Source organism: Bacillus sp. ok061, from assembly GCF_900108285.1.
GTDB lineage: Bacteria > Bacillota > Bacilli > Bacillales > Bacillaceae_G > Bacillus_A > Bacillus_A thuringiensis_S.
On sequence record NZ_FNUW01000001.1, the window covers coordinates 277,596 to 335,266 of the forward strand.

The window sequence follows — 57,671 nt, forward strand, 5'->3', positions numbered from 1 at the left end:
GTTTTTATGTGAGGACGATTCCGATATGATTACCGGTACAATTATTGAAGTGACTGGTGCAGTGGATGTTATTCATAGACATCGATAGAATAAAATAAGATGAAGTTTCGAATAATTGGACAGTTTATCCATTGTGCTGAGAGGTGCGGATAATACTGTCCTTTAATATAAAATTAAATCTATCGGAAAACTCGTGTTATTTTTTTGTCAAATATTGAGATATTATGTTAAAATATAAGAGCGTAGAAAGCGCTTTAAAAAAATGATTCAGGGGTCATTTCATAACTCAAGGGGGAACTAATCATGCGTATCGGTATTCCAACAGAAATTAAAAACAATGAAAACCGTGTGGCAATGACGCCAGCGGGAGCAGTACATTTAGTACAAAATGGTCATGAAGTTTTTGTTCAAAAAGGAGCAGGTTTAGGATCTGGCTTTACGGATGAAGAATATGTACAAGCTGGTGCGAAACTTGTAGAAACTGCTGAAGAAGCATGGAATCAAGATATGGTTATGAAGGTAAAAGAGCCAGTAGCAAGTGAATACGGCTATTTCCGTGAAGGTTTAATTTTATTCACATACTTACACTTAGCTCCAGAACCAGAATTAACGAAAGCATTAATCGATAACAAAGTTGCATCAATCGCATACGAAACAGTACAATTAGACAATCGTTCTTTACCATTACTTGCACCTATGAGTGAAGTAGCTGGTCGTATGTCTGCACAAATCGGTGCACAATTCCTTGAGAAAAACAAAGGTGGTAAAGGTATTTTACTTGCAGGCGTTCCAGGGGTAAAACGCGGCAAAGTAACAATCATCGGCGGTGGTCAAGCTGGTACAAACGCAGCTAAGATTGCAGTAGGTTTAGGTGCAGATGTAACAATCATTGACTTAAGTGCAGAACGTCTTCGTCAATTAGATGATATTTTCGGTAACCAAGTAAAAACATTAATGTCTAATCCATACAACATTGCAGAAGCTGTTAAAGAATCTGACCTTGTTATTGGAGCAGTATTAATTCCAGGTGCAAAAGCGCCAAAACTTGTAACAGAAGAAATGATTCAATCAATGGAACCAGGTTCTGTCGTTGTAGATATCGCGATTGACCAAGGTGGTATTTTCGAAACAACTGACCGTATTACAACTCACGACAACCCAACTTACGAAAAACATGGCGTTGTTCATTATGCAGTTGCTAATATGCCAGGTGCGGTTCCACGTACGTCAACTCTTGCATTAACAAACGTAACAGTACCATATGCAGTACAAATTGCTAACAAAGGCTACAAAGAAGCTTGCTTAGGCAACACTGCATTATTAAAAGGTATTAACACATTAGATGGTTATGTAACATTCGAAGCAGTTGCAGAAGCTCACGGCTTACAATACGCTGATGCAAAAGAGCTACTTGAAAAAGCTCCTGCTTTATCATAATAGAAATACATTTGAGACCTTCCTTTTCGTGAGGAGGGTCTTTTTTATATGGGGAAATAACATGTGAATAATTGTTATTTATCCCGCATTAACGGGCAGTAAGACCCCCCACCCAAAAATTCAGCGGAAGCAAAGAAGTTAGGTGGGGGATGAATAAAACCCCCACTGATCAAAGTTTCACTTTATTGGTGTAAATCGATTTTTATTATGATAATTTAGAATTGTATAATAAAAAAGAGGGGATTCTATGGGGAGCAAAAAGAGAAAGCGAAAGCAAGCTAAAAGACAAAAGTACATAAAGAAAAAACAGGAGCAGAACATACCTTTTTCACAAAAAGTAGTCATTACGATAGAGAAATCATTTCGGTATATTTGTATGGCTCTGTATGTAATTTTGTGTATGTATTCATTTGGAGTGTTTTACAGTTTTGAGATAACTCCTAATATTATTGAGAGTATTTTAGTATTTATCCTTGTTGCAATAGAATTAGTCTTATTCGTTATATTTTTTGATACAGTATGGCCTAGTCATGAAAGTAAAAAAGATAGAAAAAGAAGTGAAAAATCTTCATACGCTTCAAGCTCATCAAGTGGATTCGGTGACTACAGTAGCAGTGATTGTAGTAGCTCAAGTGATGGTGGAGGAGATTGCGGAGGTGGTGGAGATTAAGGTGATTTTTCAGAAGAACGACTAATGAAAGGATGAGACGAAAGATGGAAACTGTGAACTTAATAGAATTAACAAAGGACATTCAAGATCAACATAAAAACTTCGTCGTTTCAAATATAAACAGTCATTGCTTACGAATCGCTGTATTTACTGGTGAATATGATTGGCACTATCATTCTAATTCGGATGAATTATTTATTGTGCTAGAGGGAGAGTTACTTATTGATTTTGAAGATGGAGAAACAGCGGTTTTAAAGCCAAATGATTCTATTTTAATTCCAGCATGTACGATTCATAGAACGAGAGCATTAAAGAGAACGGTAAATCTTTGTTTTGAACATATAGAGGCTGATACGACTAAAGTGGAGCAATTATGAAAAAATTATCTGTAGCTGATTATAGAAAAGTTCTTCCGGTTTTAGAAGGTAATACAAGAACGACGACGTTTGCTTATGCGGTATGTGATCAAATGATAGATGGTGAGGTTTTTATAAACGGGCAATTAACAGCAGGATTAATTATTACAGCTAACGGTATCTATTATTTATTTGGTGATACGGATGATCAAAATTATAACGAAGAGTTATTTTCATATTTAAAAACGGCTATTGAAAAAACAGAGAAGAGATTTACACTCTTCACTTCGAGTGAAGAGTGGGAAATGATGATAGAAGAGCGTTTTAGTAATGTACTTCGGAACATCCCGCGAATGAAATTTCAAAGCGTAACCTTTGAAGAGAGCCAACGAGATTTTAACAAAAATACATATGAAGTGAAGCGTATTGATAGAAGAGATATAGAGCGCAGCAGTGAATTTAAAGAGGAGTACTACAAAGAATATTGGGGATCAAAAGAAACTTTTTTGAACAGTGGTTTTGGATTTTGTATAGAACAAGCTGGAATAATTGTAGCTGAATGTGTCTCAATATTTAGCGGGAATGGTTATGCTGAAATAGATATTACAACACATGAAGCGCATCAAGGGAAAGGATTAGCTCAAGCTGTTGCAACACGGTTCATTGAACATTGCATGCAAAATGATATTATACCGAGCTGGGATTGTTATGTAGACAATATTCCTTCGCGAAAATTAGCTAGTAAATTAAGTTTTTATCATCCAATAGAATACAGTTTGTTTGTACGTAAGAAAACGGGGGAATAAAAATGAATGTAGAATTAACAAGATTTAAAGTTAAGCCTGGTAAGAGTCATCGAGTAGATGAATGGATGCAGCTTCTTAATGACAATATGAAAGAAGTACTTTTGACATTAAACGACGAAAAGATGTACGTTGAGACAATTTTCCGGGAAATAAGAGATGGAGAAGAGTACTTATATTGGTATTCTGTGCAAGGAGAAGGTGGTATTTTTGTCGAAAATTCGCATCATGAAATTGATAAAAAGCACTTAGCATTTTGGTATGAATGTATCGATGAAGAAGCACCGTCTATTGATATGAAAACAGAAGTTGTTATGATTCAAGATTTTGTGAAGGAAGCGATGAAATAATAGAATAGTATTTCAGAGAAGCGCATCAAAATGGATGTGCTTTTTATTATGGAATTTTTTTTAGAAAAGCTGTATACATTTTACGCTCTCAAACGTTGAGTATATAGAGAGGAGAGCCGAATGAGTCATGATACGTTTGAATCGTTATTAATAGAGAAATCAAAAGCTGTGTTTGGATACTTAATTAAGATTGGAGCAGATAGAAAAGAAGCAGAAGATATTGTGCAAGATACGTTGTATAAAGCTTTATTGCTTATGGAGGAAATACCGTTAGGACATTTAGCACCGTGGCTATTTAGAGTTGCAATCAACCAGCACCGAGATTTGCACCGGAAAGAAAAAAGACTAAATCCAATCGCAATTGAATCAGTCGTTCTTATTGGGCAAAAGTCATTAGATGAAGTGCTTTTAACAAGTGAGTTACAAGGAGAAGTACAAGAAATATTGGAGACGATGACGGAGGATTATCGTCATATTTTACTGTTGAAATATGAGTATGAACTATCTTATAAGGAAATTGCCATTTTATTAAGTATGAAAGAAGATACAGTAAAAACAAGCTTGTACCGTGCAAGAAATCAATTTAAAAAACTGTATAGGAGGAGAAATGATGAGTCGGAAGGACTTTAATTTGAATATGAATGATAAGCAGATGAAGACTTTGATGAAGAGAGCGAAGAGGAAGCAGTTTTGGAGAAACTGGCTTATTTCTATTTGTGCGTCCATTATGGTTATAGTAACTTTGTTTTTGGGTGCAGCTTACTTTTCTCAGCAAACATTTAGAAAAATGGAAAGAGAAATGAATGCACTACATATGGTTCAAGGGCCTAATATCCGTTTCAGCGGAAGCATGTATTTAAGTCTTGGTATGACAGGAAGTACAGTAATATATAACTCTTATAAAAATATAGCTGGTCAACCAGTGAAATGGGTAAATGATATATACGAATCTGGTATATGGAGTTATAGTATGAAGCATTACAATGGTGAACTTGTTAGTCTAGATGAGGAAAAAAGGGGTGAAGAGGCTGTTACGATGCCAGATTATAATGTGCAAACAATGCAGAGGGAAATGAGGTTTTATTTACCTTTCGTTACTTATAAAAATTATGTGGATGACCTGAAAAATATTGGAGATTTGCAAAATAAAGTTGCAGAAGTAGCCTTATCTTTTGATAAATCGTATACAGCTGAACAAATTACTGAGATGCTTCCGAAAAGTGTACAGCCAGTTTGGTTTTGGGTAGATACATATAATGAACAGAAAGGTGATTCTTATGTAGGGTTAAAAGATCCTAAAAATGGCGCAATATTAAATGCGGAAATGGCTAAAAATGTTTTTGGATTTGAAGGAAGTTATGCAAAAGTAAAAGAGGATGTGAAAAACGATTTAATAATAAACTCAAAAGAGTTTCTATACCAAATGAAGTATTTAGCAAAAAATAGTGAAGGTATACCAAGTGATTATTTTGAACAATATTATAAAGAAATAAAAAACACCAAACCAAAAGACCTACCAATATACGGTGTAGTCGTAACAGGAAAAACAGAGGATTTACAAAGTTTACAAGGGTCACCGTATATTAAGGCTGCTGTAAGAGGTGTAACAGTTGAGAAATATTGATTACAAGTAATTAATGTGAATAATCAGAAAATTTATGTTATAATATGGGAAAAGGAGGTTTATATGAGGCAAATACATGGAGCAATTTATATTTACATAACAATGTTTTTCGTGGCGATATCCTATGGATTGGGGCACGTGTATTCGCATCCTATACTCACTTTTTTAAGTGGAGCATGTATGGCGTTTGCGCTTCTTGTCCACCTTTTCTCAGTTTGGATCGTGAAATTTCAATTAAATATTAGTGAAATAGAAGAAGGCACTTTTTGAGTGGCCTTCTTTTTTAATAATATTTTGGAAGCTCTTGTAGCAATTTTTCAATTTCGAATTCGGTTTCTTCACATATAGAAAGTGTGCGTAGTCTGAAAAATAAGCTACGTAAGAAAGATTTTGTATTTCCATATAGAAACTCGTACGATTCAATAGGTAGTGCTTGTTTTTGGACCGGTAATTGAGCTACTAAGTCACGAAGGGTTAATATGAGTATTTCTTCTTTTAGGCCATTTTGCAGCATTGCGACAATCGGATAAACGAGACGCTCGTCTTCTTCATATTTGTAGTAAATAGAATGGACAAAAACTTTGTTTAACAAAGTTTTTAATATCTCTTCGTAATGTAAAGTTTCTAGTTTAGGACTATGAACAAGCGCCTCAAATGTATCGGAAGCATGAGCGATACTATGTGCCCAGCCGTGATCTGGAACATATCCGCGGAAATCATGTTCATTGTTCATATATAGAATTAATTGATCTTTTACAGTTAAAATATCATTCTGTGATAAGAAATTATGAGTTGTATCTGCATCTATAATGAGTGCAATTAATAAGGTCGTAAATGCGCGAGTAAATACAGCATCTTCATCATCTGAATGAATCTTATACAATAAATATTTTTCACCGATGCTTTCTAATAATAGTTTCTGTAACTGTGTGTGTGAAAGGTAGCGATTTTTGATGAGATGATAAAAAGTAGAGTAGATGAGTTTGTCCCTTAAATAGCTATCAGTAACACCGATATGTTCAAGCATACTGGAACTTAAAGAATCAATATGAAGTGTGTTATCTATGATGTAATTATTATTACGAATTTTTTCTAACTGTTGTTGTAACATATAAACCTCCTATTTTAGAAAATTCTGTATTTTTATAATATAATAAGAGGAAGAAATAGACAATAAATAAGTGCATTTGAATGGAGGGGGCATTATGAAGAGAGCATTATTCTTTTTCATTAGTATTTTCTTTTTAGGAAGCTGTTCCATTTCGTATGTTAATTTTTCTAGCGAGAGCAAAAGTTGGACTGGACAATATAAAGGGCATATTAAGGATGACAGTGAAGATGGAATGTTTACGTTTCAATATAAGGGTGGGGATGGAAAGACAGAATTTAAAAACTTAGAGATTGCTATTAATGGAGCCTTTAGTACAATGACAGAAACGTCAGAAAATCATAAAGGAGAAAAGGTTGAAATGAAATCTTCTTGTGTAAGTTGTGCACCTCTATCTAAAGATAAACCGATAGAAGTTGTGATTAAATGGGATGATAAGTATGAAGAGAAGATGGTGTTAAATTTGAAATAGCCTAGAGTAAGGAGTTAAAAATGAATAGGCATATGAAAATTGTTATGTTTTTAAGTATATTTCTAGTCATATTATCAGCGTGTACTACAAAACAAGTAGAGCAAGTAACTGTAAAAGAAGTGCCTAAAGAAGGGTATATCATATTAAGAAATGACACGGTGTTTTTTGCCGATGATAAAAAGTTTAACACAAAAGTAGAGTTACAAAATTATATAGAACAACAAATGAATAAAGACCATCCATCACATATAGTCTTGAGCTTTAAGGACAAATACGCATATAAACAGTTAAAAACAGGGGATAAAATAAAAGTATGGTTTTCTCAAATACTTGAAAGTTATCCAGCAAAAATGATTGTAGAGAAATTTGAAATAGTAGAGAAATAAAAAAAGGCAGCAATCACGCTGCCTTTTTTCTTATTTCACAAATTGTAATTCTTTCGGGAATTTCGTTAAAATTTCTGACCCGTCTTTTGTGATGTAAATATCATCTTCAATACGAACGCCACCTACGTTTGGTACGTAAATACCAGGTTCGATTGTGAAGACCATACCTTCTTTTAATGGAGATTCGTTACCAGTTTTTACATCTGGATATTCGTGAACGCTAATTCCAAGTCCGTGACCAAGTCGGTGTGGGAAGAAGTCTCCGTAACCTGCATCTGCGATAACAGAACGAGCAGCATTGTCGATTGCGCCAAGTGTAACACCTGGTTTACATGCTTCAACTGCTTGTAGTTGTCCAGCAAGTACAGTGTTGTAAATGCGGGTTTGTTCTTCAGAAATCTCGCCGAATGCTACTGTACGTGTAATATCAGAGCAATACCCTTCAATGATTACGCCTAAATCAAATAGTACGAAATCACCGCGCTTCATTTTGTTTGCGCCAGGAATACCGTGTGGAAGAGCAGAGTTTGCACCGGCTAATACCATCGTATCAAATGACATTTTATGTATGCCTTTTGTTTTTAATTCGTGTTCAATAATTGCTAATACTTCTAGCTCGCTGCGGTTTTCTTTAATTGCATTTACACCAACTTCAACAGCATAGTCTGCCATTTTAGCTGCTTCACGTAAAATAGAAAGTTCTTTTTCATCTTTAATTAAACGAAGTTCGCGAACTTTCTCCTCTGCCGATTTGAACGCTGCATTTGGGAATAATTTCGTTAACTCTTCGTAGCGCTCTACGTTTAAATGTTCTTTTTCAATTGCAACTGCATTTGCATTGATGCCGCGGTCTTTAATTGCTTTTGCAATCATATCCCATGGTCGATCAGTATCAGTGAATCCGATAATTTCATGTGCCCAGCCAGCGTTACGTGCTTGACCTTCTTCCATTTTAGGACAAATTAAAATAGGTTCTTTTTCTTGGAATACAAACATACCAAGTAATCTTTCATGCGGTTCACAGTGGAAGTTCGTCATGTAGAAGACGTTCGGTGTAGAAGTTAAGAACGCAGCTTCTACATTTTTTTCTTTTAGCCATTGCATTAAATTTTCTAATCTAGCATTCATTGATTGGCACCTCCGAGATTTCAATTACATGTATAACTTTACATCGGATGAAAGCGTTATGACAAGTAAATAGATGTTAGAAAAGACAGGGAATAGAGAAATCATGTAGAATAAAAAGTGTGAATGTAATAAGGGGAGGAATGTAATAATGAAAGTATCTTATCATGGACATTCAGTTGTGAAAATTGAGGTGAATGGAAAAGTTATTTTAATTGACCCGTTTTTAACAGGAAATCCGAAAACAGATTTAAAAGCTGAAGATGTCAAAGTGGATGCAATTCTTTTATCGCATGGACACGGTGATCATGTTGGAGATACAGTAGAACTTGCGAAGAAAAATAATGCAGTTGTTGTAGCGCCATTTGAACTAGCAACATTTTTAAGTTGGCAAGGTGTAAATACACATCCGATGCATATTGGTGGTTCACATGAATTTGACTTCGGAAAAGTGAAGTTTACACAAGCATTCCACGGCTCTAGTTATATTGACGAAGAAAATAAGACGATTACATATACAGGTATGCCAGCAGGTATTTTATTTACAGCAGAAGAGAAAACTGTATATCACGCAGGAGATACTGCACTATTCTCTGATATGAAGTTAATTGGGGAATTAAATAAAGTTGATCTAGCATTTTTACCAATTGGTGATAATTTCACAATGGGACCAGAAGATGCTGTACTAGCGGCAAAATGGATTAATGCGAAAACTGTTGTACCGATGCATTACAATACGTTCCCAGTTATTGAACAAGATCCATATCAATTTGTAGAAAAGCTACAAAATTGTACAGGGAAAGTATTAGAAGCTGGAGAAAGTATTACACTATAGAAAAGAAACCCTTCATTTGAAAAGAAAAGTGAAGGGTTTTTTACGTGTGTAGGACAGCTTTTAATGCTTGTATTTGTTTTGGTGATTCTTTTCTTTTTGTACGTGGTTGTTTAGGTGTTTCATTCAATTCCATCGCAACTTGTTTCCCATCTACGAAAGCTAAAAATATAGCACATACAACCTCTAAAAATTTTTTCATCATGTGTTCGCTCCTTTGTCTTATTTCTTGTCTTCATTGTATAGGGAATCAAGTGGGCGAACTATCGAATGAGATGACAATAGCATTACATTGTTGTCATAGAATGACTGGTGGAATGTAAGAGTCATTTTGTTATAAAAAAAATAGTACAGGTATGTAAAGAGAGAGTGTAACAGTTTTGAAAATATAGTATACTGAAAGTACAACACATGAAGAATTTAGGGAAAAGAAAGTATGGTGAAACCATTTGGCTACCAAGCATAACCAAATTTTAGAACATATTAATAGCCTGCCAGTAGGGCATAAAATTTCTGTAAGACAAATTGCGAAAGATTTGAGTGTAAGTGAAGGGACAGCTTACCGTGCAATTAAAGATGCAGAAAATAAAGGATATGTTAGTACAATTGAACGTGTCGGAACAATTCGAATTGAACAAAAGAAGAAAGAGAATATCGAAAAACTGACATATGCAGAAGTCGTTAACATTGTAGACGGTCAAGTACTTGGGGGCAGAGAAGGACTACATAAAACATTAAATAAATTCGTAATCGGAGCTATGAAATTAGAAGCGATGATGCGCTATACAGAAGCTGGGAATTTACTCATTATTGGTAACCGTACGAACGCACATCAATTAGCACTAGAAGCTGGAGCCGCTGTATTAATTACGGGCGGATTTGATACGGAAGATCATGTGAAAAAATTAGCAGACGAATTAAAGTTGCCGATTATTTCAAGTAGCTACGATACATTTACGGTCGCAACGTTAATTAACCGTGCAATTTATGATCAACTGATTAAGAAAGAAATTGTACTTGTTGAGGATATTTTAACACCAATTGAAGAAACATTATATTTAAAGCCGCATGATACAGTACAGCAATGGCATGCATATAACGAAGAGACAATGCACGGAAGATATCCAATTGTCGATGAAAATAAAAAAGTGCTAGGAATCGTAACTTCAAAAGATATGATTGGTGTAGCGAAAGAAACACCAATTGATAAAGTAATGACAAAACACCCAATTACAGTGAATGGTAAAATGTCTGTCGCAGCTGCGGCACGTATGATGGTGTGGGAAGGAATTGAATTACTTCCTGTCGTTGAGGAAGGAAATAAACTGCAAGGTATTATTAGCCGTCAAGATGTACTTCAGGCACTGCAAATGATTCAACGTCAGCCACAAGTTGGAGAAACAATTGATGATATCGTAACGAATCAATTTATGACGCCAAAAGAAGCGAAGAATGAGCATCTATATCAATTTTCAGTGACGCCGCAAATGACGAATTCAATCGGAACGTTATCGTACGGTGTATTTGCAACAATTGTGACAGAAGCGACAAATCGCGTCATTCGTGCGCAAAAGAAAAGCGATTTAATTGTTGAAAACTTAACGATTTATTTCGTAAAGCCGGTTCAGATTGATAATGTTGTATCCGTTCATCCGAAAGTATTAGAAATTGGCCGTAAATTTGGTAAGGTCGATGTAGAGGTGCATCATGAAGGTAATGTCGTTGGAAAAGCATTACTTATGGTTCAGTTAATCGATAAATAAAAAGATGGAACAAATCGTTTTGATTTGTTCTGTCTTTTTTTGTTGTTTTAAATTTGTAAGGCATGATTTTAGATGGGAGTTTTAGTGGAATAGGTATGAGATGGAGTGGAAAAGTAACGCAAGAAAAGACAGAATAGTAATTCAATTATGCCGTATATTGTGTTATGATTATATTGTAAGAAAATGGATTTCTGGAAGGTGGTATGCAATATGTCATCAACAGTACTCTTTTTTGGTAGTATCGCACTATTTTACTTTCTTGTGATGATACCGATTCAATATTTATATTTACAAGGTTTACATGAAAAAAAGAAAAAAACAGGATTATCTCAGCGAGAGCTATATGAAAAAATGTCTTTTGGGGAAGAACAATTACATCTTCATGTGCAAGGCAATCCATTCAATATCCCTTCTGCGTTTGTTGCATATATGATTTTGAAAGTTAAGGGACGTAAAAAAGCATCACAATATTGATGCTTTTTTTATGTTGCTTCATAGACTTCGGCTTCTTTAACTGCTAATGGTAAGAAGTGTTTGTATTGGCGAAACCCATTAAATACACTTGCACTACCAAATAGAACGAATAAAACACCAACGATAATACGAGCGGTTGAAAGTTCTAAAAAGAATTGGTTTACCCCGAAAAATAAAACGAATGAACCGAGTGCCATTGCGGATTTTCCTGAGAGCCAACCTTTTTCCATTGGGCGGTTTGTACGAAAGTATTTTGTTTTGTAAAAGAGGTACAACATAAATGAGACGATAATACAGAAGACTAATACTGGCATAATGAACACTCCCATCGCTTTGTGAAAAATAATAGAAAAGAAAAAGAAATGTCTAAACTTTCTAACTTCTATTATAAAGCAATTGTTCGCATGTATGAAATACTTTCCGTTATAATGGAGGATAAAGTGAAGAAGTTGATTAAAAAGGAGATTATACATATGCATGAGCAAATTTTAGGAGCAATTAAAGAATTTGATACAATTATTATTCATCGCCACGTGCGTCCGGACCCAGATGCATTAGGTTCACAGGGTGGCCTTGGTACAATTCTACAAGAATCGTTTCCAGAGAAAAATATTTATACGGTTGGGTACAATGAACCGTCGTTAGCGTACTTACGAGTAATGGATGATATTGAAGATAGTGTATACGAAAATGCGCTTGTTATCGTTTGTGATACTGCGAATCAAGAACGTGTTGATGATCAACGCTATACAAAAGGGAAGATGTTAATTAAAATTGATCATCATCCAAATGAAGATCCATATGGAGATATTACGTGGGTAGATACGGCAGCGAGTTCTACAAGTGAAATGATTTATGAGTTTTACACGTATGGAAAAGATAAAGGATTAAAAATAACAAAAGAAGCAGCTCGCCTTATTTTAGCTGGAATTGTTGGGGACACAGGTCGTTTCTTATTCCCGAATACAACAGCAAAAACACTTCGTTACGTAAGTGAGCTTGTTGATATGGGTTTGAAATTCACAGATTTATACAATGAAATGTATAAGACAAAAGAAAAAATTGCTCGTTTAAACGGTTATATTTTACAAAACTTTACGATGGTAGAAGAAGGAGCAGCTTACATTAAATTAACGAAAGAAGTATTAGAAGAGTTTGATGTACTTTCTTCTGAAGCATCTGGTGTTGTTGGAGCACTTGGCAATATTGACGGATTAAAGGCGTGGGTTCTATTTTTAGAGGAAGACGACGTAATTCGTGTTCGTCTTCGTTCAAAAGGACCAGTTATAAACAAATTAGCAATGCAATATAACGGTGGAGGACACCCGATGGCTTCTGGTGCGAAGGCATCTTCTTGGGAAGAAGCGGATCGTCTTTTTGCTGATTTACGTGAGATTTGTAAATAAGAGATTATATGTTAGAACGAAAAGAAGGAGTGGCGCTAAAGCCCTCCTTCTTTATTTTTCTTTCTCTATAGTAATGCTAATTTCAAGCACTGTATCAAAAGATATTGTATCGACTTTAAAACGGTATAGCCGATCGTAATGTTTGTACGTCTTGTTTTCGATTACCTTTTTGAGTAGGTCTTTATTTTTTGCGATACTTTGAATGTTTTTCGTTAAAAGATGCTGGAGATCATTATGGATAGATGTAGTCATATTTTCGAGTGTAAGATTGTCTAAATCGTATTTTTCTCGATTGATAAGTTTTATTTTAATCTCTTGAATGGTTAAGAGCCGTTTATTTTCAGTGTTCAATTTTTCTTGATCTTCGAGAAGGACGTGGAGTTTGGCTTCTTGTTTTTCTATAATTTCTCTTTGTTCTGCTATTTTACTAGCTTGTTCTTCTTGAAAAACACCGTATATGTACAAAAAAATAAACCAGCTCAACACGCCTCCAACAGCAGCACCAGCTAAAACTAAGTACCATCTTTTTGCTGTATTGGCACTTGGTACTCTCATACATGTTCCTGCGTTAGCCATTTAATAATAATGAGACCTGTTTGCATACCACCAGTTGCGAAAAAAATAAGGAGAATTTGTTTTACGATATCTTTCATATCTCCGCCAAAGAAACTTCTTTCAAAGCTATAAAAGGTATCGAATGTTCCGCCGATTGCTGCAACGAGTGCCCAAATTCTTAAATTTTGGGCGAATTGATTAATGTAAGTTAGAGCTGGTTTTCCGATAAGAAACGCACCAAATCCACCAATTAATGAACCGCCAAGTATAACCCCAAAGGCAATAAAATAACTAATAATAAGCAGAGAGAAAAAAGTATGTTCTCTTACATCCATCGTCATTCCCCTTTCTTCTTCATATATATGGACAAAGTATAAGAAGTATGTTTTGATTTCCGCTTTCCTCATCACCTATAATAAAAGTAGTCAAATAGGTAAAGAGAGGGTACAACAGTGAAGTTTGTGCATTTACAATGTCAAACCGTTTTTAGTTTATTAAAAAGTGCTTGTAAAATTGATGAGCTTGTAGCCAGGGCGAAAGAACTTGGTTTTTCATCGCTGGCTATTACGGATGAAAATGTTATGTATGGCGTTATTCCGTTTTATAAAGCATGTAAGAAACATGGTATACAGCCTGTTATTGGATTAACCGCTTCTATTTTTAGTGAAGAAGAAGAAAGGTCTTATCCGCTTGTATTACTTGCTGAGAATGAAATAGGTTACCAAAATTTATTAAAGATTTCTAGCAGTATTATGACAAAGTCCAAAGAAGGTATTCCTAAGAAGTGGCTTGCGCATTATGCGAAAGGATTAATTGCTATTTCACCAGGTAAAGATGGCGAAATTGAGCAATTATTACTAGAAGACAATGAGAGTCAGGCTGAAGAAGTAGCTCGCACATATCAAAATATGTTCGGCCATTTTTATATGAGTTTGCAGCATCATGCAATTCAAGATGAGTTGCTTTTACAAGAGAAGCTACCTGAATTTATTAGTAGGGTTAATATTGCAGTCGTTGCAACAAACGATGTGCGTTATATCAATCAAAGTGACGCACTTGTTCACGAATGTTTACTATCTGTTGAAAGTGGAACGAAAATGACTGATCCAGATAGGCCGAGGCTGAAAACAGATCAATATTATTTAAAATCATCGGATGAAATGGAAGCACTATTTTCCCATGCGCCGGAAGCGATCCAAAATACAATAAAAATTGCAGAGCGTTGCCAAGTAGAAATACCGTTCCATGTAAATCAACTTCCGAAGTTTCCTGTTCCGTCTAACGAAACGAGTGATATATACTTGCGTCGTGTTTGTGAAGAAGGTTTGCGGAAACGATATGGTGCGCCGAAAGAAGTGCATATAAAGCGTTTGGATCATGAATTAAATGTTATTTCTCGCATGGGATTTAGTGATTATTTCCTCATCGTATGGGATTTTATGAAGTATGCACATGAAAATCATATTTTAACAGGACCAGGTCGTGGATCGGCAGCTGGTTCACTCGTCTCATACGTATTAGAAATTACAGATATTGATCCGATTGAATACGATCTATTATTTGAAAGGTTTTTAAATCCTGAACGTGTGACGCTTCCAGATATTGATATTGATTTTCCAGACGTAAGACGTGATGAGATGATTCGCTATGTGAAAGATAAATACGGTCAGCTTCGTGTTGCGCAAATTGTAACGTTTGGTACGCTTGCAGCAAAAGCAGCAATTAGAGACATTGCCCGCGTAATGGGGCTTCCGCCGCGAGATATTGATATATTTTCAAAACTTATCCCATCAAAGCTCGGTATAACGTTAAAAGATGCATATGAAGAATCACAATCACTTCGTGAGTTTATACAAGGGAATCTTCTGCATGAGCGTGTGTTTGAAATCGCAAAACGTGTAGAAGGTTTACCACGTCATACGTCTATTCATGCGGCTGGCGTTATTATGAGTCAAGAACCGTTAACAGGCAGTGTAGCAATTCAAGAAGGACATAACGATGTTTATGTTACGCAATATCCAGCCGATGCGCTAGAAGAACTTGGGTTGCTTAAGATGGACTTTTTAGGGTTACGTAATTTAACGTTACTTGAAAATATTATAAAATTTATCGCGAACAAAACTGGGAAAGAAATCGATATAAGAAACTTACCTCTTCAAGATGAAAAGACGTTCCAATTATTAGGGAGAGGGGATACAACAGGTGTATTCCAGCTTGAGTCAGGTGGTATGCGAAATGTACTTCGCGGGTTAAAACCGAATGAGTTTGAAGATATCGTAGCTGTTAACTCGTTATACAGACCGGGGCCGATGGAACAGATACCGACCTTTATTGAATCGAAACATGGAAAAAGAAAAATTGAATATTTACATCCGGATTTAAAGCCAATTTTAGAAAGAACATACGGCGTCATTGTATACCAAGAACAAATTATGCAAATTGCATCGAAGTTAGCAGGGTTTTCGCTCGGAGAAGCAGATTTACTGCGCCGTGCAGTGAGTAAAAAAAATCGTGATATTTTAGATCAGGAACGTAAGCATTTTGTCCAAGGGTGTTTGCAAAATGGTTATGATGAGATGTCCGCTGAGAAAATTTATGATTTAATTGTAAGATTTGCGAATTACGGTTTTAACCGAAGTCACGCTGTAGCTTACAGTATGATCGGATATCAGCTTGCCTATTTGAAAGCGAACTATACGCTGGAATTTATGACGGCATTATTATCAAGCGCAATTGGAAATGAAGATAAAATTGTACAGTATATACGAGAAACGAAGCGGAAAGGCTTTCACGTTTTGCCGCCGTCTCTTCAGAGAAGTGGTTACAACTTCCAAATAGAAGGGAATGCGATACGTTACAGTTTACTTTCGATTCGAAATATTGGAATGGCTACAGTGACGGCATTATTAGAAGAACGAGAGAAAAAAATGTTCGAAGATTTGTTTGAATTTTGTCTCCGTATGCCGTCAAAGTTTGTGACGGAGCGCAATTTAGAAGCTTTCGTCTGGTCCGGATGTTTTGATGATTTTGGTGTTTCGAGAACGAATTTATGGAAAAGTATTAAAGGGGCATTAGAGTACGCGAATCTCGCACGTGATTTAGGAGATGCTGTTCCAAAATCAAAATACGTACAAGGAGAAGAGCTATCTTTTATTGAACAACTAAATAAAGAGAAGGAAGCACTTGGCTTTTATTTATCAAGTTATCCGACAGCGCAGTATGTAAAGTTAGCAAAAGAATTAGAAATTCCATCTCTCGCTCAGGCGATGCGACACAAGAAAAAAGTACAAAGAGCTATTGTGTATATAACAAGTGTGAGAGTGATTCGTACGAAAAAGTTTCAAAAGATGGCATTTATTACATTCTGTGATCAAAATGATGAAATGGAAGCAGTCCTCTTCCCGGAAACGTATATACATTTCTCGGACAAGTTACAAGAAGGAGCAATTGTTTTAGTTGACGGTACGATTGAGCTAAGAAATCATAAGCTGCAATGGATTGTAAATGGGCTATATCCGCTAGAGGAAATGGATGTTTATGAAGAAAAGAAAGACGCATCTGTTTACGTGAAATTGCCGTCTCAGTATGAGAAAAAGCTTTTAAATCAGGTTACGAAAATATTGTTCGACTATTCAGGTTTTGCGAAAGTACTAATTTATTATGAAAAGGAACATAAAATGGTACAATTATCTCGGAGTTTATCGATTCATCCAAGTGAAGAATGTTTAGGAGCACTTCGTGAAATTGTCGGGGAAGAAAATGTAGTTGTGAAAATATAATGGACAATTTCCCTACACTTCGATTATTATAGTAGTAGTGTTCGTGGTCAGACCACTTGGAGAAATTGATATTAGCAAGATTAATTTGAGGAGAGTGGATAGTTTGTCAACACTTCGTGAAGAAGCACTTCACATGCATAAAGTGCATCAAGGAAAATTAGAAACTGTATCAAAAGTAAAAGTAGAAAATGCAAAAGATTTAAGTCTTGCATATTCTCCAGGGGTTGCAGAACCTTGTAAAGAAATTTATGACGATAAAAGTAAGGTATATGAATATACGATGAAGGGAAATATGGTAGCAGTTGTGACAGACGGAACAGCTGTACTTGGTCTTGGTAACATTGGACCTGAAGCATCTCTTCCAGTAATGGAAGGTAAAGCTGTATTATTCAAGAGCTTTGCTGGTGTAGATGCATTCCCGATTGCCTTAAATACAAACGATGTAGATAAAATTGTTGAAACTGTAAAATTAATGGAGCCAACTTTTGGCGGCGTTAACTTAGAAGATATCGCAGCACCAAACTGCTTCATTATTGAAGAGCGTTTGAAAAAAGAAACAAATATTCCTATCTTCCATGATGATCAACACGGAACAGCTATCGTAACAGTAGCAGGTCTTGTAAATGCACTGAAATTAGTTGGAAAGAAAATGTCTGACATTAAAGTTGTCGCAAATGGCGCAGGTGCAGCAGGTATTGCAATTATTAAACTTTTATATCGCTATGGTGTACGCGACATTATTATGTGTGACCGTAAAGGGGCAATCTATGATGGTCGTCCTACAGGTATGAATCCGGTGAAGGATGAAGTTGCAAAATATACAAATAAGAATCGTATAGAAGGTTCTTTAGCTGATGTTGTACAAGGTGCGGACGTATTCATTGGTGTATCTGCAGAAGGTGCATTAACAGAAGAGATGGTTCGTACAATGAATGACAATGCGATTATTTTTGCAATGGCAAATCCAGTTCCAGAAATTATGCCAGAATTGGCAAAAGCAGCGGGCGCAGCTGTTGTTGGAACAGGTCGTTCTGACTTCCCGAACCAAGTAAATAATGTACTGGCGTTCCCTGGTATTTTCCGCGGTGCACTTGACGTACATGCGACACAAATTAACGAAGAAATGAAGATGGCAGCTGTACAGGCTATTGCTGAGCTTGTAGCAGAAGATGAGTTGAATGCAGACTATATCATTCCAGCACCATTTGACGCGCGTGTAGCGCCTCAAGTAGCGGCTTACGTTGCAAAAGCAGCAATGGAGACAGGAGTAGCTCGCCGTCAAGTAGATCCAAATGAGATCGCTGAAAAAACAAAACAATTAGCGCTGATTGGTAAAGAATAAGCGAGGAATTTCCATTGACATCATCAAATACAAAAGTATATCTCGAAATTGTAAAAAAAATCCGTTCCATTATGGAAGAGGATGGATTGGTAGCGGGGGATCGTTTGCCGTCTGAGCGTGAGTTAAGTTCACGCTTAAACGTAGGACGTTCCTCTGTAAGAGAAGCATTGCGTGCTTTAGAACTGGTAGGATTGATTGAAACGAGACGTGGTGAAGGGACGTTTATTCGAAACTTTTATGATAACGGCCTTGTACAATTAATTGCTCCGTTCTTACTGCAAGATGAGAAAACAATTCGTGATTTATTACAAACGAAACGATTGCTTGAGAAAGATATGATTCGAATTGTATGTAATTTACCGAAAGAAACATTTTCTAAAGTACTAAGTAGATTACACCAAGTACTTGAAGGAAATGAAAACTCAATCCAAACGCTTCATCAAACGTTCTTTAAAACACTTATTGAACAAGTCGATAATTATTTACTATATCGCATTTGGATGATCGTAAATGATTACGTAGCAACTCTTTCTTGTAAAGTTTCAAGAGATTCTATCGATATGTATAGAAAGCTTTATGCTACTTTGGAAGAAAAACAAGAAAATGATGCACTAAAAATTTACGATGAATTAGTAGAGAATATACAGTTTCACTCGTAATGTATAAAATTTGTCGAAATGACCATGACACGTTATGACAAACATTCTACCGCGTAGCGGTTAAAGTTAAACGTAAAGAGTGAGGTTATTAGACAGATTGAGAAGATAAGGCTAACATCAAACTTTGGTGTTAGCCCCATTTTCTTCTTACGCTAACCTTAGCTCTCAACGAAGGGGGTCAAATTGTGCTAAGAGATTTATTCGTGAAAAAGAAAAAGTACGCTGCAATACCTTCAGAACAAGTACGAAAAGATGTACCAGATGGCGTTATGACAAAATGTCCGGAATGTAAAAAAATCATGTATACGAAAGAACTTCTAAAAAATTTAAAAGTATGTGTGAATTGTGGATATCATCATCCTATGAATGCATGGGAACGTCTTGATAGTATATTGGACGAAGGGTCATTCCGTGAGTATGACAAAGAAATGGTTTCATTAAATCCACTCGAGTTTCCAGGTTATGAAGAGAAACTAGAGAGCGATCGTAAGAAGACTGAATTGAACGAAGCGGTTGTAACTGGTGAAGGAACAATTGATGACATGCTTGTTGTTGTTGCAGTAATGGATTCTCGTTTTCGAATGGGGAGCATGGGCTCTGTAGTAGGAGAGAAAATCGCCCGTGCGGTTGAAAAGGCGTACGACTTACAAGTTCCATTTATTATCTTTACTGCTTCGGGTGGTGCCCGTATGCAAGAAGGTATATTAAGTTTAATGCAAATGGCAAAAACAAGCGTAGCTTTGAAAAAGCATAGTAATGCAGGAGGATTATTTATTTCTGTTATGACTCACCCGACGACGGGCGGGGTTTCAGCGAGTTTCGCTTCACTTGGTGATTATAATCTTGCAGAACCAGGTGCACTTATCGGATTTGCTGGTAGACGTGTAATTGAACAAACGGTGCGTGAGAAACTACCGGAAGATTTCCAAACGGCAGAATTCTTACTAGATCATGGTCAATTAGATGCGGTGGTGCATCGTGATGATATGAGAGAATCGCTTCGCAAGATTTTAGAAGTTCATCAAGGAGGGGGAATGGCTGTATGGCAGAGCTAGAATTTGAAAAACCAGTTGTTGAGCTAAGAAATAAGATTCGTGAACTGAAAGACTATACGAAAAACAGCCAGATGGACTTCAGTGAGGAGATTCGTATTTTGGAAGACAAGCTAGAAAATTTAGAGGAAGATATATACGGTAATCTGAAAGTATGGGACCGTGTTCAAATTGCTCGTCATGCAGAACGACCGACAACGCTCGATTATATTGAGCACTTATTTACTGATTTTTTCGAATGTCATGGAGATCGTCTATTTGGCGATGATGCAGCGATTGTCGGCGGCATTGCGAAATATAAAGGGATGCCTGTAACTGTAATTGGGCATCAGCGCGGAAAAGATACGAAAGAAAATATTCGCCGTAACTTTGGAATGCCTCATCCAGAAGGATATCGAAAAGCATTACGCTTAATGAAGCAGGCGGAAAAGTTCAATCGTCCTATTATTTGTTTTATTGATACGAAAGGGGCTTATCCTGGTAAAGCTGCTGAAGAACGTGGTCAAAGTGAAGCTATCGCCCGCAATTTATTTGAAATGGCAGGTTTAACTGTACCTGTTATTTGTATTGTTATCGGTGAAGGTGGTAGTGGCGGTGCGCTGGGCCTTGGAGTTGGAGATTACATTCATATGCTAGAAAATTCCACTTATTCTGTTATTACACCAGAGGGTGCAGCGGCAATTCTTTGGAAAGATGCAGGAAAAGCAAAGGAAGCTGCAGAGGCAATGAAAATTACAGCAGCAGATTTGAAAGAATTAGGTGTAATTGATGAAATTATTCCAGAGGCAAAAGGTGGAGCTCACCGTAATCTTTTGAAACAGTCAGAAAATATAGACTTAATGATTAGAAAAACTTTTGAACAATTAAACGAAATTTCGAAAGATGAATTAATCGAAAAACGTTATGAAAAATATATGAAAATTGGGCAAGTTTCGTTTTCAAACGCTTCCATTGGGATAAAATAAGAAAAGCGTGCGTTCCTCTTCGCGAATGCACGTTTTTATTATGAAAAGACACATCTTCTCCATTGTGTTTTTATATTTTTTCGTGTTATTTTATTATAAGGCAAATAATCTTTATGAGGTGAGTACAAATGAAACGTATTGGTGTATTAACAAGTGGTGGAGATTCACCTGGTATGAATGCTGCCATTCGTGCAGTTGTTCGTAAAGCGATTTTCCATGATATTGAAGTATATGGTATTTACCATGGATACGCTGGATTAATTTCTGGTCACATTGAAAAATTAGAACTTGGTTCTGTTGGCGATATTATCCACCGCGGTGGTACGAAATTATATACAGCAAGATGTCCTGAGTTTAAAGATCCAGAAGTACGACTAAAAGGTATCGAGCAATTAAAGAAACATGGTATCGAAGGACTTGTTGTTATTGGTGGAGATGGTTCTTACCAAGGCGCTAAAAAATTAACTGAACAAGGATTCCCATGTGTTGGTGTACCAGGTACAATCGACAATGATATCCCTGGAACAGACTTCACAATTGGTTTCGATACAGCTTTAAACACTGTTATTGATGCAATTGATAAAATCCGTGACACAGCTACATCTCATGAACGTACATATGTTATCGAAGTAATGGGACGTCACGCTGGTGATATCGCATTATGGGCTGGTTTAGCTGATGGTGCAGAAACAATCTTAATTCCAGAAGAAGAGTATGACATGGATGATGTTATCGCTCGTCTGAAGCGCGGTAGTGAACGTGGTAAAAAACACAGTATTATCGTTGTAGCTGAAGGTGTTGGAAGTGCAATTGACATCGGTAAGCACATTGAAGAAGCAACAAACTTTGATACTCGTGTAACTGTATTAGGTCACGTACAACGTGGCGGATCACCAAGTGCACAAGACCGTGTATTAGCAAGTCGTCTTGGCGCAAGAGCAGTTGAATTATTAATTGCTGGTAGAGGTGGACGTTGTGTAGGTATTCAAGATAACAAACTTGTTGATCATGATATTATCGAAGCGTTAGCTCAAAAGCATACAATCGATAAAGATATGTATCAATTATCTAAAGAATTATCCATCTAATCGGCGTAATGTCGGATATTTGGGAACGGTTTCATAATTTTCGGAGGTGCAATATGCGTAAAACTAAAATTGTATGTACTATAGGTCCTGCTAGTGAAAGTATTGAAAAATTAGAGCAATTAATTGAAGCAGGTATGAACGTTGCTCGTTTAAACTTCTCTCATGGTAGCCATGAAGAGCACGGAGCTCGTATTAAAAACATTCGTGAAGCTTCAAAGAAAACTGGTAAAACAGTTGGTATCTTACTTGATACAAAAGGTCCAGAAATCCGTACTCACGACTTCGTAGACGGACAAGCTGAGCTTGTAACAGGTGCAGAAGTAGTTCTTTCTACTGAGCAAGTATTAGGTACTGCAGAGAAGTTCTCTGTATCTTATGCTGGTCTTTATGACGATGTAGACCCAGGTTCTCGCATTCTAATCGATGACGGTCTTATCGAACTAGAAGTAATCGAAAAAGCTGATGGAAACATCCGTACAAAAGTTCTTAACAGCGGAACTGTGAAAAATAAAAAAGGTGTTAACGTACCAAACGTAAGCATTAAGCTTCCTGGTATCACTGAAAAAGACGTAAAAGATATCATCTTCGGTATCGAGCAAAAAGTTGATTTCATCGCAGCTTCATTCGTACGTAAAGCGTCTGACGTATTAGAAATCCGTGAATTATTAGAAGAGCATAACGCTCAATACATCCAAATCGTACCAAAAATCGAAAACCAAGAAGGTATCGACAACATCGATTCAATCTTAGAAGTTTCTGACGGTTTAATGGTAGCTCGTGGTGATATGGGTGTAGAAATTCCACCAGAAGAAGTACCATTAGTACAAAAACGTCTAATCAAAAAATGTAACGTGTTAGGTAAACCAGTTATTACTGCGACACAAATGTTAGACTCTATGCAACGTAACCCACGTCCAACTCGTGCGGAAGCAAGTGACGTAGCTAACGCAATCTTCGATGGTACAGATGCAATCATGCTTTCAGGTGAAACAGCTGCTGGTCAATACCCGGTAGAAGCAGTAACAATGATGGCTAACATTGCAGTACGTGTTGAAAAATCATTACAATACGAAGATATGTTCAAAAAACGTATTAAAGAGTTCACTCCAACAATTACAGATGCAATTAGCCAATCTGTTGCGCATACAGCACTTGCTCTTGATGTAGCTGCAATCGTAGCTCCAACAGAAAGTGGACATACTGCGAAAATGATCTCTAAATACCGTCCAAAATCTCCAATCGTAGCTGTAACATCTGACGAGCAAGTAGGGCGTCGTCTTGCGCTTGTTTGGGGTGTACAAGCATTTATGGCTGAGAAGCGCGCGGCTTCAACTGACGAAATGCTAGATACAGCAATTCAAACAGGTATGGATGCAGGTCTAATCGGACTTGGAGATACTGTAGTAATTACCGCTGGTGTTCCAGTTGCTGAAACTGGTACAACAAACTTAATGAAAATCCACGTTGTTGGTGAAGAAGTTGCTAAAGGACAAGGAATCGGTCGTAAAGCTGCAAAAGGTAAAGTAGTTGTAGCAAAAACAGCTGCTGAAGCTGTAGCGAACGTAAACGAAGGTGATATCCTTGTTACAACAAGTACTGATAAAGATATGATTCCTGCAATCGAAAAAGCTGCTGCTTTAGTTGTAGAAGAAGGTGGCTTAACAAGCCATGCGGCTGTTGTAGGCGTATCAATCGGTATTCCTGTTATCGTTGGTGTAAGCGGCGTAACAGTAACTTTAAAAAATGGCCAAGAAGTAACAGTTGATGCAGCACGCGGAATTGTTTATAATGGACATGCGGAAGTGCTATAAGTAATACGGAGAGAAGGATCGGAGTCCTTCTCTTTTTTTTTACACAAAAACGAGATGGAATTAGCTTAAAATGCCTAGAATTGCTTTTGAAAGCTGTTTGTTATGGGTTTTAATATGAAAGGGTATCTATATTTCATATGATGTATATAGGCGTTGTGAGGGCGTTAAAAGTGAGTTGAGAGAGAGGTGTAGAACTATGAAGTGGTTACTATTCTTGTTTATTTTAATACCGGCGATTGAGATTACGGTCTTAATTGGATCAAGTCAGGTAATAGGATTATGGTCTACGTTCGCTATGATTGTATTTACAGGTGTTGTAGGTGTGTATTTGGCGAAAAGACAAGGATTTAAAGTGCTTGGAGAAATTCGATCTAAGTTGAATAGAGGGGAAATGCCAGGTGAGGCAGTACTAGATGGTATTTTTGTATTTGTAGGAGGTATTCTCTTGGTGCTTCCTGGGTATGTGACAGATGTGCTAGGGTTTATATGCGTGATCCCTATTACGAGAGCTTTATTGAAGCCGCTTGTTATGAAGTGGATGGAATGGAAATTTAGAAAGAACTCTACTATTATCATTCAGAAATAGCACTTAGATTATAACGATCTAAGTGCTATTTTTTTGTCTTGTAAGAGGAGAGGAACTTTGTGATTGAAGTTTGGCTTTATCGCACCATTTGTGGGGTGGATTTCTATCTCAAAGCTGTGCTGCTCGTAAGTGTCTGATGCGTGGGGGATGAACAAAACGTTCGCTTATTATATTTGCTATATAATTTTCGTTTGAACTCTTGTTGTGCTTCTATTAAACGTGTGATTTTTAAGTGCTATTAATTTGGATGAATAAGATGGAGAGAAATGCAGCTAAATTAAAGTTTTGCTTTCGTATATAAATGAACGATTGGTGTAAAGAATTCATATAAAAGGCGAGGATTGTAGTTGAAGCCTTATTCTATGCTATTTTGTATATTTATTCATTTACATAAAAAGTAATAAATGTAAGTAATAAATATAGATAAAATAGAATAAAAATGTATTTTTGATTAGAAAATGTGTTTTTTTTATGCAAAAAAACAAGAGGATTATCCTTTTTTGGGTAATACTCTTGTTACATGTGAGTAGTGTGAAAAAATAAGTGAAAGGAATAATCAGTGGGAAATTCCCACTGATTACAGCTTGTTTTTTATATGAATTAGAAACTTTTATTTTGAAGGTGAACCTTTAATATATTTCCACAAGTCATGGAAGACATTAGCTTTGTGTAATGTATTAAGTAGTACTAAGGTGACTGGGCCGATGATTAATCCTAAAAAGCCAAAAAGCTTAAAGCCGACAAATAGAGCGACGAGTGTTGCTAATGGATCGAGACCGATGTTAGATGAAAGCACTTTCGGTTCCATAATTTGTCTTTGGACAATCACGACGATGTATAAAATGAGAAGACCAATGGCGAATGCGGTATCGCCAGTGAAAAATACGTATATAACCCATGGAACGAAGACTGCGCCTGTTCCTAAATATGGTAGTAAATCTACAACTCCTGTAATAATCGCAATAGTAATGGCGTATGGTACGCGTAATATTAAAAGGCCGATCAGTACAATGACGGTTGTCATAGATACGAGTGTAAGTTGTGCTTTCACAAAACCAAATAAAGCTTTTTTTAAGTCGACAAAAATAGTTTTTCCGTAGCCATGTACACGATTTGGTAGTAATTTTCTTGCTTTTTGAGCAAGACGGTGCCAATCGTAACTAATGAAGAAAGTGGCTAATAAAATGAATACAAGGACAGTTAACGTTGTTGGCAGTGCACTAATGAAATTCGTTAATCCGCTTATAATGGCGGTTAAAAGTTCTTTCATTTGTGTTGTTGCTTCTGTTCCTAAGTTTTGAATGTTTTGTGTAATTGTATAGCGCTGTGGTTCTCCAAGATGATTAAATTTAGAGATTAAATCATCGTAGAGAGGCATAATATGATTAAGTGCAAATTGCTGAGCGAATGTAACGATATCCGGAAACTTTACTGTAACAAGTTGGAGTAAGTATGTTGTGGCAGATATTGCTTCAGTCACAAGATATGTAACAAGTCCAACGATAGCTCCAAATACGAGAATTAAGCTAACGAGTACTGCTAGTGCGCGAGGAAATTGTAGTTTTTGATTAAGGAAATTGACGACAGGATTAATCAAATAAGCAAATGCAAAAGCGATAATAAAAGGATAGATAAGCCCTGACATGTATAGTAATACATAGAACCCAGCTATCGTTGCTACAATGACAAATATGAGTCGCAATATCGTATATAGTAAGTTTCGGTTCAAAGATGTATACCTCCCATTCCGATTTGGATTATCCTAATTCGTTCAACTTATAACTAACGTGCTCTGCTGATTAAAGTCTCACTTTATCGGCAGTAAATCTCCCGCCAAAGCCCAATTGATGAAGGCTAATAATTAGTGGAAGATGCCCAACTGATCAAAGTGTTACTTTATGTTATAGTGGAATGATGGATTTAGCCTGCTTTTTTCGGTATATGAATGGCTGTGAAAGCCTATTGGTGATGCTACTACTATATGGTAAAAACTTCATTTTCTCTTCTTTTTATTTTACCTGTTTCTTATTAGAAAAGAAAGAAGAGACGACTGTTTTCAAAAATGTATACATGCTTAAATTTTTTTGGTGAAAGTCTCTTTTTTAAATTTTAAAATGTATAAAAAATTGAAGGTGTTATCGATAAATAGGCATCTGTATAGCATGTATAACGATAGGTTTAAAGGTATTTTTGTTTTGAAATGAGTTCATTATTTTCAGAAAGGAAGTGTAAACATGATTAGTCAGTCAACGTTATTTTTATTCATACTACTTATTATAGGACTTATTGCTAAAAACCAATCGCTTACTGTAGCTATTGGTGTGTTATTTCTATTCAAATTTACGTTTTTAGGAGATAAGGTCTTTCCTTATTTACAAACGAAAGGAATTAACCTAGGTGTAACGGTCATTACAATAGCGGTGCTAGTACCGATTGCGACGGGGGAAATAGGTTTTAAACAACTTGGAGAAGCGGCGAAATCGTATTATGCGTGGATTGCTTTAGCTTCAGGTGTAGCAGTCGCTTTGTTAGCGAAAGGCGGCGTGCAATTGTTGACAACGGATCCTCATATTACAACTGCGCTTGTTTTTGGGACAATTATAGCGGTTGCGTTATTTAATGGGGTTGCTGTTGGTCCGTTAATTGGGGCTGGAATTGCCTATGCGGTTATGAGTATTATACAAATGTTTAAATAAGGAATTTTATAGTAATATAAAATTTTTGAATTCTTTCTGTTCACAAAAGTCAGATAATTGTTTATAATAGGATTAGAAACTTTGAAAAGTTACATAACAGCAGAGACTTTACACCAGATAAAATAAAAACAACATAAAACAATTTTATAATGATATTGTTTTATGTTGTTTTTATCATAAAACTCTTCGGAATGTGTTTTCCTCACTAACTTGTTGTTTTGAGCGTGAGGATTCGGGGAGACATTCACGCTCATGCTTTCCATGTAAACAATGGACAATAAGAGGGGAACATCGCAACAAATTTGCATGATCGTGCATTTTGCTTGCCTAAAGAGTGAACGGGCGTTCATAATTCATAAGGGGAGCAAATAGATATAAGGAGCAAGGTTGGGAGAATTTTCAGGAAAAGGAGAGAATGTCATGACTGTTATTCGAGGTTTAGAAGGGGTAGTAGCAACAACATCATCTGTGAGCTCTATTATTGATGATACATTAACTTATGTTGGGTATAATATTGATGATTTAGCTGAGAATGCTACGTTTGAAGAAGTAGTGTACTTATTATGGCACCGCAAGCTTCCTAATGAAAAAGAACTAGCGGAATTTAATGAAATTGTATCTGAATACTATAAAGTTCCAGGTGAGATTTTAACATATTTGAAACAAGTAGATTTAAAAGTTGCACATCCGATGTCTGTTTTACGAACTGCAATTTCCATGCTATCATTATACGATGAGAGCGCTGAAATTATGGATGAAAAGTCTAATTATTTGAAAGCGGTTAAATTACAGGCTCAAGTGGGAACTTTAGTTGCTGCTTACGCGAGAATCCGTAAAGGTTTAGATATTGTTGAGCCAAGAAAGGATTTATCATTAGCTGCAAACTTCTTGTACATGTTAAATAATCGCGAGCCAAATGAAGTTGAAATTGAAGCTTTTGATAAGGCGCTTGTACTTCATGCAGATCATGAGTTAAACGCTTCTACATTTACTGCACGTGTTTGCGTAGCTACACTTTCAGATGTATATTCTGGTATTACAGCAGCAATTGGTGCATTAAAAGGTCCTCTTCACGGTGGGGCAAATGAAAATGTAATGAAGATGTTAACTGAAATTGGCGAAGAAGAAAATGTAGAGTCATATATTCATAATGCTCTTCAAAATAAAGTGAAAATCATGGGCTTTGGCCATCGTGTGTATGAGCAGGGTGATCCACGTGCAAAACACTTACGTGAAATGTCTAAGAGATTATGCGTGCTTTTAGGAGAAGACAAATGGTATAATATGTCTATCAAAATTGAAGACATTGTAACAAAAGAAAAAGGTCTTCCACCAAATGTTGATTTCTATTCAGCTTCTGTATACCATTGTCTAGGAATTGACCATGACTTATTTACACCTATTTTTGCAATTAGCCGTATGTCAGGCTGGTTAGCTCATATTCTAGAACAATATGAAAACAACCGTTTAATCCGTCCGCGTGCTGATTATAATGGACCAACGCATCAAGTGTATGTTCCAATTGCACAAAGATAAGCGAAAAACACTATTTCGATAGTGAAAATACGCTTTCAAAAGTCTGATTTTTTCGGAAAGATGTAATGATTAGAATATTTTAATTTGACTAACGGTTTGAACTGAGGGGTTATTCCCTCAGTTTCATACATATGAAATTTCAAACATGGGGGTTATCACATTGACGACAGGTGAAAAAATTACTGTAACTAATGGTGTTATGAATGTACCAAACAATCCGATTATTCCATTTATCGAAGGAGATGGAATTGGTCCTGATATTTGGGCAGCTGCATCTCGCGTAATAGAAGCAGCAGTTGAAAAAGCTTATGATGGTGAGAAGAAAATCGTTTGGAAAGAAGTGCTTGCAGGGGAAAAAGCATTCAACCAAACAGGCGAATGGTTACCAGAAGAGACTTTAAATTTAATCCGCGAATATTTAATCGCAATCAAAGGTCCACTTACAACTCCAGTTGGCGGTGGTATTCGTTCTCTAAACGTAGCACTTCGTCAAGAATTAGATCTATATGTATGTCTACGTCCAGTTCGTTATTTTGAAGGTGTTCCTTCACCTGTAAAACGTCCGGAAGATACTGATATGGTTATTTTCCGTGAAAATACAGAAGACATTTATGCTGGAATTGAATATGCACAAGGATCTCCAGAAGCAGAAAAAGTTCTTGCTTTCTTAAAAGAAGCAATGGGTGTTAATAAAATCCGCTTCCCAGAAACATCTGGTATTGGTATTAAACCAATCTCAGAAGAAGGGACAAAGCGTCTTGTTCGTGCTGCAATTCAATATGCAATTAACGAAAAACGTTCTTCTGTTACATTAGTTCATAAAGGAAACATTATGAAATTTACAGAAGGTGCTTTCAAAAACTGGGGTTACGAAGTAGCGGAACAAGAATTCGGCGACAAAGTATTTACTTGGGCTGAATATGATCGCATTGTTGAAAAAGATGGTAAAGATGCAGCGAATAAAGCGATGGCAGACGCTGAAGTGGCTGGAAAAATCATCGTAAAAGATTCTATTGCAGACATCTTCTTACAACAAATTTTAACTCGTCCACGTGAGTTCGATGTTGTTGCAACAATGAACTTAAATGGTGACTATATCTCTGATGCACTTGCTGCACAAGTAGGTGGAATTGGTATTGCACCTGGTGCAAACATTAACTATGTGACTGGACATGCTATCTTTGAAGCTACACATGGTACAGCTCCAAAATATGCAGGTTTAGATAAAGTAAACCCATCTTCAGTTCTTCTTTCAGGTGTATTATTATTAGAACACTTAGGATGGAATGAAGCAGCGAAATTAGTAACAGATTCAGTTGAGAAAACAATTGCATCAAAAGTAGTAACATATGACTTCGCTCGCCTAATGGAAGGCGCAACAGAAGTGAAATGTTCTGAGTTTGCTAATGAGCTTATTAAAAACATGGATGTAGCGATAATCAAAAACGCATAATTAAAGCGGGGGGGTAAATTATGACAATCAAACGCAAGAAGGTTTCAGTCATCGGTGCAGGATTTACAGGAGCAACAACGGCATTCTTATTAGCACAAAAAGAACTTGCAGATGTTGTATTAGTGGACATTCCACAACTGGAAAATCCAACAAAAGGGAAAGCGTTAGATATGTTAGAAGCGAGCCCAGTACAAGGTTTTGATGCTAACATTATTGGAACATCTGATTACGCAGATACTGCTGATTCTGACGTTGTCGTTATTACAGCAGGTATTGCACGTAAGCCTGGTATGAGCCGTGATGACTTAGTAGCAACGAACTCTAAAATTATGAAAAGTATTACGCGCGACATTGCAAAACATTCACCAAATGCAATTATTGTTGTGTTAACAAATCCAGTTGATGCAATGACATATTCTGTATTTAAAGAAGCGGGATTCCCGAAAGAGCGTGTAATCGGCCAATCGGGCGTATTAGATACAGCTCGTTTCCGTACATTCATCGCACAAGAATTAAATCTTTCTGTAAAAGATATTACAGGATTTGTTCTTGGTGGACATGGTGACGACATGGTACCTCTTGTGCGTTATTCTTATGCAGGCGGTATTCCGTTAGAAACGTTAATTCCGAAAGAGCGTTTAGAAGCAATCGTAGAACGTACACGTAAAGGTGGCGGTGAGATTGTAGGCTTATTAGGAAACGGTAGTGCATATTACGCACCAGCAGCTTCTTTAGTTGAAATGACAGAAGCAATCTTAAAAGATCAACGCCGTGTATTACCAGCTATTGCGTACCTTGAAGGTGAGTATGGTTATAGTGACCTTTACTTAGGGGTACCAGTAATTCTAGGTGGTAACGGAATTGAAAAAATTATTGAATTAGAACTTCTTGCAGATGAAAAAGAAGCGTTAGATCGCTCTGTAGAATCTGTACGCAACGTAATGAAAGTTCTTGTTTAATAATTGAATAGTAGTGAAAAAGATTCGGGATCCCGAATCTTTTTCTACTATTTACCGAATTGTTTTTTTGAAATAATATGAAAACGCTATCATTTGTAATATCCTATAATGAAACTGTAGATTTATACTATACATTGCCCTCATCATAGTAAATTTCGGATAAGGTATCGTTTTTAGTAGGATAATAAGGTGAAAAAATCGGAGGGGATTGTAACATGTTAAAGAAAAAAGTTCAAATTGGTCGTAAAATGGATGAAATTACAGTAGGAGAGAAATTATCTATTACTGAAAAAATTGAGGATAAAGATTTGTTATTGTACTTAGGGTTAACGAATGATGCCAATCCATTATATATTCAGCATGATTACGCATCCCAAACTCCGTATGAAAAGCCGATTGTACCAAGCATTATGCTAACGGGGATGATTACAACGGCGGTTACGAAATATTTACCGGGTCCAGGAAGTCATATTACTAGGAAGGACCTTACGTTCGTGAAGCATGTTCACCATTATGAAACGTTACAAATCCACTTTGAAGTTGTGGCTGTTTCTGAGGAGGAACATACAATTGATATGCTTGTATCTGCTCATGATGAAAAAGGAGAAACTGTTGTAAAGGGTTCATTAACAGTAACGCCACCTTTTAAATCTGTTTCCATTATGGAAAAAGCATTAGATAATTTTTAAAAGATGAAAATATGAATAGCGCTAGCATCCTTATTAAAAGGATGCTAGCGCTATTTTTAGTTGAAAAATCCTTCTTTGAACCCTTCAGCAAATTCTGAGCAACCCGTTTTAATCGTATCCCAGCTCGGAGCGTTGAAAGCAAGGATACATGTGACTGCTAAAGATAGAATGGGTAGTATTAGTCGCATAATAGACCTCCAAATTATATTAATTTGTATATTGAGATTAATCATATAACCATCGGTAATTGAAGTCAATGAAAGGAGTGATTCTTTTAGGTGAGGTGGAAAAGAGAGGACGTTATCTTTGAAACGATACGAGAAGCTGAAGTGTGGGTCGATTCGATCGCAAATGAAATGTATGGAAGAGTATTTGATGGATATGAAACACTAGACTATAAAATTGCATACGCTCTCGCGTTTTTCCTAGCACAAAATCAAGATTTTATCCCGCATTAACGGGCAGTAAGATCCCACCTCAAAATTCAGCGAAAGCAAAGAAGTTAGGTGGGGAATCAACTGCCCGTAAAAGCCCGATTGATTCAACTAATAATCAGTGGGGAATGAACACCCCCACTGATTAAAGTTTCACTTTATAGTTCATACGGAAGTGAGCTTTAAAGAAGAGAGAGTAATCTATAAAGTTTGGCAAAATCCTGTGTAGTAGTTGCAGGTGAAGCGTAATTACGTCTGTTTTCTCAATTCTACACAAACGATCTCCATGAATAGACAATTATATTGAGAGGGACCTTGTTTTCTAGTATGATGAGAATAACGGGGAAAATACTAGGATGAAGAAGGTTTCAAGTCTATAACTTGGAGGAAAAGAATGAACAATCGTATTTTAGTAGTTGATGATGAGGAATTTATCTTAACTTTAATTGAATTTAATTTACAACAAGCTGGGTTTGAAGTTATAACAGCGATGGATGGAGAAATGGCGCTTCAAAAAGCGACAACAGAACGCCCAGATTTAATTATATTAGATTTAATGCTTCCGAAAATGGATGGTATGGAAGTGTGTAAAGAATTACGATTGCAGCGCGTTATGACGCCGATTTTAATGTTAACGGCAAAAGATGATGAGTTTGATAAGGTGCTAGGCCTTGAACTTGGGGCAGATGATTATATGACGAAGCCATTTAGTCCAAGAGAAGTTGTTGCTCGTGTGAAGGCGATTTTGCGCCGCACGAAATTACAACAAGAAGAACAAGTTGCAGAAGCGCCAGATGAAGATAGCATCACAATTGCAGAACTTAAAATTTTACCGGAGTTTTATGAGGCTTATTTCCAAGGAAGAAAGCTTGAATTAACACCAAAAGAATTTGAACTACTTGTGTATCTCGCGAAAAATAAAAGTCGCGTGTTGACGCGTGATCAATTATTAAGTGCTGTATGGAATTACGATTTTGCTGGTGATACACGAATTGTTGATGTTCATATTAGCCATTTGCGCGATAAAATTGAACAAAATACAAAAAAACCGACGTACATTAAAACGATACGTGGTTTAGGATATAAATTAGAGGAGCCAAAAGGGAATGAATAAATTTCGTTCCAGGCTTCTTTTTACATTTGTTTCTCTTATTGTATTTATTTTAGTTGGACTAGGCTTATTGCTAGAAACTGTGTTTGAAAACTACTATATAGATCATGCTAAAGAGAGAATGGTAAAAGAAACGGAGTATGTTGCGGCGTTAGCAGAAGAGCAAGGTTTTGATAATGTCCTAAAAAATCCATACGTATTTGAAAAGTTAGAAGAAAAAATACCAGCTTCTATCGTATTTGTGGATGAAAAAAAGAAAGTTCAATATAGAAAAGGACAAGAATTGGCATTTAGTCCAGAGACGATTCAAGAACTTTCTTCGGAAGTGGCAAAACAACGAAGTAAAGTGATTACGAAAGAGACAGATCGAAAGAATGAATTTTATCATGCGGTGTTCGTTCAAGATGTAGAAGGAAAACAAGGATACATTTTGGTGAAAAGTACAATCGATCCTTTAAGAGACGTACATCAAAAAACGTGGGGATTATTAATTACCGGATTTGTCATTGCTTGTCTCGTAGTTGTATTTTTGGGTATGAAAATTACAGGGCAATATATTAGGCCAATTGAATCAGTTACGAAAGTTGCAATTGAATTGGCAAAGGGTAATTATAAAGCACGTGCATACGAAAGTCATTCGGATGAAACTGGAATGCTGAGTAAAGCAATTAATATTTTAGCTCGAAATTTACAAGAGATGACACTTGAACAAGAAATGCAGCAAGATCGTCTGCATACGTTAATTGAAAATATGGGAAGCGGAATGATTTTAATTGATAGCCGCGGATATATAAACCTTGTAAACCGCTCTTATAAGGAAACTTTTCACGTAACAGATGAAGAATATTTAGATCGCTTATATTATGAATCGTTTCATCATACAGAAATTATTGAGCTTGTAGAAGAAATCTTTATGACAGAAGTGAAAGTGCGTAAACAAATGTTATTGCCACTTGGAATTGAGCGGAAGCACTTTGAAGTATATGGAGCACCGATTATCGGGACAAACCATGAATGGAAAGGGATTGTTCTCGTATTCCATGACATAACAGAGTTAAAGAAATTAGAACAAATGAGAAAAGACTTTTTAGCGAATGTTTCTCATGAATTAAAGACACCGATTACTTCTATTAAAGGTTTTTCAGAAACACTCTTAGACGGAGCGATGGATAATAAAAAATTCTGCGAACATTTCTTGCACATTATTTTAAAAGAAAGTGAGCGCATGCAAGGGTTAATTGAAGATTTATTAGATTTGTCGAAGATCGAACAACAAGGATTTAAATTAAATATGGGAACCGTTGACATGAAGGGGCTGCTTGAAGATATTCATATGGTGCTTGATAATAAAGCAGGAGAAAAAGAAATCTCTTTACAAGTGAATGTATTAAAACGTGCCTCTGTTATTGGAGATCCAAGTCGTCTGAAACAAATCTTTATTAATTTAATTAATAATGCGATCGTATATACACCGGCTGGAGGCGTTGTTTCAGTAGAGTTAGCGGAAGATAAATATAATGCTTATATAAAAGTATCGGATACTGGAATTGGTATTAGTAAAGAGGAAATTCCGCGTATTTTTGAACGCTTTTACCGAGTGGATAAAGCGAGAAGTAGAAATACTGGTGGTACAGGCCTTGGATTATCAATTGTAAAGCATTTAGTAGAGGCGCATCAAGGTACGATTACAGTAGATAGTGAAGTTGGAGAAGGGACAACGTTTACAGTTGTTTTACCGAAATCAGCAACTGAAAAATAGGATGAAGGATGTTTACAATATATTAACAATAGCTTAATTAAATATTAATAAAGCTCTGTTAATATAATACATGAAAACCCCTTCATCCAAGGAGTAATTTTGGACGAGAATAGTTAAACTGTTCTCGTCACTTCCCTTTATGCCAATATAAGTCTGTTTTATATATGAAAGAAAAGAACCGTTATTTTTCTTCTCTCTATTAGTCATGTTAATATAGAGAGAGGAAAGGAACGGTTTTTTTCTGTGAAAAAAATCATTTCAAATTTGCATGGGGAGGTTTCTGATTTGGAAAAAAAGGTCGTATTAGTAGATGGTAATAATATCGCGTATCGTGCTTTCTTTGCACTACCGCTTTTAAATAACGACAAAGGTATACATACGAACGCAATTTACGGTTTTACAATGATGTTAATGAGAATATTAGAGGAAGAAAAACCGACGCATATGTTAGTAGCATTTGATGCGGGTAAAACGACATTCCGTCATAAAACATATAGTGAGTATAAAGGCGGACGTCAAAAGACCCCACCTGAATTATCAGAACAATTCCCGTTTATTCGTGAGATGCTTGATGCATTCAACGTACCGCGTTATGAATTGGAAAATTATGAAGCGGATGATATTATGGGAACGCTAGCAAAAGAAGCAAGCGAACAAGGAGCAAGTGTAAAAGTTATTTCAGGAGATAAAGATTTACTTCAACTTGTTTCTGATAACACGCTTGTATGTATTCCGCGAAAAGGGATTACGGAAGTAGATGAATATACGAAAGAAGCTTTATTTGAAAAATATAGCTTATCACCAAAGCAAATTATCGATATGAAAGGTTTAATGGGAGACCAATCAGATAATATTCCGGGTGTACCAGGAGTTGGTGAAAAAACTGCGATTAAATTGTTAACACAGTTTGGAACGGTTGAAGAAGTGTATGACAATCTAGATCAAGTAAGCGGGAAGAAATTAAAAGAAAAACTGGAAGCAAATAAAGACCAAGCTCTTATGAGTAAAGATCTTGCAACTATCATTACAGATGCGCCGATTACAGTGCATGTGGATGATATGGAATATAAAGGATATGAAGCAAGTGATGTCGTTCCAATGTTCGAGAGTTTAGGATTTACATCTCTTTTAAATAAATTAGGTGTTACGCCAGAAGAAACGGCTCCAGCTGAATTAGATGATATTACATTTGAGATTGTGGAAGAAGTTACAGAAGAAATGCTTCAGCAAGATAGTGCGCTTATTGTTGAAGTGCAAGAAGATAACTATCATAAAGCAGATATTCAAGGTTTTGGTATTCAAAATGAAAATGGTTGCTACTTTATTCAAAAGGACATTGCTCTTAAGTCAGATGCATTTAAAGACTGGCTTGCAGATGGAGAGATGAGAAAGCATACATTTGATGCGAAGCGTGCAATCGTTGCACTGAAATGGAACGGTATAGATATACAAGGGGTTGACTTTGATCTATTAATCGCTGCTTATTTACTTGACCCGGCTGATACAGATAAAGATTTCCGTACTGTAGCGAAAATGAAAGAAACGCATGCTGTGAAATCTGACGAAGAAGTTTATGGAAAAGGCGCGAAGCGTGCTGTTCCAGAGTTAAAAGTAGTAGCGGAGCATGTAGCTCGTAAAGTGCATGTATTATATGATGTAAAGCAAACATTCGTTGAAGAGCTAGAGAAGAATGAGCAATATGAACTGTTTACAGAGTTAGAATTACCACTTGCGCGTGTATTAGCTGATATGGAAGTAAAAGGTGTAAAAGTTGATACAGAGCGTCTTCGTAATATGGGAGAAGAACTTGCAGGTAGATTAAAGGAAATGGAACAGGAAATTTATAAGCTTGCGGGAACAGAATTTAATATTAATTCACCGAAGCAGCTTGGTGTTATTCTGTTTGAGAATTTAAACTTACCGGTTATTAAAAAGACGAAAACAGGTTATTCTACGTCAGCTGATGTACTAGATAAGCTTATGGATCACCATGAAATTATTCCAAACATTTTACATTATCGTCAATTAGGGAAACTAAATTCAACTTACATTGAAGGTTTACTGAAAGTTGTACATGAAGATTCATCTAAAATTCATACTCGCTTTAATCAAGTGTTAACGCAAACAGGTCGATTAAGTTCGACGGATCCGAACTTGCAAAATATCCCGATTCGATTAGAAGAAGGAAGAAAGATTCGTCAGGCATTTGTTCCATCAGAAGAAGGTTGGATTATGTATGCGGCTGATTATTCACAAATCGAGCTGCGTGTATTAGCTCATATTGCAAATGATAAAGGGCTAGTTGAAGCATTCCAACATGACATGGATATTCATACGAAAACAGCTATGGATGTATTTGGCGTTGAAAAAGATGAAGTAACTTCAAATATGAGACGACAAGCGAAAGCTGTTAACTTCGGAATTGTGTATGGTATTAGTGATTACGGTCTTTCGCAAAACTTAGGGATTACAAGAAAAGCAGCAGCGGAATTTATTGAAAAGTATTTAGAAAGTTTCCCTGGTGTACAAGAATACATGGAGGACATCGTAAAAGATGCGAAACAAAAAGGATATGTGGCTACATTATTAAATCGTCGCCGTTATATTCCAGAAATTACAAGTCGTAATTTCAATTTACGTAGCTTTGCTGAGCGTACAGCGATGAATACACCAATTCAAGGTACTGCAGCAGATATTATTAAAAAAGCGATGATTATTATGGCAGATCGTTTAGAAGAAGAAGGCTTACAAGCGCGTCTTCTTCTGCAAGTACACGATGAATTAATATTTGAAGCACCAAAAGAAGAAATTGAAAAATTAGAGCAGCTTGTACCTGAAGTAATGGAGCATGCAATTGAACTCGCAGTTCCGCTGAAAGTTGATTATTCTTACGGTCCAACTTGGTACGACGCAAAATAAGGAAGTGATGAAATGCCTGAATTACCAGAGGTTGAAAACGTCAGACGGACACTTGAAAATCTTGTAACAGGAAAAACGATTGAAGATGTTATTGTTACTTATCCAAAAATAGTGAAACGACCGGATGATGCAGAAATCTTTAAAGAAATGCTAAAAGGCGAGAAGATTGAAAATATAAAGCGAAGAGGAAAGTTTTTGCTTCTATATGTAACAAATTATGTTATTGTTTCACATTTGCGTATGGAAGGAAAGTTTTTACTACATCAAGAGGATGAGCCGATTGATAAACATACGCACGTCCGTTTCTTATTTACAGATGGAACTGAATTACATTATAAAGATGTGAGAAAGTTTGGTACGATGCATCTCTTTAAGAAAGGTGAAGAGATGAATCAAATGCCTCTTGCTGACTTAGGTCCGGAGCCGTTTGATGCTGAATTGACACCGCAGTATTTACAAGAAAGACTGCAAAAGACAAATCGTAAAATAAAAGTTGTGCTATTGGACCAGCGTCTTTTAGTAGGGCTTGGAAATATATATGTTGATGAAGTTTTATTCCGTTCTCAAATTCATCCGGAACGAGAAGCTTCTTCTTTAACAGTAGAAGAAATTGAGCGGATTTATGAGGCTACCGTTACAACGTTAGGTGAAGCGGTAAAACGTGGCGGAAGTACAATTCGGACGTATATCAACTCACAAGGGCAAATTGGTTCATTCCAAGAACTCCTAAATGTATATGGAAAAAAAGGAGAGCCGTGTGTAACTTGTGGTACGATATTAGAAAAAACAGTTGTCGGCGGGCGAGGAACGCATTACTGCCCAATTTGTCAGCCTAGAATATAGAAAAGAGATAACATCGGATAGGCATTTGTCATATACATACAGCAGAGCTATGTATAAGGGAGGAGCTTACCGATGTACCTTTATTTATCTCTTATTTTATTAGCTTTTACATTAAGCTTAGATAGCTGTAGTGTAGGGCTAACATATGGGTTAAGAAGCGTAAGAATTCCACTAAAATCAATTATAATTATCGGAATCTGTTCAGCGGCTGTTATGCTTGTTTCAATGGGAATTGGACATATGATCGCGAAAATATTTTCACCTGTTATCGCAACGCGTATCGGTGGGCTTGTTCTTATTGGAATAGGGATTTGGGTGTTATATCAATTTTTTCGAAGTGAGAAAAAAGAAGAACCGAAGCAAGAGGAGAAGGTCTGGAAATTAGAGATTGCCTCGCTAGGGCTAGTAATTCAAATTTTACGGAAACCGACTGTAGCAGACTTTGATAAATCAGGCACCATTTCTGCAGGGGAAGCATTACTTCTTGGTATCGCTCTTTCTGTAGATTCATTTGGTGCTGGAATTGGTGCATCTTTATTAGGGTATGCACCCGCTATGATGGCGATATTAGTTGCAGTTATGAGTTCTTTGTTTTTATTTATTGGAATGAAACTTGGGACGGTTTTATCGAATATGAAGTGGTTACAAAAATTTACATTCCTGCCTGGAGTATTACTCATTATTATTGGAATTTGGAAAATGTAAGTATGGGCGTGGAACATTAGTTTCGCGCCTTTTATTATGAGGAGGATTATGATGACAGTAGTAATTGGATTAACAGGAGGCATTGCAAGTGGAAAAAGTACAGTGTCTCAAATGCTTCGTGAATTGAGCATACCAGTTATTGATGCAGATATTATTGCGCGAGAAGTTGTAGAGCGAGGAAAACCAGCATATAACAAAATAGTAGAAGTATTTGGAACGGAAGTGTTACAAAAAGACGGAGAACTGAATCGGCCGAAATTAGGGAGTGTCGTTTTCTATAATGAAGAAAAACGATTGCAGTTAAACAAAATTGTTCATCCTGCAGTACGTGAGGAAATGAATAGACAAAAGGAAATGTACATAAAAGAAAGTATGCAAGCGATTGTGTTAGATATCCCTCTTTTATTTGAAAGTAAATTAACAAGTCTCGTTGACCGTGTTTTAGTTGTAGCAGTTACGCCTGATACACAATTAGAACGTTTGATGAAACGAAATGGTTTTTCGGAAGAAGAAGCAACGGCGCGTATTCAATCTCAAATGCCGTTAGCAGAAAAAGTGAAAAATGCAGATGAAGTGATAAATAATGATGGCACAATTATGGGAACGAAAACACAATTGCAGGTAATTTTAAAGAAATGGAACATTATTGACTAAAAAATTGTGAAATTAATGAAAATGCTTAGTGACATATCCCCTTTTTGTGTTATACTATTATTGGGATTGGAGATAAATAGTATAACGCATTCAAGGGGGATAACATATTATGACTCGTGTGGCAATTAATGGATTTGGACGTATTGGGAGAATGGTATTTCGTCAAGCAATAAAAGAAAGCGCATTCGAAATTGTAGCAATCAATGCAAGCTATCCATCTGAAACGTTAGCACACTTAATTAAATATGATACAGTTCATGGCAAGTTTGACGGAACAGTAGAAGCATTTGAAGATCACTTATTAGTTGATGGAAAAATGATTCGCCTTTTAAACAACCGCGATCCAAAGGAATTGCCTTGGACAGATTTAGGTGTTGAAGTTGTAATTGAAGCGACTGGTAAATTTAATTCAAAAGAAAAAGCAATTCTTCATGTTGAAGCTGGAGCGAAAAAGGTTATTTTAACAGCGCCTGGTAAAAATGAAGATGTAACAATTGTAGTTGGTGTGAATGAAGACCAATTAGATATTACAAAACATACTGTTATTTCAAATGCATCTTGTACAACAAACTGTTTAGCGCCTGTTGTAAAGGTGTTAGATGAGCAGTTCGGAATTGAAAACGGTTTAATGACGACTGTTCACGCTTATACAAATGACCAAAAAAATATTGATAACCCACATAAAGATTTAAGAAGAGCGCGTGCTTGCGGACAATCAATCATTCCGACAACGACAGGTGCCGCGAAAGCGCTAGCAAAAGTTCTTCCGCACTTAAACGGAAAACTTCATGGTATGGCACTTCGTGTACCAACGCCAAACGTGTCTCTTGTTGACTTAGTAGTAGACGTAAAACGTGATGTGACAGTTGAAGCTATTAATGAAGCTTTCAAAACGGTTGCAAACGGTGCGTTAAAAGGTATTGTAGAATTCAGCGAAGAGCCTTTAGTATCTATCGACTTTAATACAAATACACACTCAGCTATCATTGATGGTTTATCTACAATGGTAATGGGTGATCGTAAAGTGAAAGTACTTGCTTGGTATGATAACGAGTGGGGCTACTCTCGTCGTGTTGTAGATCTTGTAACGTTAGTTGTTGAAGAGTTAGCGAAACAAGAAAATGTGCAACACATTTAAGTGAATAAGGGAGAGGGCAAGGCAATACTTGCCCTCTTTTTTTATTTTTTTCTGAAAAGGAAAAAAATTATATGAGTATATTTTAAAAAGTGGACATACCACGAAACGTTGTGATTGCTGCATTTGTGAATCGTTTATTTTTTTTAGGGAAAAGTAAAGAGGAAAATATGACAGAAAATCGAAAAAACTGTTGTTGCAAAATGAAAATAAACAAAGTATACTAACACTCGTAAACTTAAGAGCTGAGGTACGTAGTCACTACTTAAAGGGTTAGGACCTCTCTGGACTAACTTTCCCCCGTGGTAGTGGAGCAAGCCAAATTGCAAATTAGTTTTCAATTCGAACAGTTAGAATAAATTTACAAGGGGGAACTGTAGAATGGATACTATGGATACGATGGGTCGTCACGTGATCGCTGAACTTTGGGATTGCGATTTCGACAAGCTTAATGACATGCCGTATATTGAACAATTATTTGTGGATGCAGCACTAAGAGCTGGTGCTGAAGTGCGTGAGGTTGCTTTTCATAAATTTGCACCACAAGGTGTAAGTGGAGTAGTAATTATCTCGGAATCACATTTAACAATTCATAGCTTTCCGGAGCACGGTTACGCGAGTATTGATGTTTATACTTGTGGGGATCGTATTGATCCAAATGTTGCTGCAGAATATATTGCAGAAGGTTTAAACGCGAAAACGCGTGAGAGCATCGAGCTTCCTCGAGGCACTGGTAGCTTCGAAATTAAGCAGAGAGAAACAAAAGCTCTTTAAAAAAGAACATAATTGATTTAAAATGTAAAGAGGTGTATAATGCACCTCTTTTTTAGTTTATAAAAAAGAGGAAATATAACGTACTCGTTAGTTGAATAAATTGTACTCTTGCAAATGAGGTAGTGCCCTATATACCATCTTATTTTTAAGGATGAGATGATAAAGTGATGCGCTTAAACTTAAAGTGGTAAGAGAGTTAGAATGAGTTATATAATATTGTATATATATTTTAGGTGAAGTGAGTAGAGAAAAATAAAGAGTATAGTGTAAAGGAGTGAATGAATTGCGTTGTCCATCCTGTTCTCATAATGGTACAAGAGTGTTAGATTCGCGTCCGGTAGACGAGGGGCGCTCTATTCGAAGAAGGAGAGAGTGTGAAAGTTGTTTAAGTCGCTTTACGACCTTTGAAAGGGTAGAAGAGTCACCTCTTATCGTTGTAAAAAAAGAAGGCACACGAGAAGAGTTTAATAAAGAAAAGATTTTACGTGGTTTAATTAAAGCGTGTGAAAAAAGACCAGTATCTTTAAGACAATTAGAAGAAGTAACACAAAGCGTGGAACGTGAACTGCGTAATTTAGGTATATCAGAAGTGAAAAGTGATATGATTGGTGAAATTGTTATGGAAGAACTTCGCGATATTGATGATGTTGCTTACGTACGCTTTGCTTCTGTATATCGTCAATTTAAAGATTTAAATGTATTTATTGAAGAATTAAAAGATATACTGCAAAAAGAAAGAGAGTAGAAGTTGTATTTTATTCTCTTTACATACCGTAAGTAATAGGATAAGAGAGCTAGAAGCGTAAGCTAATAGCTCTTTTTCACTAAGAATTTATATAATGAAGATAGGACGAATGAAGTAGAGGATAGATTGGATGAGAGAAAGGAAAAGCAAGAATGGAAAAACAGTCATGGATGGAGCTATTGCCGATTGATCGTTATAAAGTAAGTGCGAAAGGGCTACTGCATAATTACGACCGAAAAGTATTAACGATGTTGTATCAGCCGTTAATAGGTAGTAGAGCTTTTAGCTTATACATGACACTATGGGGGGAGCTAGAGCAAGATCGTGTATTTGGAAAAGAGAATACGCATCATTCCCTTATGGTGACTATGCAAATGCAACTTCCTGAAATATATGAGGAACGAGTAAAGTTAGAGGCAATTGGACTTTTGAAGGTATATATTAAGAAAGAAAAAGATATTCGAATGTTCATATATGAGTTGCAACCACCTTTATCTCCGAAGCAGTTTTTTGATGATATTGTTTTAAGTATCTTTTTATACAATCGATTGAGTCGGACAAAATATAATCAAGTAAAGCAATATTTCTTAGAAGAAGAATTTGATTTTGCTTCTTATGAAAATGTTACGCGTTCTTTCAATGATGTGTTTGGTTCGTTTAATCCAGGACAGCTTGAGCATGCGCAAGAAGATCTTCGTATTCCAAAAACGACAACTATGCCAAGTAACGAGAAGGGAGACGCTCCGAAAGTTTGGAATGATTTCTTTGACTTCTCTTTATTTGTAGATGGATTGTCCGCTCTTGTTCCTAAAAAGTCGATTACAGATCAAGTGAGAGATTGCGTTATAACACTTGCTTACGTGTATGGTGTAGATGTGTTATCGATGCAAAATATCGTTCTTGGTGCGGTGACAGAGATGCAAACAATTGATATGGAAAGGCTTAGAAAAGGAGCACGCGATTGGTATCAATTTGAAAATGGTCAAGCATTACCGGTATTAAGTGAAAGAGTACAGCCTCATGCTGCACGTACGATGAAAGAGAAAGAGCCTTCATCGCAAGAGGAGATGCTAATAAAGCAGCTAGAGGAAATCTCGCCAAAACAACTATTGAAAGAGATTTCTGGTGGTGCAGAGGCAACGAAAGCGGATTTGCAAATCGTTGAAGATGTCATGATTAATCAAAAATTGACACCAGGAGTTGTGAATGTACTTATTTATTACGTTATGCTACGCTCAGATATGAAACTTGCGAAAACGTATGTCGAGAAGATTGCTGGGCATTGGGCACGTAAAAAGGTCGGTACAGTAGCGGACGCGATGGAGTTAGCGAAAGAAGAGAACCGTCAATATCAAGAGTGGGCTGAGACGAAGAAAAAAGGCCGTACGGCGAAGAAAACGGTACGGAAAGAAATGGTACCAGATTGGCTTAAGGAAGAAGAACCGAAAGAACAAGAGAAAGAAACGGCGAAGAAAGATGTAAGTGTAGAAAAAGATGCAAGTACGTTAGAAGATGAACGAAAACGATTAGAAGAAGTGTTAAAAAAATATAAGCGTGATTAATAGAAGAGAATGAACGCTCTTTGAGGTGAGAAAATGGAGCATATTCAAAATTCATTTGCAAAATTAATGGGAAATGAAAAATTTAAAAATAGATATGAAGTATTAAAGGCAGAAGTAATGGCGCATCCGCGTGTGAAAGAATTTATAGACGAACATAAAGGTGAAGTAACGACTTCTATGATTGAGCGCAGTCTTGTGAAGCTATATGAATATATTGGACAAAGTGTAGGTTGCGTGGATTGTCCGGATTTAGGTTCATGTAAAAATATGCTGCAAGGGTACGAGCCAAAGCTTGTTATTCAAGGAAAGATGATTGATATTCAATACGATCGCTGTGTTAGAAAAGTAGCGCATGACGAGAGAAAGAAATATGAAAAACTCGTTCAAAGTGTATATATGCCAACGGATATTTTACAGGCAACTATGGAAAACTTAGACCCTTCTGATTTAAATGCACGTATCGATGCAATTGGTGCAGCGAATGAATTTTTAAGTACATATGAACCAGGTAAAAAAGCACAAGGTTTATATTTGTACGGTAAATTTGGTGTAGGAAAAACGTACCTTTTAGGAGCAATTGCGAACGAGCTTGCTCGAAAGAAAATAAGTTCGATGCTCGTATACTTCCCAGAATTTTTACGTGAAATCAAAAGTTCGATTCAAGATAATTCGATTGGTGAAAAGATTGATGCGGTTAAACGCGTACAAGTTTTAATGTTAGATGATATCGGGGCAGAAGCGATGTCAAGCTTTGTGCGTGACGATGTGCTTGGTGCAATCTTGCAATTCCGTATGTTAGAAAACTTACCGACGTTCTTTACGTCTAATTTTGATTTTAAACAACTGGAACACCATTTAACGTATACACAGCGTGGTGAGGCTGAAGAAATGAAGGCAGCACGTATTATGGAACGAATTAAATATTTAGCGAAACCAATTCCGATTGGTGGGAAAAACCGTCGTCATAAGTAAAAGAGCAAGCTGAGAAGCTTGCTCTTTTGTATTATAGTGATATTTTCTTTTCAAATATGAGGTCGAAATATTCAGGTTGTCCAGAACTGCCAATCGTAGGGGCGACAATCTGTACGAACCTCCAGTCATCTCTAGCATGTTCTTGAATAATTTCTTGGTAGTCTTCAGCTAGTTTTGAGCGAGTGAGCCCCCAATGGAATTCGACTTTTACGAATTTATATTCGAACATTCAGATACCCCCTTTTAGTGATAAATAAAGTATACAATAAAAAATTCATAGTAGCTTGTATCATTTTTTTCTCTCTCCCTTAATATATATAAAATTAGCAAGCCATATTGAGTGGATTTTCTAACGATAGGAAATGTAATTCTACTAAGAGTGAACTTCCACGGGACGGACTCTTATAGGATTTGTAACGTATAGATACAGTCCTTTAGAGCAGGGATAAAAGGGGGGACAAAAGTGATTGAAATTTGCTTCGAAGAAAAAAATGATGCTATGCACGTATATAGACAATTGCTGAAAAGAGCGGAAGTGTTATATAAGGAAACGAGTGTGTATTTACAGGAGCAAAAAGTGGTGATTCACATACCAGTACGTGAATCGAATTATATTGAAAAAATCTTATTGCCAGTAATGGTGTATTTCATTGTGAATGTGAAACAAAATGAGTGGATTTATACGATCTTAAAAGAAAAGTTTTTTTATGAAGAACAAGAAGAATGTCATCAAATATTGCACATGGCACATGAGATTTTAAAGGGAAGAAGAAAAGGTGTAGCTCAGGATTTAACGCGTAACGCATTTGAGTCATATATTAAGTCTTCTTTAAATAATTGGCTTTGTGATCCGCTCTCATTCTCGTTTTCATCATATATCCGTTTTCGTCTTCGTACATATAGGGAAATGGTGGCTAAACTTGCGGAAGTGGCAATTGATGAGTATAAGATGGAGCAAGAATACCAAATGTTCATTGAAACGCTTCGGCAACAAGTGAGTAGCCGTAAATCACGCTTGTCCTGCGTGCATCTTATTTTTGATGAAAGCTTTATCTTTTATGATGATAAAGGTAGACGTTTAAAACAGGAGAAGTTGGTCCAATATATAGATGAGGAATTATTAAAGCAAAATGATGTATATATTGATACGAAAGTAATTGCGCCGCTTCTTTCTATTTCGCCCAAAAAGATTTATTTATATACGAAAGAACAAGACCATAATATGATTATTACTTTGCGAAATGTGTTTCAAGAACGGGTCCAATTACATGGATTACATGATTTTGAGCGCAATGTGAAAAATTTAAAAAATAAAGGTAACGCCCTTGATTTTCTAAGTTTTTGAGCATATAATTACCTACATAAATGAAATATATCGAAATGTCATGATGAGGACATGAGTAGTTTTCTACGATTTTCAGAGAGGGAAGCCTTAGGGTGTGAGCTTCCTAGTACGGGATTATTACTTACCACCTCTAAACTTTAGCAGTGAACGATTCTTTTAGTAATTGCTAACGGACAACACCGTTATGTTGAACTTGAGCAATTAACGATCATGTTAATTGGAACAAGGGTGGAACCACGAATTCAACACTCGTCCCTTTTTATGGGATGAGTGTTTTTTATTTTGAGAAAAAGAGGAGTGACCAGTGATGGCAGATGTAGTTAAAATTACTTTCCCTGATGGAGCTGTGAAGGAGTTTCCAAAAGGCGTAACAACTGAAGAAATCGCAGCTTCTATTAGCCCAGGCTTAAAGAAAAAAGCTGTAGCTGGAAAATTAAACGATGAGATGATCGATCTTGTTACACCAATCGAAGAAGATGGTGCAGTTTCTATTATTACATTAGATTCTGAAGATGGCTTATATATTTTACGCCATTCAACAGCCCACCTTTTAGCACAAGCGTTAAAACGTTTATATAAAGATGTTAAGCTTGAGCTTGGCATTGGCCCAGTAATTGAAAATGGCTTCTATTACGATATCGATATGGAAGAAGCAATTACAGTTGAAGACTTCAAGAAAATCGAAAAAGAAATGCAAAAAATCGTGAACGAGAACTTAGAAATCGTTCGTCATGAAGTACCACGTGCAGAAGCACTTCGTCGCTTTGAAGAAATTGGCGATGAGTTAAAATTAGATTTAATTAACGACCTTCCAGAAGATGCAGTTATTTCAATCTATGAGCAAGGCGAATTCTTCGACCTTTGCCGTGGTGTTCACCTTCCATCTACAGGGAAAATTAAAGTGTTTAAATTATTAAGCGTTGCAGGTGCTTACTGGCGCGGCGATAGCAATAATAAAATGTTACAACGTATTTACGGTACTGCATTCGTTAAGAAAGCAGAATTAGATGAGCATTTACGTATGCTTGAAGAAGCGAAAGAGCGCGATCACCGTAAATTAGGTAAAGAATTAAAACTATTTACTAATAGCCAAAAAGTAGGACAAGGTTTACCACTTTGGTTACCAAAAGGTGCAACAATTCGTCGTATTATCGAGCGTTACATCGTTGATAAAGAAGCAAGCTTAGGTTATGATCACGTATACACTCCAGTATTAGGAAGCAGAGAGTTATATGAAACTTCTGGTCACTGGAACCACTACCGTGATGGCATGTTCCCATCAATGGAAATGGATAATGAAGAATTAGTTCTTCGTCCAATGAACTGTCCTCACCATATGATGGTTTATAAAAATGATATTCACAGCTACCGTGAATTACCAATCCGTATTGCGGAACTTGGAACAATGCATCGTTATGAAATGTCAGGTGCGTTATCTGGATTACAACGTGTACGCGGAATGACTTTAAACGATGCGCACATTTTCGTTCGTCCAGATCAAATTAAAGAAGAGTTAAAACGTGTTGTAAACTTAACTCTAGAAGTATACAAAGATTTCGGTTTAGAGAACTACTCATTCCGTCTATCTTATCGCGACCCAGCAGATACTAAAAAGTATTATGCGGATGATGAGATGTGGGAAAAAGCACAAGGTATGTTAAAAGAAGCTATGGATGAAATGGGTCTTGATTACTATGAAGCTGAAGGTGAAGCGGCATTCTACGGTCCAAAACTTGATGTTCAAGTTCGTACTGCTCTTGGAAAAGACGAAACACTTTCAACTGTACAATTAGACTTCTTACTTCCAGAACGCTTTGAATTAACTTATGTTGGTGAAGACGGTAAGCAACATCGTCCAGTTGTAATTCACCGTGGTGTTGTATCAACTATGGAACGCTTCGTAGCCTTCTTAATTGAAGAATACAAAGGTGCATTCCCAACTTGGTTAGCTCCAGTTCAAGTACAAGTAATTCCAGTTTCTCCGCAAGTACATTTAGACTATGCGAAGAAAGTACAAGACGAATTGCGTCGTGCTGGTATCCGTGTTGAATTAGACACTCGTGAAGAGAAGATCGGTTACAAAATCCGTGAAGCACAAATGCAAAAAATTCCGTACATGCTTGTAGTAGGTGACAATGAAGTAACTGAAAACGGCGTAAACGTACGTAAATATGGTGAACAAAAATCAGAAACAATCGCATTAGATGCTTTTGTTGACATGATTAAAGTAGAAGGAAAACGATAAGAAAAAGCCGCGGTATACCGCGGCTTTTTTATGTAATATACTTGAGGGGAATTAGAAAAAATAACCATGTAACACTTATCATAAAAAAGTATTGCAAGTATGTTAGTTGTTTGTTACAATATTTCTTGTTGTTAGTAAAACACATCGCGTCTTCTTGACAGACGTCATGTCCTATGATAAACTCATCAAGGATAATAGAATATTGTTTTGTGGAACAAGTAGAAGCACCCGCTTCTCACCTGATGGACGCATTCGCAGTTAGCAGGTAAATGTATTTCTTACTTAAGATTTTACAAGTGTGGGTGTCGTATGCCCGCACTTTTTTTGTCGGGTTCTATGACTACAAAATATGTTCTGAGAAAACCTTGGAGGTGGCTTACTATTAGCAAGGATATGATGATTAACGAGCAAATTCGTGCACGTGAAGTACGTTTAGTTGGCGCAAATGGCGATCAACTTGGAATCAAGTCTCGTAATGACGCTTTAGACTTAGCTGCAAATCTTAATCTTGATTTAGTATTAGTTGCTCCAAATGCGAAACCGCCAGTATGCCGCATTATGGACTACGGTAAATTCCGCTTTGAGCAACAGAAGAAAGAAAAAGAGCAGCGCAAAAATCAAAAAGTAATTAGCATGAAAGAAGTTCGTTTAAGTCCAACAATTGATGAACACGACTTTAACACAAAACTTCGTAATGCTATCAAGTTTTTAGAGAAAGGCGACAAGGTTAAAGCGTCAATTCGCTTTAAAGGACGTGCCATTACTCATAAAGAAATCGGTCAACGTGTTTTAGATCGCTTCTCAGAAGCTTGTGCTGAAGTTAGTACAGTTGAATCTAAGCCTAAAATGGAAGGACGCAGTATGTTCTTAGTTTTAGCACCGAAAAACGATAAGTAATAGATAGAGGAGGAAATACCTATGCCTAAACAAAAAACTCATCGCGGCGCTGCAAAGCGTTTCAAAAAGACTGGATCAGGTAAACTGAAACGTTCTCACGCTTACACAAGCCATTTATTCGCTAACAAATCTACAAAAGCTAAACGTAAACTACGTAAAGCTGGTGTAGTAAGCGCTGGTGACTTCAAACGCATTCGTCAAATGCTTGACAACTTAAAATAAGTTCGGCTGATATATAGAACAATTAGGAGGTAATATTATGCCAAGAGTAAAAGGTGGTACAGTTACTCGTCAACGTCGTAAAAAAGTTATAAAATTAGCAAAAGGTTACTACGGTTCAAAAAATACATTATTCAAGGTTGCTAACCAACAGGTTATGAAATCTCTAATGTATGCATTCCGTGACCGCCGTCAAAAGAAACGTGACTTCCGTAAATTATGGATTACACGTATCAACGCAGCAGCTCGTATGAATGGTCTTTCTTACAGCCGCTTAATGCACGGTCTTAAAAATGCTGGCATCGAAGTTAACCGCAAGATGCTTGCTGACTTAGCTGTTCATGACGAAAAAGCTTTCGCTGAATTAGCAACAGTTGCAAAAAACAACATTAACTAATTAATTAGTTGAAACCTTAGAAGAATTTTCTTCTAAGGTTTTTTGTTTGTATTCAGAGAGAAGTTTGAAGTTCTAAAGATTAACGGATGTGTCGTTATCGATATGACAAAATTAATATAAAAACTATAGCGGTATAGAAGAATATATATGTGAAGTCAGGATAATCCTCCTGGCTTGTTTCAATTCTGCTCTTTTGGAAAGAAGAGTATCTTTCCTAGCCGAAACGACACTGCTATAATGGAAAGATGATATGGAACTTTCATCAGATGAACAATTTAAGAGCGATGACTGAAACGTATTTGTAAATTAAGGACAAGCTATTTTATAAAGAGGTAGATAGCTGACTTATTCATAAGAACTGAAACATAATAATGAACTTTGAGATGAAACAACATTGTTGCGTAAAATGCGATGTTGGAGGAGGACAATAGAATGGACTTACTACAACTATTTAAATTACAAAAAGAATTAGATGACCGTATTGCAAAAGAACATGACTTACAACCGAAAAAATTGTTAAAAGAAAAAATGTTAGCTCTTCTTGTAGAAATTGGAGAACTTGCAAATGAAACACGTTGTTTTAAATATTGGAGCAACAAACCAGCTTCGGAACGTGAAGTAATATTAGAAGAATACGTAGATGGTTTGCATTTTATTTTATCAATCGGAATTGATTTAGGTATTGATAAAAACTTCCTATTCTATAAATGTGCACAAACGAATAAAACACAAGTGGAAATTTTCTTAGACACATACGCGAAAGTAATTCGTTTTACAGATCAACCATCTATTACAAACTATATTGAATTATTTACGAGCTATCTTCGACTTGGACAAGCACTTGAATTTGAGCAAGAAGAGATTGAAAAAGCGTATTTAGATAAAAATGAAGTAAATCATCAGCGTCAAACACAAGGATACTAATTTAATTTTTGAATATTTCAATTTAATTATTGTATAATGAATTGACTGAAGAAAAAGGAGGGTGTTGGCAATGACAAAATTAGACGCGACATTGACAATGCTAAAAGAATTAACAGATGCACGTGGTATTGCCGGTAACGAGCGTGAACCACGCGAAGTAATGAAGAAATATATCGAGCCATTTGCAGACGAGCTTTCTACTGATAATTTAGGAAGTTTAGTTGCGAAAAAAGTAGGGGAAGAAAACGGCCCGAAAATTATGGTTGCAGGTCATTTAGATGAAGTTGGCTTTATGATTACGCAAATTGATGACAAAGGTTTCCTACGCTTCCAAACGGTGGGAGGCTGGTGGTCACAAGTTATGCTTGCACAGCGCGTGACGATTGTAACGCGTAAAGGAGATGTAACAGGTGTAATTGGTTCAAAACCACCGCACATCTTACCTCCAGAAGCACGTAAAAAGCCAGTTGAAATTAAAGACATGTTCATCGATATCGGTGCTTCTAGCCAAGAAGAAGCAATGGAGTGGGGCGTACGACCAGGAGATCAAGTTGTACCTTACTTTGAATTCCAAGTGATGAAGAATGAAAAAATGTTACTTGCAAAAGCATGGGATAACCGAATCGGTTGTGCGATTGCAATTGACGTATTAAAACAATTAAAAGATGAAAAGCATCCAAACGTTGTATACGGCGTTGGAACTGTACAAGAAGAAGTTGGTCTTCGTGGTGCAAAAACATCTGCGAATTATATTAAACCAGATATCGCGTTCGCAGTAGATGTTGGTATCGCTGGAGATACACCGGGTGTAACGTCAAAAGAAGCGCAAAGTAAAATGGGCGATGGACCACAAATCATTTTATATGATGCTTCTGTTATTGGACATACAGGTTTACGTGATTTCGTAGTTGATGTTGCTGACGAATTACAAATCCCGTACCAATATGATTCAGTAGCGGGCGGGGGAACTGATGCGGGTGCGATTCACATTGCTGTAAACGGTATTCCTTCTATGGCAATTACAATTGCAACGCGCTATATCCATTCACATGCAGCGATGTTACACCGTGATGATTATGAAAATGCAGTAAAGTTAATTGTAGAAGTTATTAAACGTCTTGATAAGGATGCTGTACATAACATTACATTTAATTAATAGAAAAAGCGAAGGGGATTTTCCTTCGCTTTTTTATGTTTTAAAAAGGTCGTTCTAATCCTGCTGCAGTATGAGCACCTAAAATAATTAAACGAGTTAATTGCATCGCCATAAAATGCGGGGTATATATCATTCCTCTTTTTAACCATGACATAATCATTCCGATGTGAGCCCCTGTCACATAACTAATCAAAATATCACGAGGAACCATAAGATCTTCGTCATCTGGTTGTGAAATAGACAAGCTTAATGTTAAATGCACTTGTATTGTTTTCATCATTTTATAAGAGTAGTTTCCGGTAGCTTTATCCCCAAGCATAACGTTATAAAAGTTTACATTTTCTGCGATATGTTCGAATAAAGCCAGAAATGTAGGATGAGGTGAATCGAATGTAAGTTGAAAATCTTCTTTATTTCTATTTTTCGGTTTAATTACTTCTGCTAGCTTCTCTAACATTTCTTCAATACTTTTGTCTAATAGGTCATATTTATCATGGTAATGGCTATAAAATGTAGCGCGATTTACAGGAGCGCGTTCTGCGATATGTTGCACAGTTACATTTTCAAAGCCTTTTTCGCCTACTAAAGCGACAAAAGCATCCTGAATGAGTTGTCTCGTTCGCTTTACACGTGGATCATTTGTATTTTTAATAGACATTTTACTTCTCCTCGTTTAATTTTCTATACTTAAACAACATATTGGTATTATATTGTTGTTTAAGCAACATTTCATACGTAAATTGTCGGTTGTAGATTCAAAATAATTATTTATAATTATAAACGATAGTCCTTCAGAAATCAGCACCGCTCGCAGGCAGATAAGTTTCGATTTACGCTGCAGATGGTGTGATTTTTTTGTTAAAAGGTTAATATAATTAACAATTAAACAATCTAAACAATAAGGACATAAATAGTTTAGAAAAAAATTATATGCGATATAAGGAGAGGAATGCAATGAATCAGTTTCGAAGAATGGTAATTATCAACATTATCACATTAATTGTACTAGTTGGCGGCGGTATTGGCGGTTATTACTATTACAACCAAACGGAAAATTACTTAAAAACAGACAATGCAAAGATCGATGGAAAGGTAATTCCGGTTGCTTCACCAGTAGCAGGGAAACTAACTGACTGGAAAGCTGAAGTTGGAAAAAATTACAATGAGAATGATAAATTAGGAGCTGTTACTGTAACAGCAGCTAATGGAGAACAAACAGTAGATGTAACAATTCCACAAAATGCAACGGTTGTACAATCAAACGCAACAACAAATGCTTTCGTTGGAGCAGGTAGCCCGATTGCTTACGCATTTGATATGAACAATTTATGGGTAACAGCAAACATTGAAGAAACAGATGTTGATGATGTTCAGAAAGGTCAAGACGTAGACGTGTATGTAGATGCATACCCAGATACAACGTTAACTGGGAAAGTAGAACAGGTTGGTTTAACAACAGCAAATACATTCTCGATGTTACCATCAAGTAATGCAACAGCGAACTATACGAAAGTAACACAAGTAGTGCCAGTTAAAATTTCATTAGATCATAGCAAATCAGTAAATATTGTTCCTGGAATGAATGTGTCAGTTCGTATTCATAAGTAAGGGGGAGATGAGATGTCCTCAATTGCAATTGTAGGATATGCACTATTTTGTATAATCGTCTTCTTCCTTGTAAATCGTCTTTTACGAAAGAAAAAAACGAACGTGGGAGAAGAACAAGTCCCAGCCGTAAGTAAAATAGAAGTAAGTAAGCTAGAAGCAGTAGAGAAAGAAAGTGAACAAAAGCAAGAAGCCGAAATTTCTAATGTAGTTGAATTAGAAACAGGCAAGCAAGAAGAAGTAAAACAAGAAAAAGAAATGCCGAAAAAACAAACGTCTATGCCTATAGAGAATGTAAATGTAAAAGCAGTTGTAACAGTATTAATTCTCGGCATGTTCGTTTCTATTTTGAACCAAACAATCATTAACGTTGCATTGCCTCCGTTAATGAATGAATTTAACGTATCAACTTCAACGGCGCAATGGTTAATTACAGGGTTTATGCTTGTAAATGGTATTTTAGTGCCGATTAGTGCCTTTTTAGTTTCACGATTTACGTATCGTAAATTATTTGTAGCGGCAATGTTATTCTTCACAGTAGGATCTATCATTTGCGCTACATCAGGAAACTTTACAATGATGATGACGGGCCGCGTAATTCAAGCGGTCGGTGCAGGTATTTTAATGCCAGTTGGCATGAACATCTTTATGACGTTGTTCCCGCCTCATAAGCGTGGGGCAGCGATGGGATTACTAGGTGTTGCAATGATTTTAGCGCCAGCTATTGGGCCAACTGTAACAGGCTGGGTTATTGAAAACTATAGCTGGAACTTAATGTTCTATGCGATGTTTATTATTGGTTTAATTATTACGTTCCTATCTTTAAAATTCTTTACACTCGCTCAACCAGTGTCTAAAACAAAATTAGATGTATTTGGTGTAATTAGTTCGAGTATTGGACTAGGTAGCTTACTGTACGGATTTAGTGAGGCTGGAAATAATAGTTGGACTAGTGCAGAAGTTGTTATTTCACTTATCATTGGTGTCATTGGTTTAGCGTTATTTATTTGGAGAGAGTTAACAACAGACAATAAAATGCTTGATTTACAAGTATTTAAATATCCAGTATTTACTTTCACTTTACTAATTAATGCAATTGTAACGATGGCGTTATTTGGAGGTATGTTATTACTTCCGGTATATCTGCAAAACATTCGCGGCTTTACGCCAATCGAATCAGGTTTATTATTACTCCCAGGATCATTAATTATGGGTATTATGGGACCTATTGCAGGGAAACTATTTGATAAATACGGTATTCGTCCGTTAGCGATTGTTGGGTTAGCTATTACAACGTTCGCGACATATGAATTTACGAAGTTATCAATGGATACGCCATATAGCGTTATTATGATGGATTATATTATACGTTCAATTGGTATGTCATTCATTATGATGCCAATTATGACAGCTGGTATGAACGCACTGCCGATGAAATTAATTTCTCACGGTACAGCAACGCAAAATACGTCAAGACAAGTAGCTGGTTCAATCGGAACAGCAATTTTAATCACACTTATGACGCAACAAACAACTGCTCACGTAGCAGATTACGGCAACATGTTAACAACATCAAACCCAATTTTAGTTGATAAAGTACACGGTATGGGGCAAAGTTTAGCAGCGATTGCCGGATCGGCTCAAGCAGGAGATGCGATGAGCACACAACTATTATATGGACAAATTTCAAAGCTATCTGCAATTAACGGTATTAACGATGCCTTCTTAATTGCAACGATACTAGCAGGTATTGCTTGGGTGTTATCGTTCTTCTTACAATCAGGCAATAAACCAAATAAAAAAGCAGGGAATTAATTTCCCTGCTTTTTTGTCTTTTTAAAGAGTTAAATATAAAAAAATGATAACCAGTTACGGAGCACAGCCCTGTTATAAACAAAATCGTTCCCATAGCAAGAATACTTGATATTTGTCTGCCGCTTATAATAGCTAATAGTCCGGCTAAAGAGAAAAAACTCCAATATAAAGTTCCTGAAATTGGAACCATCCCCTCTAAATGTATTCCAGAACCTATACAAATGATAGGAACAACGATAAGAGATATGCTAATTAAACCAGCTATAATAGTAAGTAATTTACGATGTTTCATGCCAGCAATAATTAAAAAAATACCAACGATAAATTCCCATACCATCAAAGTAAGAGCTAAAATCATCCAAGTTAATATTCCGACCACTGCTGTATTACCTCCGATTTGTAGGTTTCTAAAAAATATTATATATAGAATGAATCACCTACAGACACGAGTACCCAGAAAATAACCCCCAGTAGTCCCGTAATAAAAATAATAAATCCTATGTTGCGTATACTTTTAATTTTTACTTGTAATCCACTTAATCCTGCCGATAATCCAGTTAAAGAAAACAATATCCAGTATAAAGTAGTTGAAATAGGGAGGATTGTCTCGCTATTCACCCCCATGCTCCAAAAAACAAAAGGTAGCGTTACAAAGGAAAAGCTAAGTACCCCCCATTAAACCAACAAATAATTTACGATGTTTAATACTAGTAATAATTAAAAAAATACCACCGAAAAATCCGCATAAGACAAGAATTGGCATATAAACAATCCAAAGGAAGCTAAACATATATAATCTCCTTTTATGTAATGAGTTATATTTTACTACATCAGGTTCATTTTGGATATTATTAATAAATATGTATAAATTGATAGAAATGGGTAGTAATGATACGGATTATCAAAAAGTGCTAATCGAAGAAGAGTTTGAAGTTGTGATAAAAGAGTAAAAAGAGGTATCGTGATGATACCTCTTTTTAACTGAAGAATGCCAACGTATTATTTATAATATGAAATAACATAGCTGGAAGAATGGATTTTGTTTTCTTACATAAAATAGCCATTAATAATCCCATGAAGAAAGTAATTACCATTACTCCAAGTGAGTATGTATGAGCGATACCAAAGAAGAAACTTGTTAAGACTGCTGCAATCCAAAATGGAAAGCGTTCAGAGAAGAAGTGAAGTATAAAACCACGGAAAATAAGTTCTTCAAAAATTGGTGTGAGTATTGCAAATCCCAGAAGTAATAGTATTTGATATTGCTTAAAAACGTCTAAGTTTAGTGCGGAAGATTGCTGCTTTGTTGCGTCTTGGAATACATAATTTAATAAGAAGTAGTTGAGTATGATGTTTATAGCGAAGAAAAGAAGTAAATATACGTATGTGCGCCATTCTTTCAGTGCTTTAAAGTTAAAAGAGTTCAGTAATAATCTTTTCGCAGGTTTGAATTTAAAAATAAAGAATAACAACATGGCT

Annotated in this window: 60 protein-coding genes, 2 pseudogenes and 2 other annotated features (2 of these 64 cut by a window edge); of the genes and pseudogenes, 49 read left to right on the forward strand and 13 right to left on the reverse strand. The window is 36.4% G+C overall.

Going from position 1 to position 57,671, the window contains the following annotated elements:
• The 9 genes from C4S65_RS01615 to C4S65_RS01655 form a co-directional block, all read left to right on the forward strand.
• On the forward strand, window positions 1-88 hold the 3' end of the coding sequence (locus C4S65_RS01615; RefSeq protein ID WP_003307942.1) for an SDR family oxidoreductase. Its footprint begins 704 nt before the window's first position; only the last 88 of its 792 coding nucleotides appear in the window; the start codon falls outside the window, past its left edge; the stop codon is at window positions 86-88.
• A 215-nt stretch (window positions 89-303) separates the two neighbouring features.
• Window positions 304-1,437: an alanine dehydrogenase gene (gene ald / locus C4S65_RS01620; RefSeq protein ID WP_001219403.1), complete on the forward strand. Its 1,134-nt coding sequence runs from the start codon at window positions 304-306 to the stop codon at window positions 1,435-1,437.
• Window positions 1,438-1,684: 247 nt separating this feature from the next.
• The gene (locus tag C4S65_RS01625; RefSeq protein ID WP_061666058.1) at window positions 1,685-2,107 is read left to right on the forward strand and encodes a hypothetical protein; all 423 of its coding nucleotides are present in this window, start codon (window positions 1,685-1,687) and stop codon (window positions 2,105-2,107) included.
• A 44-nt stretch (window positions 2,108-2,151) separates the two neighbouring features.
• Window positions 2,152-2,484, forward strand: a complete 333-nt coding sequence (locus C4S65_RS01630) for a cupin domain-containing protein (RefSeq protein WP_086405838.1) — start codon at window positions 2,152-2,154, stop codon at window positions 2,482-2,484.
• A complete protein-coding gene (locus C4S65_RS01635; protein WP_000736716.1) occupies window positions 2,481-3,269 on the forward strand; it encodes a GNAT family N-acetyltransferase in 789 nt (262 codons plus the stop codon). The genes C4S65_RS01630 and C4S65_RS01635 overlap by 4 nt, the downstream gene beginning before the upstream one ends.
• 2 nt (window positions 3,270-3,271) lie before the next feature.
• Entirely contained in the window at window positions 3,272-3,616 is a 345-nt protein-coding gene (locus tag C4S65_RS01640; RefSeq protein WP_086405839.1) for a DUF6176 family protein, read from the forward strand.
• 120 nt (window positions 3,617-3,736) lie between these two features.
• Window positions 3,737-4,246 (forward strand): sigma-70 family RNA polymerase sigma factor, encoded by a 510-nt coding sequence (locus C4S65_RS01645; protein ID WP_000017720.1) that lies wholly within the window; start codon window positions 3,737-3,739, stop codon window positions 4,244-4,246.
• Entirely contained in the window at window positions 4,227-5,240 is a 1,014-nt protein-coding gene (locus C4S65_RS01650; protein ID WP_098285434.1) for an anti sigma factor C-terminal domain-containing protein, read from the forward strand. The genes C4S65_RS01645 and C4S65_RS01650 overlap by 20 nt, the downstream gene beginning before the upstream one ends.
• A gap of 63 nt (window positions 5,241-5,303) precedes the next feature.
• On the forward strand, window positions 5,304-5,510 hold the full coding sequence (locus C4S65_RS01655; protein WP_001248905.1) for a hypothetical protein: 207 nt from the start codon (window positions 5,304-5,306) through the stop codon (window positions 5,508-5,510).
• Between the two features lie 13 nt (window positions 5,511-5,523).
• Here the strand turns inward: C4S65_RS01655 and C4S65_RS01660 are convergent, their stop codons facing one another.
• Window positions 5,524-6,351, reverse strand: a complete 828-nt coding sequence (locus C4S65_RS01660) for a DUF2785 domain-containing protein (RefSeq protein ID WP_086405841.1) — start codon at window positions 6,349-6,351, stop codon at window positions 5,524-5,526.
• A gap of 94 nt (window positions 6,352-6,445) precedes the next feature.
• Between C4S65_RS01660 and C4S65_RS01665 the strand changes: the two genes are divergently transcribed.
• Together C4S65_RS01665 and C4S65_RS01670 are read left to right on the forward strand one after the other, a co-directional pair.
• The gene (locus tag C4S65_RS01665) at window positions 6,446-6,820 is read left to right on the forward strand and encodes a hypothetical protein (protein ID WP_000816699.1); all 375 of its coding nucleotides are present in this window, start codon (window positions 6,446-6,448) and stop codon (window positions 6,818-6,820) included.
• Window positions 6,821-6,840: 20 nt separating this feature from the next.
• The gene (locus tag C4S65_RS01670; protein WP_061666060.1) at window positions 6,841-7,206 is read left to right on the forward strand and encodes a DUF3221 domain-containing protein; all 366 of its coding nucleotides are present in this window, start codon (window positions 6,841-6,843) and stop codon (window positions 7,204-7,206) included.
• 30 nt (window positions 7,207-7,236) lie between these two features.
• Here C4S65_RS01670 and pepQ read toward each other — a convergent pair whose 3' ends face one another.
• Complete coding sequence (gene pepQ, locus C4S65_RS01675; RefSeq protein WP_061666061.1) at window positions 7,237-8,334, reverse strand: Xaa-Pro dipeptidase; 1,098 nt, start codon at window positions 8,332-8,334, stop codon at window positions 7,237-7,239.
• Between the two features lie 148 nt (window positions 8,335-8,482).
• Between pepQ and C4S65_RS01680 the strand changes: the two genes are divergently transcribed.
• Entirely contained in the window at window positions 8,483-9,166 is a 684-nt protein-coding gene (locus C4S65_RS01680; protein WP_061666062.1) for a metal-dependent hydrolase, read from the forward strand.
• A 40-nt stretch (window positions 9,167-9,206) separates the two neighbouring features.
• On the opposite strand, the gene C4S65_RS34220 is transcribed toward C4S65_RS01680, so the two are convergent.
• Window positions 9,207-9,368 (reverse strand): hypothetical protein, encoded by a 162-nt coding sequence (locus tag C4S65_RS34220; protein ID WP_086405842.1) that lies wholly within the window; start codon window positions 9,366-9,368, stop codon window positions 9,207-9,209.
• A 244-nt stretch (window positions 9,369-9,612) separates the two neighbouring features.
• Between C4S65_RS34220 and C4S65_RS01690 the strand changes: the two genes are divergently transcribed.
• The gene (locus tag C4S65_RS01690) at window positions 9,613-10,926 is read left to right on the forward strand and encodes a CBS domain-containing protein (protein WP_000201577.1); all 1,314 of its coding nucleotides are present in this window, start codon (window positions 9,613-9,615) and stop codon (window positions 10,924-10,926) included.
• Between the two features lie 210 nt (window positions 10,927-11,136).
• Window positions 11,137-11,400, forward strand: a complete 264-nt coding sequence (locus C4S65_RS01695) for a DUF3949 domain-containing protein (RefSeq protein ID WP_000099738.1) — start codon at window positions 11,137-11,139, stop codon at window positions 11,398-11,400.
• Between the two features lie 8 nt (window positions 11,401-11,408).
• Here C4S65_RS01695 and C4S65_RS01700 read toward each other — a convergent pair whose 3' ends face one another.
• Window positions 11,409-11,714 (reverse strand): YtpI family protein, encoded by a 306-nt coding sequence (locus C4S65_RS01700; RefSeq protein WP_016080095.1) that lies wholly within the window; start codon window positions 11,712-11,714, stop codon window positions 11,409-11,411.
• 159 nt (window positions 11,715-11,873) lie between these two features.
• Between C4S65_RS01700 and C4S65_RS01705 the strand changes: the two genes are divergently transcribed.
• The gene (locus tag C4S65_RS01705) at window positions 11,874-12,806 is read left to right on the forward strand and encodes a bifunctional oligoribonuclease/PAP phosphatase NrnA (RefSeq protein ID WP_000545133.1); all 933 of its coding nucleotides are present in this window, start codon (window positions 11,874-11,876) and stop codon (window positions 12,804-12,806) included.
• A gap of 51 nt (window positions 12,807-12,857) precedes the next feature.
• On the opposite strand, the gene ytrI is transcribed toward C4S65_RS01705, so the two are convergent.
• Together ytrI and C4S65_RS01715 are read right to left on the reverse strand one after the other, a co-directional pair.
• On the reverse strand, window positions 12,858-13,361 hold the full coding sequence (gene ytrI / locus C4S65_RS01710) for a sporulation membrane protein YtrI (RefSeq protein ID WP_001265736.1): 504 nt from the start codon (window positions 13,359-13,361) through the stop codon (window positions 12,858-12,860).
• On the reverse strand, window positions 13,358-13,771 hold the full coding sequence (locus C4S65_RS01715) for a YtrH family sporulation protein (RefSeq protein WP_002005839.1): 414 nt from the start codon (window positions 13,769-13,771) through the stop codon (window positions 13,358-13,360). The genes ytrI and C4S65_RS01715 overlap by 4 nt, the downstream gene beginning before the upstream one ends.
• A 42-nt stretch (window positions 13,772-13,813) precedes the next feature.
• Between C4S65_RS01715 and dnaE the strand changes: the two genes are divergently transcribed.
• The 8 genes from dnaE to C4S65_RS01755 all read left to right on the forward strand — a co-directional run bounded on the left by dnaE (window position 13,814) and on the right by C4S65_RS01755 (window position 24,643).
• Entirely contained in the window at window positions 13,814-17,140 is a 3,327-nt protein-coding gene (dnaE, locus tag C4S65_RS01720; RefSeq protein WP_098301259.1) for a DNA polymerase III subunit alpha, read from the forward strand.
• Between the two features lie 133 nt (window positions 17,141-17,273).
• Entirely contained in the window at window positions 17,274-18,482 is a 1,209-nt protein-coding gene (locus tag C4S65_RS01725) for a malic enzyme-like NAD(P)-binding protein (protein WP_161114790.1), read from the forward strand.
• Window positions 18,483-18,496: 14 nt separating this feature from the next.
• Complete coding sequence (locus C4S65_RS01730; RefSeq protein WP_061666064.1) at window positions 18,497-19,141, forward strand: GntR family transcriptional regulator; 645 nt, start codon at window positions 18,497-18,499, stop codon at window positions 19,139-19,141.
• A gap of 185 nt (window positions 19,142-19,326) precedes the next feature.
• Window positions 19,327-20,196 carry an acetyl-CoA carboxylase, carboxyltransferase subunit beta gene (accD, locus tag C4S65_RS01735; RefSeq protein ID WP_000942858.1) on the forward strand — a complete coding sequence of 290 codons (870 nt, stop codon included), beginning with the start codon at window positions 19,327-19,329 and terminating at the stop codon, window positions 20,194-20,196.
• A complete protein-coding gene (gene accA, locus C4S65_RS01740) occupies window positions 20,184-21,158 on the forward strand; it encodes an acetyl-CoA carboxylase carboxyl transferase subunit alpha (RefSeq protein ID WP_086405843.1) in 975 nt (324 codons plus the stop codon). Before accD ends, accA begins: the two co-directional genes overlap by 13 nt.
• Window positions 21,159-21,286: 128 nt before the next feature.
• Window positions 21,287-22,246, forward strand: a complete 960-nt coding sequence (gene pfkA, locus C4S65_RS01745; protein WP_000821158.1) for a 6-phosphofructokinase — start codon at window positions 21,287-21,289, stop codon at window positions 22,244-22,246.
• A 53-nt stretch (window positions 22,247-22,299) separates the two neighbouring features.
• Window positions 22,300-24,057: a pyruvate kinase gene (gene pyk, locus C4S65_RS01750; RefSeq protein ID WP_098838546.1), complete on the forward strand. Its 1,758-nt coding sequence runs from the start codon at window positions 22,300-22,302 to the stop codon at window positions 24,055-24,057.
• A 196-nt stretch (window positions 24,058-24,253) separates the two neighbouring features.
• Window positions 24,254-24,643, forward strand: coding sequence for an FxsA family protein (locus C4S65_RS01755; protein ID WP_098838547.1), 390 nt, complete (start codon window positions 24,254-24,256; stop codon window positions 24,641-24,643).
• Window positions 24,644-25,253: 610 nt separating this feature from the next.
• Here the strand turns inward: C4S65_RS01755 and ytvI are convergent.
• The gene (ytvI, locus tag C4S65_RS01760) at window positions 25,254-26,372 is read right to left on the reverse strand and encodes a sporulation integral membrane protein YtvI (protein ID WP_001081402.1); all 1,119 of its coding nucleotides are present in this window, start codon (window positions 26,370-26,372) and stop codon (window positions 25,254-25,256) included.
• Window positions 26,373-26,877: 505 nt separating this feature from the next.
• Between ytvI and C4S65_RS01765 the strand changes: the two genes are divergently transcribed.
• The 5 genes from C4S65_RS01765 (at window position 26,878) to C4S65_RS01790 (ending at window position 31,976) form a co-directional block, all read left to right on the forward strand.
• Window positions 26,878-27,339 (forward strand): DUF441 domain-containing protein, encoded by a 462-nt coding sequence (locus C4S65_RS01765; RefSeq protein ID WP_000625504.1) that lies wholly within the window; start codon window positions 26,878-26,880, stop codon window positions 27,337-27,339.
• A 387-nt stretch (window positions 27,340-27,726) separates the two neighbouring features.
• On the forward strand, window positions 27,727-28,875 hold the full coding sequence (citZ, locus tag C4S65_RS01775; RefSeq protein ID WP_003307960.1) for a citrate synthase: 1,149 nt from the start codon (window positions 27,727-27,729) through the stop codon (window positions 28,873-28,875).
• 160 nt (window positions 28,876-29,035) lie between these two features.
• Complete coding sequence (gene icd / locus C4S65_RS01780) at window positions 29,036-30,328, forward strand: NADP-dependent isocitrate dehydrogenase (RefSeq protein ID WP_000206893.1); 1,293 nt, start codon at window positions 29,036-29,038, stop codon at window positions 30,326-30,328.
• A 20-nt stretch (window positions 30,329-30,348) separates the two neighbouring features.
• Complete coding sequence (mdh, locus tag C4S65_RS01785) at window positions 30,349-31,287, forward strand: malate dehydrogenase (RefSeq protein ID WP_000153232.1); 939 nt, start codon at window positions 30,349-30,351, stop codon at window positions 31,285-31,287.
• Window positions 31,288-31,502: 215 nt separating this feature from the next.
• Window positions 31,503-31,976, forward strand: a complete 474-nt coding sequence (locus C4S65_RS01790) for a MaoC/PaaZ C-terminal domain-containing protein (protein ID WP_000914180.1) — start codon at window positions 31,503-31,505, stop codon at window positions 31,974-31,976.
• Between the two features lie 56 nt (window positions 31,977-32,032).
• Here C4S65_RS01790 and C4S65_RS35050 read toward each other — a convergent pair whose 3' ends face one another.
• Window positions 32,033-32,164 (reverse strand): hypothetical protein, encoded by a 132-nt coding sequence (locus C4S65_RS35050; RefSeq protein WP_001237011.1) that lies wholly within the window; start codon window positions 32,162-32,164, stop codon window positions 32,033-32,035.
• A gap of 90 nt (window positions 32,165-32,254) precedes the next feature.
• Here C4S65_RS35050 and C4S65_RS01800 point away from each other — a divergent pair, with 90 nt between their 5' ends.
• The 12 genes from C4S65_RS01800 to dnaI all read left to right on the forward strand — a co-directional run bounded on the left by C4S65_RS01800 (window position 32,255) and on the right by dnaI (window position 45,589).
• Window positions 32,255-32,434 (forward strand): hypothetical protein, encoded by a 180-nt coding sequence (locus C4S65_RS01800; protein ID WP_001267381.1) that lies wholly within the window; start codon window positions 32,255-32,257, stop codon window positions 32,432-32,434.
• A gap of 370 nt (window positions 32,435-32,804) precedes the next feature.
• The gene (gene phoP, locus C4S65_RS01805) at window positions 32,805-33,524 is read left to right on the forward strand and encodes a two-component system response regulator PhoP (RefSeq protein WP_001065220.1); all 720 of its coding nucleotides are present in this window, start codon (window positions 32,805-32,807) and stop codon (window positions 33,522-33,524) included.
• Entirely contained in the window at window positions 33,517-35,280 is a 1,764-nt protein-coding gene (gene phoR / locus C4S65_RS01810) for a sensory box histidine kinase PhoR (protein WP_098838548.1), read from the forward strand. The genes phoP and phoR overlap by 8 nt, the downstream gene beginning before the upstream one ends.
• Before the next feature lie 285 nt (window positions 35,281-35,565).
• Entirely contained in the window at window positions 35,566-38,199 is a 2,634-nt protein-coding gene (gene polA / locus C4S65_RS01815; RefSeq protein WP_000412810.1) for a DNA polymerase I, read from the forward strand.
• A 12-nt stretch (window positions 38,200-38,211) separates the two neighbouring features.
• Entirely contained in the window at window positions 38,212-39,042 is an 831-nt protein-coding gene (mutM, locus tag C4S65_RS01820) for a DNA-formamidopyrimidine glycosylase (protein ID WP_001114475.1), read from the forward strand.
• Between the two features lie 72 nt (window positions 39,043-39,114).
• Window positions 39,115-39,747 (forward strand): sporulation membrane protein YtaF, encoded by a 633-nt coding sequence (gene ytaF / locus C4S65_RS01825; protein ID WP_000281729.1) that lies wholly within the window; start codon window positions 39,115-39,117, stop codon window positions 39,745-39,747.
• A 51-nt stretch (window positions 39,748-39,798) separates the two neighbouring features.
• Window positions 39,799-40,401, forward strand: a complete 603-nt coding sequence (gene coaE, locus C4S65_RS01830; RefSeq protein WP_097960080.1) for a dephospho-CoA kinase — start codon at window positions 39,799-39,801, stop codon at window positions 40,399-40,401.
• 109 nt (window positions 40,402-40,510) lie between these two features.
• Window positions 40,511-41,539, forward strand: a complete 1,029-nt coding sequence (locus tag C4S65_RS01835; RefSeq protein ID WP_000198979.1) for a glyceraldehyde-3-phosphate dehydrogenase — start codon at window positions 40,511-40,513, stop codon at window positions 41,537-41,539.
• Between the two features lie 387 nt (window positions 41,540-41,926).
• Complete coding sequence (speD, locus tag C4S65_RS01845; protein WP_002003660.1) at window positions 41,927-42,310, forward strand: adenosylmethionine decarboxylase; 384 nt, start codon at window positions 41,927-41,929, stop codon at window positions 42,308-42,310.
• A gap of 283 nt (window positions 42,311-42,593) precedes the next feature.
• On the forward strand, window positions 42,594-43,055 hold the full coding sequence (gene nrdR / locus C4S65_RS01850; RefSeq protein WP_001203687.1) for a transcriptional regulator NrdR: 462 nt from the start codon (window positions 42,594-42,596) through the stop codon (window positions 43,053-43,055).
• 152 nt (window positions 43,056-43,207) lie between these two features.
• Entirely contained in the window at window positions 43,208-44,617 is a 1,410-nt protein-coding gene (locus C4S65_RS01855) for a replication initiation and membrane attachment family protein (protein WP_000415031.1), read from the forward strand.
• A 33-nt stretch (window positions 44,618-44,650) separates the two neighbouring features.
• The gene (gene dnaI, locus C4S65_RS01860; protein WP_000400117.1) at window positions 44,651-45,589 is read left to right on the forward strand and encodes a primosomal protein DnaI; all 939 of its coding nucleotides are present in this window, start codon (window positions 44,651-44,653) and stop codon (window positions 45,587-45,589) included.
• Window positions 45,590-45,620: 31 nt separating this feature from the next.
• Here the strand turns inward: dnaI and C4S65_RS01865 are convergent, their stop codons facing one another.
• Entirely contained in the window at window positions 45,621-45,818 is a 198-nt protein-coding gene (locus C4S65_RS01865) for a DUF4177 domain-containing protein (RefSeq protein ID WP_000464454.1), read from the reverse strand.
• A 234-nt stretch (window positions 45,819-46,052) separates the two neighbouring features.
• Between C4S65_RS01865 and ytxC the strand changes: the two genes are divergently transcribed.
• The 7 genes from ytxC (at window position 46,053) to C4S65_RS01900 (ending at window position 52,772) form a co-directional block, all read left to right on the forward strand.
• Complete coding sequence (gene ytxC, locus C4S65_RS01870; protein ID WP_000569629.1) at window positions 46,053-46,934, forward strand: putative sporulation protein YtxC; 882 nt, start codon at window positions 46,053-46,055, stop codon at window positions 46,932-46,934.
• Between the two features lie 31 nt (window positions 46,935-46,965).
• Window positions 46,966-47,194, forward strand: a binding site (T-box leader).
• A gap of 47 nt (window positions 47,195-47,241) precedes the next feature.
• Window positions 47,242-49,179 (forward strand): threonine--tRNA ligase, encoded by a 1,938-nt coding sequence (gene thrS / locus C4S65_RS01875; protein WP_000786077.1) that lies wholly within the window; start codon window positions 47,242-47,244, stop codon window positions 49,177-49,179.
• Between the two features lie 210 nt (window positions 49,180-49,389).
• Window positions 49,390-49,510, forward strand: a sequence feature (ribosomal protein L20 leader region).
• Between the two features lie 62 nt (window positions 49,511-49,572).
• Window positions 49,573-50,076, forward strand: a complete 504-nt coding sequence (infC, locus tag C4S65_RS01880; protein ID WP_000973215.1) for a translation initiation factor IF-3 — start codon at window positions 49,573-49,575, stop codon at window positions 50,074-50,076.
• Window positions 50,077-50,097: 21 nt separating this feature from the next.
• Window positions 50,098-50,298, forward strand: a complete 201-nt coding sequence (gene rpmI / locus C4S65_RS01885) for a 50S ribosomal protein L35 (RefSeq protein WP_001125945.1) — start codon at window positions 50,098-50,100, stop codon at window positions 50,296-50,298.
• 37 nt (window positions 50,299-50,335) lie between these two features.
• Complete coding sequence (rplT, locus tag C4S65_RS01890; protein WP_001138362.1) at window positions 50,336-50,692, forward strand: 50S ribosomal protein L20; 357 nt, start codon at window positions 50,336-50,338, stop codon at window positions 50,690-50,692.
• 432 nt (window positions 50,693-51,124) lie between these two features.
• Window positions 51,125-51,616 (forward strand): dUTP diphosphatase, encoded by a 492-nt coding sequence (locus C4S65_RS01895; protein WP_000365050.1) that lies wholly within the window; start codon window positions 51,125-51,127, stop codon window positions 51,614-51,616.
• Between the two features lie 70 nt (window positions 51,617-51,686).
• Window positions 51,687-52,772 (forward strand): M42 family metallopeptidase, encoded by a 1,086-nt coding sequence (locus C4S65_RS01900; RefSeq protein ID WP_000163554.1) that lies wholly within the window; start codon window positions 51,687-51,689, stop codon window positions 52,770-52,772.
• A 40-nt stretch (window positions 52,773-52,812) separates the two neighbouring features.
• On the opposite strand, the gene C4S65_RS01905 is transcribed toward C4S65_RS01900, so the two are convergent.
• On the reverse strand, window positions 52,813-53,430 hold the full coding sequence (locus C4S65_RS01905; RefSeq protein WP_086405850.1) for a TetR/AcrR family transcriptional regulator C-terminal domain-containing protein: 618 nt from the start codon (window positions 53,428-53,430) through the stop codon (window positions 52,813-52,815).
• A gap of 296 nt (window positions 53,431-53,726) precedes the next feature.
• Between C4S65_RS01905 and C4S65_RS01910 the strand changes: the two genes are divergently transcribed.
• The gene (locus C4S65_RS01910; protein ID WP_001071418.1) at window positions 53,727-54,380 is read left to right on the forward strand and encodes an HlyD family efflux transporter periplasmic adaptor subunit; all 654 of its coding nucleotides are present in this window, start codon (window positions 53,727-53,729) and stop codon (window positions 54,378-54,380) included.
• 12 nt (window positions 54,381-54,392) lie between these two features.
• Window positions 54,393-56,192 carry a DHA2 family efflux MFS transporter permease subunit gene (locus C4S65_RS01915; RefSeq protein ID WP_000094779.1) on the forward strand — a complete coding sequence of 600 codons (1,800 nt, stop codon included), beginning with the start codon at window positions 54,393-54,395 and terminating at the stop codon, window positions 56,190-56,192.
• Window positions 56,193-56,235: 43 nt separating this feature from the next.
• Here C4S65_RS01915 and C4S65_RS01920 read toward each other — a convergent pair.
• The 3 genes and pseudogenes from C4S65_RS01920 to C4S65_RS01930 form a co-directional block, all read right to left on the reverse strand.
• A pseudogene (locus tag C4S65_RS01920) lies at window positions 56,236-56,571 on the reverse strand (ammonia permease); the annotation flags it as partial.
• Between the two features lie 38 nt (window positions 56,572-56,609).
• Window positions 56,610-56,982: pseudogene (locus C4S65_RS01925) on the reverse strand (DNA-binding protein).
• Between the two features lie 187 nt (window positions 56,983-57,169).
• Window positions 57,170-57,671 carry the 3' portion of a type II CAAX endopeptidase family protein gene (locus tag C4S65_RS01930; RefSeq protein ID WP_001190240.1) on the reverse strand. 215 nt of this gene lie beyond the right edge of the window, so only the last 502 of its 717 coding nucleotides appear in the window; its start codon lies beyond the right edge, outside the window; the stop codon is at window positions 57,170-57,172.

Excerpts from the sequence above, each read along its gene's own strand:
- mutM (WP_001114475.1), top strand. The coding sequence starts at position 38,212 with ATGCCTGAATTACCAGAGGTTGAAAACGTCAGACGGACACTTGAAAAT.
- C4S65_RS01910 (WP_001071418.1), top strand. The coding sequence starts at position 53,727 with ATGAATCAGTTTCGAAGAATGGTAATTATCAACATTATCACATTAATT.
- C4S65_RS01635 (WP_000736716.1), top strand. The coding sequence starts at position 2,481 with ATGAAAAAATTATCTGTAGCTGATTATAGAAAAGTTCTTCCGGTTTTA.
- C4S65_RS01660 (WP_086405841.1), bottom strand. The coding sequence starts at position 6,351 with ATGTTACAACAACAGTTAGAAAAAATTCGTAATAATAATTACATCATA.
- C4S65_RS01630 (WP_086405838.1), top strand. The coding sequence starts at position 2,152 with ATGGAAACTGTGAACTTAATAGAATTAACAAAGGACATTCAAGATCAA.
- C4S65_RS01865 (WP_000464454.1), bottom strand. The coding sequence starts at position 45,818 with ATGTTCGAATATAAATTCGTAAAAGTCGAATTCCATTGGGGGCTCACT.
- C4S65_RS01670 (WP_061666060.1), top strand. The coding sequence starts at position 6,841 with ATGAATAGGCATATGAAAATTGTTATGTTTTTAAGTATATTTCTAGTC.
- C4S65_RS01665 (WP_000816699.1), top strand. The coding sequence starts at position 6,446 with ATGAAGAGAGCATTATTCTTTTTCATTAGTATTTTCTTTTTAGGAAGC.
- C4S65_RS01650 (WP_098285434.1), top strand. The coding sequence starts at position 4,227 with ATGAGTCGGAAGGACTTTAATTTGAATATGAATGATAAGCAGATGAAG.
- rplT (WP_001138362.1), top strand. The coding sequence starts at position 50,336 with ATGCCAAGAGTAAAAGGTGGTACAGTTACTCGTCAACGTCGTAAAAAA.
- ytrI (WP_001265736.1), bottom strand. The coding sequence starts at position 13,361 with ATGAGAGTACCAAGTGCCAATACAGCAAAAAGATGGTACTTAGTTTTA.
- C4S65_RS01640 (WP_086405839.1), top strand. The coding sequence starts at position 3,272 with ATGAATGTAGAATTAACAAGATTTAAAGTTAAGCCTGGTAAGAGTCAT.
- infC (WP_000973215.1), top strand. The coding sequence starts at position 49,573 with ATGATGATTAACGAGCAAATTCGTGCACGTGAAGTACGTTTAGTTGGC.
- C4S65_RS01700 (WP_016080095.1), bottom strand. The coding sequence starts at position 11,714 with ATGCCAGTATTAGTCTTCTGTATTATCGTCTCATTTATGTTGTACCTC.
- ald (WP_001219403.1), top strand. The coding sequence starts at position 304 with ATGCGTATCGGTATTCCAACAGAAATTAAAAACAATGAAAACCGTGTG.
- pepQ (WP_061666061.1), bottom strand. The coding sequence starts at position 8,334 with ATGAATGCTAGATTAGAAAATTTAATGCAATGGCTAAAAGAAAAAAAT.
- ytaF (WP_000281729.1), top strand. The coding sequence starts at position 39,115 with ATGTACCTTTATTTATCTCTTATTTTATTAGCTTTTACATTAAGCTTA.
- phoR (WP_098838548.1), top strand. The coding sequence starts at position 33,517 with ATGAATAAATTTCGTTCCAGGCTTCTTTTTACATTTGTTTCTCTTATT.
- C4S65_RS01790 (WP_000914180.1), top strand. The coding sequence starts at position 31,503 with ATGTTAAAGAAAAAAGTTCAAATTGGTCGTAAAATGGATGAAATTACA.
- C4S65_RS01895 (WP_000365050.1), top strand. The coding sequence starts at position 51,125 with ATGGACTTACTACAACTATTTAAATTACAAAAAGAATTAGATGACCGT.
- C4S65_RS01655 (WP_001248905.1), top strand. The coding sequence starts at position 5,304 with ATGAGGCAAATACATGGAGCAATTTATATTTACATAACAATGTTTTTC.
- speD (WP_002003660.1), top strand. The coding sequence starts at position 41,927 with ATGGATACGATGGGTCGTCACGTGATCGCTGAACTTTGGGATTGCGAT.
- mdh (WP_000153232.1), top strand. The coding sequence starts at position 30,349 with ATGACAATCAAACGCAAGAAGGTTTCAGTCATCGGTGCAGGATTTACA.
- C4S65_RS01755 (WP_098838547.1), top strand. The coding sequence starts at position 24,254 with ATGAAGTGGTTACTATTCTTGTTTATTTTAATACCGGCGATTGAGATT.
- C4S65_RS01725 (WP_161114790.1), top strand. The coding sequence starts at position 17,274 with ATGCATAAAGTGCATCAAGGAAAATTAGAAACTGTATCAAAAGTAAAA.
- C4S65_RS01835 (WP_000198979.1), top strand. The coding sequence starts at position 40,511 with ATGACTCGTGTGGCAATTAATGGATTTGGACGTATTGGGAGAATGGTA.
- C4S65_RS01765 (WP_000625504.1), top strand. The coding sequence starts at position 26,878 with ATGATTAGTCAGTCAACGTTATTTTTATTCATACTACTTATTATAGGA.
- C4S65_RS01855 (WP_000415031.1), top strand. The coding sequence starts at position 43,208 with ATGGAAAAACAGTCATGGATGGAGCTATTGCCGATTGATCGTTATAAA.
- C4S65_RS01905 (WP_086405850.1), bottom strand. The coding sequence starts at position 53,430 with ATGTCTATTAAAAATACAAATGATCCACGTGTAAAGCGAACGAGACAA.
- rpmI (WP_001125945.1), top strand. The coding sequence starts at position 50,098 with ATGCCTAAACAAAAAACTCATCGCGGCGCTGCAAAGCGTTTCAAAAAG.
- dnaI (WP_000400117.1), top strand. The coding sequence starts at position 44,651 with ATGGAGCATATTCAAAATTCATTTGCAAAATTAATGGGAAATGAAAAA.
- C4S65_RS01680 (WP_061666062.1), top strand. The coding sequence starts at position 8,483 with ATGAAAGTATCTTATCATGGACATTCAGTTGTGAAAATTGAGGTGAAT.
- C4S65_RS01625 (WP_061666058.1), top strand. The coding sequence starts at position 1,685 with ATGGGGAGCAAAAAGAGAAAGCGAAAGCAAGCTAAAAGACAAAAGTAC.
- C4S65_RS35050 (WP_001237011.1), bottom strand. The coding sequence starts at position 32,164 with ATGCGACTAATACTACCCATTCTATCTTTAGCAGTCACATGTATCCTT.
- coaE (WP_097960080.1), top strand. The coding sequence starts at position 39,799 with ATGACAGTAGTAATTGGATTAACAGGAGGCATTGCAAGTGGAAAAAGT.
- pyk (WP_098838546.1), top strand. The coding sequence starts at position 22,300 with ATGCGTAAAACTAAAATTGTATGTACTATAGGTCCTGCTAGTGAAAGT.
- accA (WP_086405843.1), top strand. The coding sequence starts at position 20,184 with ATGGCAGAGCTAGAATTTGAAAAACCAGTTGTTGAGCTAAGAAATAAG.
- pfkA (WP_000821158.1), top strand. The coding sequence starts at position 21,287 with ATGAAACGTATTGGTGTATTAACAAGTGGTGGAGATTCACCTGGTATG.
- C4S65_RS01705 (WP_000545133.1), top strand. The coding sequence starts at position 11,874 with ATGCATGAGCAAATTTTAGGAGCAATTAAAGAATTTGATACAATTATT.
- thrS (WP_000786077.1), top strand. The coding sequence starts at position 47,242 with ATGGCAGATGTAGTTAAAATTACTTTCCCTGATGGAGCTGTGAAGGAG.
- C4S65_RS01645 (WP_000017720.1), top strand. The coding sequence starts at position 3,737 with ATGAGTCATGATACGTTTGAATCGTTATTAATAGAGAAATCAAAAGCT.
- C4S65_RS34220 (WP_086405842.1), bottom strand. The coding sequence starts at position 9,368 with ATGATGAAAAAATTTTTAGAGGTTGTATGTGCTATATTTTTAGCTTTC.
- phoP (WP_001065220.1), top strand. The coding sequence starts at position 32,805 with ATGAACAATCGTATTTTAGTAGTTGATGATGAGGAATTTATCTTAACT.
- C4S65_RS01915 (WP_000094779.1), top strand. The coding sequence starts at position 54,393 with ATGTCCTCAATTGCAATTGTAGGATATGCACTATTTTGTATAATCGTC.
- C4S65_RS01900 (WP_000163554.1), top strand. The coding sequence starts at position 51,687 with ATGACAAAATTAGACGCGACATTGACAATGCTAAAAGAATTAACAGAT.
- C4S65_RS01695 (WP_000099738.1), top strand. The coding sequence starts at position 11,137 with ATGTCATCAACAGTACTCTTTTTTGGTAGTATCGCACTATTTTACTTT.